Annotated in this window: 48 protein-coding genes, 2 tRNA genes and 1 riboswitch (1 of these 51 running past the window's edge); of the genes, 26 read left to right on the top strand and 24 right to left on the bottom strand. The window is 59.0% G+C overall.

Translation table 11 applies throughout. The annotated features are described in order from the left end of the window. Nucleotides 1-15 precede the first annotated feature (15 nt). A tRNA-Met gene (locus ACWNRM_RS12695) sits at nt 16-92 on the top strand. 706 nt (nt 93-798) lie between these two features. Here the strand turns inward: ACWNRM_RS12695 and ACWNRM_RS12700 are convergent. Further along, nucleotides 799-2,007: a cation:proton antiporter gene (locus ACWNRM_RS12700; RefSeq protein ID WP_485171163.1), complete on the bottom strand. Its 1,209-nt coding sequence runs from the start codon at nt 2,005-2,007 to the stop codon at nt 799-801. Nucleotides 2,008-2,207: 200 nt separating this feature from the next. On the opposite strand from ACWNRM_RS12700, the gene ACWNRM_RS12705 reads away from it, so the two are divergent. Then, on the top strand, nt 2,208-3,026 hold the full coding sequence (locus ACWNRM_RS12705) for a M48 family metallopeptidase (protein ID WP_485171164.1): 819 nt from the start codon (nt 2,208-2,210) through the stop codon (nt 3,024-3,026). A 112-nt stretch (nt 3,027-3,138) separates the two neighbouring features. Here the strand turns inward: ACWNRM_RS12705 and ACWNRM_RS12710 are convergent, their stop codons facing one another. The 6 genes from ACWNRM_RS12710 to ACWNRM_RS12735 form a co-directional block, all read right to left on the bottom strand. Beyond that, nucleotides 3,139-5,370, bottom strand: coding sequence for a TonB-dependent receptor (locus ACWNRM_RS12710; protein ID WP_485171165.1), 2,232 nt, complete (start codon nt 5,368-5,370; stop codon nt 3,139-3,141). Nucleotides 5,371-5,457: 87 nt separating this feature from the next. After that, nucleotides 5,458-5,661, bottom strand: a riboswitch (cobalamin riboswitch). Nucleotides 5,662-5,900: 239 nt separating this feature from the next. Beyond that, nucleotides 5,901-7,922: a phosphocholine-specific phospholipase C gene (locus ACWNRM_RS12715; protein WP_485171166.1), complete on the bottom strand. Its 2,022-nt coding sequence runs from the start codon at nt 7,920-7,922 to the stop codon at nt 5,901-5,903. 17 nt (nt 7,923-7,939) lie between these two features. Continuing rightward, nucleotides 7,940-10,333, bottom strand: coding sequence for a TonB-dependent receptor (locus ACWNRM_RS12720; protein ID WP_485171167.1), 2,394 nt, complete (start codon nt 10,331-10,333; stop codon nt 7,940-7,942). A 134-nt stretch (nt 10,334-10,467) separates the two neighbouring features. Then, complete coding sequence (locus ACWNRM_RS12725; protein WP_485172224.1) at nt 10,468-10,902, bottom strand: DUF2809 domain-containing protein; 435 nt, start codon at nt 10,900-10,902, stop codon at nt 10,468-10,470. Then, a complete protein-coding gene (locus ACWNRM_RS12730) occupies nt 10,899-11,777 on the bottom strand; it encodes a DUF817 domain-containing protein (RefSeq protein WP_485171169.1) in 879 nt (292 codons plus the stop codon). Before ACWNRM_RS12730 ends, ACWNRM_RS12725 begins: the two co-directional genes overlap by 4 nt. Nucleotides 11,778-11,879: 102 nt before the next feature. Next, the gene (locus tag ACWNRM_RS12735; RefSeq protein WP_485171170.1) at nt 11,880-14,162 is read right to left on the bottom strand and encodes a TonB-dependent receptor domain-containing protein; all 2,283 of its coding nucleotides are present in this window, start codon (nt 14,160-14,162) and stop codon (nt 11,880-11,882) included. A gap of 157 nt (nt 14,163-14,319) precedes the next feature. On the opposite strand from ACWNRM_RS12735, the gene ACWNRM_RS12740 reads away from it, so the two are divergent. Genes ACWNRM_RS12740 through hmuQ form a run of 4 tightly spaced genes read left to right on the top strand, consistent with a single transcriptional unit; the run spans nt 14,320 to nt 17,436 of the window. Then, nucleotides 14,320-15,252 carry a heme/hemin ABC transporter substrate-binding protein gene (locus tag ACWNRM_RS12740; RefSeq protein WP_485171171.1) on the top strand — a complete coding sequence of 311 codons (933 nt, stop codon included), beginning with the start codon at nt 14,320-14,322 and terminating at the stop codon, nt 15,250-15,252. Next, nucleotides 15,249-16,265, top strand: a complete 1,017-nt coding sequence (locus ACWNRM_RS12745) for a FecCD family ABC transporter permease (RefSeq protein WP_485171172.1) — start codon at nt 15,249-15,251, stop codon at nt 16,263-16,265. The genes ACWNRM_RS12740 and ACWNRM_RS12745 overlap by 4 nt, the downstream gene beginning before the upstream one ends. Nucleotides 16,266-16,270: 5 nt before the next feature. Further along, complete coding sequence (locus ACWNRM_RS12750; RefSeq protein WP_485171209.1) at nt 16,271-17,089, top strand: ATP-binding cassette domain-containing protein; 819 nt, start codon at nt 16,271-16,273, stop codon at nt 17,087-17,089. A gap of 32 nt (nt 17,090-17,121) precedes the next feature. Continuing rightward, entirely contained in the window at nt 17,122-17,436 is a 315-nt protein-coding gene (gene hmuQ / locus ACWNRM_RS12755) for a heme-degrading protein HmuQ (protein WP_031241083.1), read from the top strand. Nucleotides 17,437-17,609: 173 nt separating this feature from the next. On the opposite strand, the gene ACWNRM_RS12760 is transcribed toward hmuQ, so the two are convergent. The 3 genes from ACWNRM_RS12760 to ACWNRM_RS12770 are packed head-to-tail and all read right to left on the bottom strand — an operon-like array spanning nt 17,610 to nt 20,653. Next, entirely contained in the window at nt 17,610-18,119 is a 510-nt protein-coding gene (locus ACWNRM_RS12760) for a CinA family protein (protein WP_485171173.1), read from the bottom strand. Beyond that, nucleotides 18,112-20,070 (bottom strand): lytic transglycosylase domain-containing protein, encoded by a 1,959-nt coding sequence (locus ACWNRM_RS12765; RefSeq protein ID WP_485171174.1) that lies wholly within the window; start codon nt 20,068-20,070, stop codon nt 18,112-18,114. The genes ACWNRM_RS12760 and ACWNRM_RS12765 overlap by 8 nt, the downstream gene beginning before the upstream one ends. After that, nucleotides 20,057-20,653, bottom strand: a complete 597-nt coding sequence (locus tag ACWNRM_RS12770; protein ID WP_485171175.1) for a TerC family protein — start codon at nt 20,651-20,653, stop codon at nt 20,057-20,059. The genes ACWNRM_RS12765 and ACWNRM_RS12770 overlap by 14 nt, the downstream gene beginning before the upstream one ends. Before the next feature lie 182 nt (nt 20,654-20,835). Here ACWNRM_RS12770 and purB point away from each other — a divergent pair, with 182 nt between their 5' ends. The 10 genes from purB to ACWNRM_RS12820 all read left to right on the top strand — a co-directional run bounded on the left by purB (nt 20,836) and on the right by ACWNRM_RS12820 (nt 29,179). Further along, a complete protein-coding gene (gene purB, locus ACWNRM_RS12775) occupies nt 20,836-22,167 on the top strand; it encodes an adenylosuccinate lyase (protein WP_485171176.1) in 1,332 nt (443 codons plus the stop codon). Between the two features lie 98 nt (nt 22,168-22,265). Then, nucleotides 22,266-23,654 (top strand): sugar porter family MFS transporter, encoded by a 1,389-nt coding sequence (locus ACWNRM_RS12780; RefSeq protein WP_485171177.1) that lies wholly within the window; start codon nt 22,266-22,268, stop codon nt 23,652-23,654. Between the two features lie 110 nt (nt 23,655-23,764). Continuing rightward, nucleotides 23,765-24,529: a phosphoribosylaminoimidazolesuccinocarboxamide synthase gene (gene purC, locus ACWNRM_RS12785; RefSeq protein ID WP_025886165.1), complete on the top strand. Its 765-nt coding sequence runs from the start codon at nt 23,765-23,767 to the stop codon at nt 24,527-24,529. Beyond that, complete coding sequence (purS, locus tag ACWNRM_RS12790) at nt 24,526-24,768, top strand: phosphoribosylformylglycinamidine synthase subunit PurS (protein WP_062164730.1); 243 nt, start codon at nt 24,526-24,528, stop codon at nt 24,766-24,768. The genes purC and purS overlap by 4 nt, the downstream gene beginning before the upstream one ends. After that, nucleotides 24,765-25,166 (top strand): Rap1a/Tai family immunity protein, encoded by a 402-nt coding sequence (locus ACWNRM_RS12795; protein ID WP_485171178.1) that lies wholly within the window; start codon nt 24,765-24,767, stop codon nt 25,164-25,166. Before purS ends, ACWNRM_RS12795 begins: the two co-directional genes overlap by 4 nt. Continuing rightward, nucleotides 25,163-25,864, top strand: coding sequence for a phosphoribosylformylglycinamidine synthase subunit PurQ (purQ, locus tag ACWNRM_RS12800; RefSeq protein WP_023979211.1), 702 nt, complete (start codon nt 25,163-25,165; stop codon nt 25,862-25,864). The genes ACWNRM_RS12795 and purQ overlap by 4 nt, the downstream gene beginning before the upstream one ends. Then, nucleotides 25,861-28,059, top strand: a complete 2,199-nt coding sequence (purL, locus tag ACWNRM_RS12805; protein WP_485171179.1) for a phosphoribosylformylglycinamidine synthase subunit PurL — start codon at nt 25,861-25,863, stop codon at nt 28,057-28,059. Before purQ ends, purL begins: the two co-directional genes overlap by 4 nt. Before the next feature lie 3 nt (nt 28,060-28,062). Then, nucleotides 28,063-28,293, top strand: a complete 231-nt coding sequence (locus ACWNRM_RS12810; protein ID WP_485171180.1) for a BolA family protein — start codon at nt 28,063-28,065, stop codon at nt 28,291-28,293. Nucleotides 28,294-28,365: 72 nt separating this feature from the next. Beyond that, the gene (grxD, locus tag ACWNRM_RS12815; protein ID WP_485171181.1) at nt 28,366-28,701 is read left to right on the top strand and encodes a Grx4 family monothiol glutaredoxin; all 336 of its coding nucleotides are present in this window, start codon (nt 28,366-28,368) and stop codon (nt 28,699-28,701) included. A 166-nt stretch (nt 28,702-28,867) separates the two neighbouring features. Beyond that, nucleotides 28,868-29,179 (top strand): hypothetical protein, encoded by a 312-nt coding sequence (locus ACWNRM_RS12820; protein WP_485172225.1) that lies wholly within the window; start codon nt 28,868-28,870, stop codon nt 29,177-29,179. Nucleotides 29,180-29,431: 252 nt separating this feature from the next. Here the strand turns inward: ACWNRM_RS12820 and ACWNRM_RS12825 are convergent, their stop codons facing one another. From ACWNRM_RS12825 to ACWNRM_RS12835, 3 genes are read right to left on the bottom strand one after another with little or no spacing between them, the layout of a single operon-like run. Continuing rightward, nucleotides 29,432-29,806 carry a YraN family protein gene (locus tag ACWNRM_RS12825; protein ID WP_485171183.1) on the bottom strand — a complete coding sequence of 125 codons (375 nt, stop codon included), beginning with the start codon at nt 29,804-29,806 and terminating at the stop codon, nt 29,432-29,434. Then, on the bottom strand, nt 29,803-30,801 hold the full coding sequence (gene hemB / locus ACWNRM_RS12830) for a porphobilinogen synthase (protein ID WP_485171184.1): 999 nt from the start codon (nt 30,799-30,801) through the stop codon (nt 29,803-29,805). The genes ACWNRM_RS12825 and hemB overlap by 4 nt, the downstream gene beginning before the upstream one ends. Then, a complete protein-coding gene (locus tag ACWNRM_RS12835; protein WP_485171185.1) occupies nt 30,798-32,261 on the bottom strand; it encodes an APC family permease in 1,464 nt (487 codons plus the stop codon). The genes hemB and ACWNRM_RS12835 overlap by 4 nt, the downstream gene beginning before the upstream one ends. Before the next feature lie 123 nt (nt 32,262-32,384). Between ACWNRM_RS12835 and glyA the strand changes: the two genes are divergently transcribed. Beyond that, on the top strand, nt 32,385-33,692 hold the full coding sequence (glyA, locus tag ACWNRM_RS12840; RefSeq protein WP_485171186.1) for a serine hydroxymethyltransferase: 1,308 nt from the start codon (nt 32,385-32,387) through the stop codon (nt 33,690-33,692). A 131-nt stretch (nt 33,693-33,823) separates the two neighbouring features. On the opposite strand, the gene ACWNRM_RS12845 is transcribed toward glyA, so the two are convergent. The 3 genes from ACWNRM_RS12845 to ACWNRM_RS12855 are packed head-to-tail and all read right to left on the bottom strand — an operon-like array spanning nt 33,824 to nt 37,196. Next, on the bottom strand, nt 33,824-34,852 hold the full coding sequence (locus ACWNRM_RS12845; protein WP_485171187.1) for a M14 family metallopeptidase: 1,029 nt from the start codon (nt 34,850-34,852) through the stop codon (nt 33,824-33,826). Continuing rightward, entirely contained in the window at nt 34,849-36,024 is a 1,176-nt protein-coding gene (gene argE / locus ACWNRM_RS12850) for an acetylornithine deacetylase (protein WP_485171188.1), read from the bottom strand. The genes ACWNRM_RS12845 and argE overlap by 4 nt, the downstream gene beginning before the upstream one ends. A gap of 47 nt (nt 36,025-36,071) precedes the next feature. Further along, the gene (locus ACWNRM_RS12855; RefSeq protein WP_485171189.1) at nt 36,072-37,196 is read right to left on the bottom strand and encodes a DEAD/DEAH box helicase; all 1,125 of its coding nucleotides are present in this window, start codon (nt 37,194-37,196) and stop codon (nt 36,072-36,074) included. Between the two features lie 45 nt (nt 37,197-37,241). On the opposite strand from ACWNRM_RS12855, the gene ACWNRM_RS12860 reads away from it, so the two are divergent. The 4 genes from ACWNRM_RS12860 (at nt 37,242) to ACWNRM_RS12875 (ending at nt 42,619) form a co-directional block, all read left to right on the top strand. Further along, nucleotides 37,242-38,171 carry a mitochondrial fission ELM1 family protein gene (locus tag ACWNRM_RS12860; protein WP_485171190.1) on the top strand — a complete coding sequence of 310 codons (930 nt, stop codon included), beginning with the start codon at nt 37,242-37,244 and terminating at the stop codon, nt 38,169-38,171. 48 nt (nt 38,172-38,219) lie between these two features. Beyond that, nucleotides 38,220-40,106 (top strand): hypothetical protein, encoded by a 1,887-nt coding sequence (locus tag ACWNRM_RS12865; RefSeq protein ID WP_485171191.1) that lies wholly within the window; start codon nt 38,220-38,222, stop codon nt 40,104-40,106. Between the two features lie 65 nt (nt 40,107-40,171). Further along, nucleotides 40,172-40,246: transfer RNA gene (locus ACWNRM_RS12870), tRNA-Val, on the top strand. Nucleotides 40,247-41,260: 1,014 nt separating this feature from the next. Next, nucleotides 41,261-42,619 carry a hypothetical protein gene (locus ACWNRM_RS12875; protein WP_485171192.1) on the top strand — a complete coding sequence of 453 codons (1,359 nt, stop codon included), beginning with the start codon at nt 41,261-41,263 and terminating at the stop codon, nt 42,617-42,619. A gap of 532 nt (nt 42,620-43,151) precedes the next feature. Here ACWNRM_RS12875 and ACWNRM_RS12880 read toward each other — a convergent pair. The 8 genes from ACWNRM_RS12880 to ACWNRM_RS12915 all read right to left on the bottom strand — a co-directional run bounded on the left by ACWNRM_RS12880 (nt 43,152) and on the right by ACWNRM_RS12915 (nt 53,430). After that, on the bottom strand, nt 43,152-43,421 hold the full coding sequence (locus tag ACWNRM_RS12880; protein ID WP_485171193.1) for a hypothetical protein: 270 nt from the start codon (nt 43,419-43,421) through the stop codon (nt 43,152-43,154). Between the two features lie 156 nt (nt 43,422-43,577). Beyond that, the gene (locus ACWNRM_RS12885) at nt 43,578-44,504 is read right to left on the bottom strand and encodes a hypothetical protein (RefSeq protein WP_485171194.1); all 927 of its coding nucleotides are present in this window, start codon (nt 44,502-44,504) and stop codon (nt 43,578-43,580) included. Continuing rightward, entirely contained in the window at nt 44,501-45,019 is a 519-nt protein-coding gene (locus tag ACWNRM_RS12890) for a hypothetical protein (protein ID WP_485171195.1), read from the bottom strand. Before ACWNRM_RS12890 ends, ACWNRM_RS12885 begins: the two co-directional genes overlap by 4 nt. A gap of 422 nt (nt 45,020-45,441) precedes the next feature. Further along, nucleotides 45,442-47,955 (bottom strand): TonB-dependent receptor, encoded by a 2,514-nt coding sequence (locus tag ACWNRM_RS12895; RefSeq protein ID WP_485171196.1) that lies wholly within the window; start codon nt 47,953-47,955, stop codon nt 45,442-45,444. 447 nt (nt 47,956-48,402) lie between these two features. Further along, complete coding sequence (locus ACWNRM_RS12900; RefSeq protein ID WP_485171197.1) at nt 48,403-50,148, bottom strand: cation:proton antiporter domain-containing protein; 1,746 nt, start codon at nt 50,146-50,148, stop codon at nt 48,403-48,405. A gap of 352 nt (nt 50,149-50,500) precedes the next feature. Then, complete coding sequence (locus ACWNRM_RS12905) at nt 50,501-51,865, bottom strand: 8-oxoguanine deaminase (RefSeq protein WP_485171198.1); 1,365 nt, start codon at nt 51,863-51,865, stop codon at nt 50,501-50,503. Nucleotides 51,866-52,044: 179 nt separating this feature from the next. Then, nucleotides 52,045-52,542, bottom strand: coding sequence for a nucleoside deaminase (locus ACWNRM_RS12910; protein WP_485171199.1), 498 nt, complete (start codon nt 52,540-52,542; stop codon nt 52,045-52,047). Between the two features lie 15 nt (nt 52,543-52,557). Beyond that, nucleotides 52,558-53,430, bottom strand: a complete 873-nt coding sequence (locus ACWNRM_RS12915) for an aromatic ring-hydroxylating dioxygenase subunit alpha (protein WP_485171200.1) — start codon at nt 53,428-53,430, stop codon at nt 52,558-52,560. A gap of 101 nt (nt 53,431-53,531) precedes the next feature. Between ACWNRM_RS12915 and ACWNRM_RS12920 the strand changes: the two genes are divergently transcribed. The 5 genes in view from ACWNRM_RS12920 to ACWNRM_RS12940 are tightly spaced (each overlapping or abutting the next) and all read left to right on the top strand, a layout consistent with a single transcriptional unit that may run on beyond the window. Further along, nucleotides 53,532-53,786 carry a hypothetical protein gene (locus ACWNRM_RS12920; RefSeq protein ID WP_485172226.1) on the top strand — a complete coding sequence of 85 codons (255 nt, stop codon included), beginning with the start codon at nt 53,532-53,534 and terminating at the stop codon, nt 53,784-53,786. Continuing rightward, on the top strand, nt 53,783-54,379 hold the full coding sequence (locus ACWNRM_RS12925) for a Rieske 2Fe-2S domain-containing protein (RefSeq protein ID WP_485171202.1): 597 nt from the start codon (nt 53,783-53,785) through the stop codon (nt 54,377-54,379). The genes ACWNRM_RS12920 and ACWNRM_RS12925 overlap by 4 nt, the downstream gene beginning before the upstream one ends. Next, complete coding sequence (locus tag ACWNRM_RS12930; protein WP_485171203.1) at nt 54,373-54,933, top strand: glutathione S-transferase family protein; 561 nt, start codon at nt 54,373-54,375, stop codon at nt 54,931-54,933. Before ACWNRM_RS12925 ends, ACWNRM_RS12930 begins: the two co-directional genes overlap by 7 nt. Beyond that, nucleotides 54,924-56,021 (top strand): BMP family ABC transporter substrate-binding protein, encoded by a 1,098-nt coding sequence (locus ACWNRM_RS12935; protein WP_485171204.1) that lies wholly within the window; start codon nt 54,924-54,926, stop codon nt 56,019-56,021. Before ACWNRM_RS12930 ends, ACWNRM_RS12935 begins: the two co-directional genes overlap by 10 nt. Then, nucleotides 56,014-57,551 carry the 5' portion of an ABC transporter ATP-binding protein gene (locus ACWNRM_RS12940; RefSeq protein ID WP_485171205.1) on the top strand. It continues 43 nt past the right edge of the window, so the window shows 1,538 of its 1,581 coding nt (coding positions 1-1,538); it begins with the start codon at nt 56,014-56,016; its stop codon lies beyond the right edge, outside the window. The genes ACWNRM_RS12935 and ACWNRM_RS12940 overlap by 8 nt, the downstream gene beginning before the upstream one ends.

Consider the following 57,551-nt stretch of genomic DNA (forward strand, 5'->3'; position numbering starts at 1 on the left):
ACACCCCAACACCCTCGCGGGGTGGAGCAGCCCGGTAGCTCGTCAGGCTCATAACCTGAAGGCCGCAGGTTCAAATCCTGCCCCCGCAACCAAAATCCCCCACATATAGACACAATCCAGACATAGCGCCTCAGCTTCACTGCAAGAGGCGTTTTTGGCGTTCCAAGCCTTACACCCAAAGCCCGCGTTTGACAGCGCAATCATCCTGCACCCCATCGTGATCTGGTGATCTGGTGATCTGGTGATCTGGTGATCTGGTGATCTGGTGATCTACACGTTTAGTGTCCCAGGTAATGGAAATGTGGCCGATGAGATCCTCCGCTCGGTTCCCAAAGAGTGCAGGACAACGGAAGGGTGGCTCGGGCCCTCGTCAAGTTTGGTAATCGTCGCACGGTAGAGCTCGGCCATATTAGGCGACGGGGTCGGTGTAGAAGTCTGGACCTGTGTTGCAGCATCGCATTGCCGTTTACGCCGTGCTTCCCAAGCGACCAATTCGGCTTCTGTGGTTCGGTTGCAGACTCCTGGCTTGATGGCGGTCGTCACGTTCGCGATTTCTCTTTCCGTCCGAGCGAGGGAGCTTCGCAGACGGCTCACCGCATTTCCACGGCATGAAGCCTGATACCACTAATAGAAGGCAAAAACCGGAATATTGCCGCGGTATCCCTGCGGCCGAACTATCATCTGCGCGAGTGCCCTTGGCCTTTGTCAAGCAATGAAGCGCCACCAGCTGTGTCGACTAGCCTCACCGCCGAAGGTCGTGGCGCGCCAGTTTGAAACGCCGGCGACGCCTCCGCTTGATCAGACAGATCTTGGTTTGAAAAGGTGGAACATCGGGCCAGTCAGCAACGTGGAGATAACGGCCAGAACCATGAGCGAGGCAAAGGCAAATTCGGAGAGCATACCCTGCTCGTGGAGTATGGTCGCAGCAACGATCTCCATGAGACCTTTGCACTGCAGGAGTGCACCAAGGCCGAGTGTTTGACGCCTCGAAAGGCTGGACGAGGGGGGAAAGGCATAGATCGAGCCAATCTTGGCGATGATGGATATGGCCACAAGTGAGAGAGAGGCGAGAACCGACGGCCAGGTAAGGGCATCGCCATCGATACGCAGGCCACTATGACCAAAGAACAGCGGCGCAATCCAGATAAGGCACAAGGTCGAGATGGCTTCAAATGGCAGACACCTTACCCATGACGGAGGCATGAAGGCTCCAGCGAAATACGCCCCGATCAATTCGTGTAAACCCAGCGTCATGCTGGCCCAGGAACCAAGGCTGAGATAAATCGGCACCACTGCCCAGATCAGGGCTTTGGGCGGATTACGAACGTGACGTGACGCCAATGAGCCAACGACGCCGAGGCCAACCAGAAGGATCAAGGCGAGGCATTGCCTGAGGCCCCAGCTTTGCATCGCTGATTGTCGCTCAGCAGCGAATTGCAGGAGGGCAAGTCCGATCCACAGCGTCGCATCGTCAATTACAGCCAACTTGAGAGCGAGCTGTCCGATCGGTTTGTCTCGCACAGGCAACTCGCGAACGATGCCGATGAGGACCGGGAGCGCACTGACGGCAATACACAATCCGATGGACGCAGCGCCAATGAGCGGGGAAACGGCTGGCGCATGCCAGCCCGGGAGTGGCAGAAAGAAGCAATAAACGAGAACCGTGCCGATCAGAAAGGGAGCGCCGAGCGCCGAAGCTGCGCCTCCCAGGAGGCGAGGCAGGCTGGGTGCAGGTATCTGGCTTTCCCGGTTTTCACCCTCGGGATGCTGCCACATCTCCATCCCTGCAGAGAAAGCGAGGACGAGAACTGCGACCCAGCCTATCGTATCACCGTAGAATGACGGGACGCCGACAGATTTGAGAGGCAGATGCCATACGGCGGCGAGAATGCCGATGAGGATCGGGATCACGGCAATTGGTATGGCGCGACCGAGCAGACGCCACAGGATCCAGGGAACAAAGACGAATAAACCCAAATCCGCGATGAGCGCCGTAAGATCGTTCATACCTGTCCTTTTCGTTCTGCACGGAAAGATAGCTCAATACCTGAACCGAGGGAAATCTGCACAAGGGTCGATGGTCTCCCCAGACGCATTATGTCTCGTGCACTTGGATGAAACGGTAAATCACATGCAGATTACTTTACCTGTTGATACTGCTTGTCTTGCTCATAGAACTATAACGAGAAGAAGGGCGTCACACAGCCATGACATCTGACATCAAACAATATCGCCATGCCAAGGAGAGACTTTACGGTGGGACCCTGACAGTTCTCGGGGCCGTTGTCTGGCTCATTCTGTTGGCTGCTTTCGTCATGGTAGCGCTTGTGCGCCCGAACGGTCTGGCCCAACTCGTGGTAATCGCTCTCTATCTCGGCGTGCTCGGCGCAATCAGTCTTGTCGCAGCTGCGCTTTATCGGGCCTATGCGCTTGGCAACATGGTCGCACTCTCCTCCAGTCAGTTTCCTGAACTCCATGCGACGTTTGCTGAAGTCAGCCAGAGGCTTGGCCTGCAAGAAGTGCCACATGCCTTCATCTACAACTCGCACGGCATCACAAACGCCTTTGCCATACGCCTGCTTCGTGGGCGCTATGTGTTCCTGACATCGGCTATCATCGAGACAGACACAGATGCGCAACTCCGCTTCATCATGGGTCATGAGATTGCCCATCATGTGCTGGGGCATCTTGATGGCTTTAAGACTTTCCTTCGTGCGCCGGCCTATCTGGTACCGCTCCTTTACCGTGCCTATTCGCGCGGACGCGAATATAGCTGCGATGCCGTAGGCGCTTCGATACTGCCGGATTATCGTGACGGTGTAGGGGCGTTGCAGATGCTCGCTTGCGGAGCACGGCGCCTCAATACGTCAATGAATGCTGAGGCTTTTGCCGAGCAGGAGGCACAGGTGCCGGGCATGGCTGGCTTTGTGGTGGAGATCATGTCTACCCATCCGCGCCTCACGCGACGCGTTTCACGTCTCATCGCGCTTTTCGCAACACCCGAACAGAAACACGGCGCTGTCTGACCCGTCGCGTTCTATAGACAGGCGTTATTGGGTTGGATGACACACGGGGATTTTAGCAAGGGGAGGTGGTCCCCGTCTGGATGACGAGGGAGGCATTACGCCTCCCAGGCTTTCAAAAGGAAGCCTGCATGCTGATCGTGAATGACCGAGGCGCGCCGATCAGGACCTCGCTTGGATAGCTGGTATCCGCCCATTGCACGTAATGCTTGTTGGCAAGATTATCGATCCGGCCATACAGGGTGATCCCCTTATAGACGTGCCAGCCAGCAAACACGTTCACAAGGGCATAGTCCTTCAGCGTAAGGGTATTGGCATAGTCCCCCTTGCGTGCCGAGACGTAACGCACGCCCGCGCCCAGATCGAGCGGCAGGTTGAAAACGCTCGACCATACGCCCCATAGATTGGCCGTCACCGCCGGGACGTCCGGAACCTGATTGCCGCTCGCATCGGTCGAGGCATTCGGGAAGAACGTGCCGTAACGGGCATAGGCATAGGCCACGTTCCCCGAGACGCTCCAGTGCCGGTTAATACGCCAATCGGCCTGCCACTCCAGACCGCGTGATTTCTGGCCGCCGGCTGTCGAGACACTGTCCTGTCCGGTCTGGACCAGCACCCTCGTCCTACGGATATCGAAGAAGGACAGGGTTGTGACGAGCCGTCCCGAGAGAGCGCTTGCTTTGAGCCCAATCTCTCCCTGACGTGAGTGACTCAATCGGGAGAATTGCCCCCGATTGGCAAGGAAAAGATTGGAGCCCGGTGGGTCTTCAGCGGTGGTATAAACCCCATACAGGCTCAGATTGGGCAACAGGTCAAAAACCGGACCGATGCGGAAATTGGCCGGATTGTAATGCCCCTTGAAGCTGGTGGACGCATTGAACTGGCCATTCTGGTTGAAGTTCTGCCTGTCGAGCGAAAGCCAGTCATATCTGAACCCTCCCACCAGCCGCAGCCTGTCGGTGATCGAGAGGGTATCCTCAAGAAAGAGCCCCGCATCGATCATGGTCGTGGGAGATTTACGGTAGGGATACTCCCCGGCAAACGACCCGAGTGCGCCGCCCTCAGGGCTCGTCAATGAGACGCTGTCGGCATAATCCGCATCGGGAAAGCCGCGATTGCGGATAAAGCGAATGTAGTAGGCATCTCCGCCGATCACGAGGCGATTGCGTAACCCGAAAAGGGGGTAATCGAAACGGGCATCGACGCTGTCTCCAAGCTGATGCTGGTTCTGATAGACATAGAAGCGATCGCGGCCGATCCGGCCCGGCATGATTGCCTGTCCGCCTGCATCAGTGGCGCCGGGTGACGCGATATAGCTGTAGGTCTCTGCATTGTCCCAGCGACGTTTGGCATACAGGAAATAGGCCTTGTCGTGCAGTGAGACATGGTCACTGGCAGCCCAGTCCAGATGCAGCGTCGGCGTCGCATTCACAGAGCTCGCCCGTGGGTTGGCTACATTGTAGTTGCGCCACAGCGAGGCTCGGCTGATGACAAGTCCCTGAGTTGAATGGAGCAACCCACCAGCTGCGTCTTTTACTGCAGAGCCCGGTACGAGCGGCGCACCGTAATAGGTCGAGAGATTATCGGTCAGGTAATCGACGGTAAAACGTGCCGTGAACTTTGCGTCCGGGTGCCACAGAAGCGTGGTGGTCCAGTCATTGCTACGCGGGCTGGCGCCTTTGACATAGCCATCAGATGAGGTTCGGCTGAAATCGCTTCGTATCGCCAGGGTACGGGTGAGGGGCACTGACCCGCCAATGCCGGCATTCCAGCTATTGAAGCTCCCGTAGGAGAGCAGGGCGTTGGCATGTACATGATCCATGTCCGGCGTGCGCGTGCGCATATCCACGGTACCGCCGACAGCACCCTGGCCATAAAGAACGGAGGAGGGGCCTTTCAGGATCTCGACCGCCTCGAGATTGAAGGCGTTGAGTGGCCGGTTCACCATGGTTGTGGGACCGAAATAGAAACCGTCGCGCAGGATCAGCACCTGGTTGCCGCTGAAACCGCGCATCATGAGCTGGGCCGGATTGCCGGGCGAGCCACCTGAGGTCACACCCGGTGCGAAATCGGCAGCATCTTCGGCATGCACATAGCCGCGCTGCGAGATGATCTTCTGATCGATAATCGAGATCGAGGCCGGATTATGCTGGAGACTGAGTCCGAGCCGGCCGCCTATGGCTGGGCGTGCCTTGAGGCCGGTACTCTCACCATGAGCCGTAATGTACTCGTCGTTGCTGCCCTGCTCCTGAGCGAGGGCAGCTGGTGAAAGCGGCAGAAAGCCAAGTGCAGGCGCGATTGAGATCCCTGTCAGGAGACAAGCCCTGAGTGAGCGCATGGGGCGCATGATATGTGTTCTATCCCGTGTTCACGTCACTACGATGGGCAGCGTTTCCCCTGCCACCTGCAGGACACCCCGCCCGCCGGTTCTCGTCCGTGACCCCGTGTGATGGCAGGTCTCCTGACTTGTGCGTCATGATGTGCGAACTGGCCTTCCCGGGGGGATAGTCCCAGTGGCTGAACCCTTGGCGGGTCCACGTTCGCACACTCTTCACCTACAGTTGCGGGGGCAGTCATGGCGTTCGACCATGTTCCCTTTTCATCCCGTCTCCGGAACACCATCGGCTCGGACCCTAGCTTTTCAACCTGTGCTGTCAATGCTGCGCGGGTCATGGTCTATAGTTTGGCTTTTCCTTGCGTCTATTTTACGACAGCGCTGCCGGCCTCGGGTGTGCAGGCCCGCGACGGCACAAACGTTCCCCACGCGCTCGGGAGAAAGGGTCACGCCTTAATGAGGCCCTGTCCCTGTTCTGGCGACTATGGCTGTGTCGTTTTCGCTAACGATTACGCACGTCGTTTTTCCGATGAGACAGGCTTTCAGGCCGGGTTCCCACGCCCGAAATGCGGGTCCGACCGGCTGGGCGATCCGTTTTCGACATGACCTGCGAGAGAGAGAACAAGCTTGCCCGAACGGGTGACGCAATCGACGTGGTACCAGTGGTCACTCGCGACAACCGGGATGGTATGTTGCAAAATCTGCCCCGGTTGTAAGGAAAGGTCCTGTCGCTGCCCGGTGTAGTGATCGATGAGCGAGAGAACGACGGGCTCGTTTGCACCGGTCCCCTGTCCCGCGTAGTTTAAGGACAGATGCAGGCTGTTTCCGCTCGCCTGTGAAGTCAGGCCAATGCGGCTCTCGGGATCATGGAGACGGTAGAACCCGTTCGGCCCGTAGATCTCGACCGTGCCTGAGGCCGAACAGTGGAACACAGCCGTTGTCTTGCCTGCAACGGTCAGATGTTGGCTTGCCTCACCCGTCTGACGGATACGAAAAACCACACCCTGCTCGGCCGTGTTGGCAAAGACCAGTTTCGTCGACACATCGGCATGGCTGGTAACAGCGAAGCGATAAGGCAGAGCCCGGCTCGGACGCTGACCGGCCTCCTGCAGGGGCAGGCTGCCATGCTCCGGTACGAGCGGAGGCGGGTGTGCACAGGAAATTCGTGTCTGGGGCAGATACGCGCTCGTGTCAGGAAGAGCCACGGACCACTTCGCATCAGGCTTGCTGAAATCGAAGGCAGAGGTCAGATCGCCGCAAACCGTACGCCGCCAGGGTGTGATGGTCGGGCAGGGAACATTGAACCGCTGCTCCAGAAAGCGGATGACCGACGTATGGTCGAACACCTGTGAATTGACCCACCCGCCTTTTGTCCAGGGCGAAATGATCAGGGCGGGTACGCGAGGCCCGAGGCCGACCGGCTCGCCGTGATAGGCCTCACCGTCCGGAAGCTGGCCAGTTATTGTCTGCGTTGAGGGAACAGGCGGCGGTACATGGTCGAAAAATCCGTCATTCTCATCGTAATTCAGAATGAAAACAGTTTTGGCCCATGTATCGGGGTGTCGAACGAAAATGTCGATCAGCTTGGAAATCAGATGCTCGCCAAAGCCGGGCGGCGCTTCGGGATGCTCCGAAAGGGCCGCAGGTGGGACGATCCACGACACCTGAGGCAGCGTTCCATCAGCAATGTCCTTCTCGAAGGCCTCCAGCAGGTAGCGCCCTTCCAGTTCGTGCATGTTCTCCTTGTTTGAGCCCGGAACGACCGCGCGCGCCTGACGATATCGCCAGTCCTGCTTGTCGAGATTACGGAACTGCCTGAAGGAGGCGAGCGGATTGTCGCCAAAATTGTCGTATTCCTGGTAGAATTTCCAGGTCACCCCGGCCTCCTGAAGGCGCTCGGGATAGGTCGTCCAGTCAAAAGGTGTGAAGGCGGGATTGTCATGCGCCATATCGGCCGACCAGTTGCCGTCATCGACATTCTCGACCGCCTGTTTGCCATCAGCGCCGACGGCAAGGCCGTTTGTACCGGTAAAGAAATAGAGGCGGTTGGGATTGGTCGGGCCGAAGATGGAAGCGTGATAGGCGTCGCAAATGGTGAAGGCGTCGGCCAGCGCGTAGTAATAGGGAATTTCTGCGCGGGTAAAATACCCCATCGTCATCGGGCTTTTATGGGGGACCCAGCCATCCCACTCGTTCCACGCGGCCTGGGTGCCTTTCCAGCTATGGTCAAGGCTTTTGAGGCAGGCCGCCGAGGTATGGATCGTATCAAACAGGAAAGGCCATATGGCACGGCCGGTTGCGTCCTTCTGGGCAAAGACCGGGCTCCCATCCGCCTGCTTCTCGGCGCGCGGGTCGCCAAAACCACGCACGCCACGCAAGGTGCCGAAGTAGTGATCGAAGGCCCGGTTTTCCTGCATCAGGATAACGACATGCTGGACATCCCTGATCGTGCCGGTTTCACGATTGGCAGGGATGGCGAGGGCCTGACGCAGGTTTTCTGGTAAGATGGTCCCCGCCAGCGCGGCAGCACCGAGATGAAGGAAATGCCGACGGCTGGGTTTCATGCTGACTGCTCCGGAACTCAGTTGAAGTGCTTGCGGATCGTGAAGAAAACCATGCGCGGGGCTGCGGCCTGAAGCGTCTGGAATGTGCCGGACGGATCGGAATTGATAAAGCCGTTGCTGCCTACTGTTGCCACATAGCGCTTGTTGAACAGGTTGGAGACGTTGATCTGCGTGTCCAGACCGCGGAGCCAGAAATTATGGCTCTTGAAGCGATAGCCGAGATTCAGGTTGAACACGTCATTGGCAGGCACATAGGCATCGTTTGTATAGGTGTAGTAACGACGATCCTGGATCTGCATGAGCACATTGCCCCAGATCTGCCCGTCATCATAGCCGAGCTGCACATTGGCCAGATTGCGCGGCATGCCGACCACGTTCTTGCCCTTGATGGCGGCCGAGACCTTGCCATCAGCCATCACATCATCCTCATAGAAGGAGTTGTTGAAGGCATAGGAAGCGAAAATCGACCAGTTGGGCGCGAATTGCCAGTTCACGGCTGTATCGATACCGCGTGAGATCACCCCGCCGACATTCGACAGAACTGAGGCGTTACCCTGAATACCGACACCCTGCGTCACAGCCAGCAGGCGATTGTCGAATTCGACATAGTAGCCGGTCACGGTCGCCTGGAATGTCTTGGTGTGATAGCGGTAGCCGAGTTCTTCCGTGTTGGACATTTCGGGCTTCAGCTTGCCCTGAAGCGCCTGGAAACCGGCAACTGTGGTCGAGAAAGGCCCTGAGGTCTGGGCGCTATCGAATGCCGCCATGTTGCGCGCGTAATCCACGAAGATTTCGTGGTTATGGTTGAAACGATAATTTGCGCCGATCTGTGGCAGGAAGCCATTGGTGGCGTTGAGCGAGCCCGAGGGATAGGCCGTGGGCATGGGGGTGCCCAGATAGCTGCCGTTCATGGCGCGTGCCGTGTTGTCCACGATCAGCGACTTGAAGCCGTAATTGACCTTCAGCTTCGGCGTGATCTTCCAGGTATCACCCAGATGAACCTGATAGGTCTTGGTGTTGAAGGCACTCTGCCACTGCGTTGCGAAGGCGTTGTCACGATACCAATGGGTCGAGGAGGGTGAGCCGTCCAGCGCCAGCGGGTAGAACCGGCGTGCCTGATTGAAATTGTTGTTTTCGAACCAGAACCCGCCTTCGATGGCATGGTTGGCAATCTTGTATGTCAGGCTACCAATGAAGCCGGCGCGATGGATATCGTATTCCGTCGTGCGCGTGGATAGAGGGGAACCGCCAAGCTGTGCGGGTGTTGCCGTATAGGGCGTAACCCACACGCCTTCACCTGTGTTGGTGTGGCCATAACCCATGACATAGCCGGACAGGCGGTTATTGATCCGGAAATCGAGCTTGCCATAGCCCATGGCATCCTCGCGCAGGCCGCCTGCGTTATAATAGACGGTATCCTGATTCTCGATGCCCTTGGGAAAGGCGGTGCCATTCTGATAGGCATAGGCAATCTGCTTCGCGAGGGCGTAGTTGCCTGTGATATTGTCGAGATTATAGCCGTAGGTCTTGATCTGGGCGAGGGAGAGATCCTGATAGTCGTTCTCGGCGCGCTTGGACCAGTCACCAAAAACAGTCAGTTTCAGGTTATCGCCCAATGGCTGCACGTATTTCGCATTGGCCTGGTCCTGGCGCTGCACGCCGTCGCCCTTCCATTTATTCGCGTCCTGATGGTCATAGGACACATAGAACTTGCCGCCGCCCTTGAGCAGACCGCTATTGATGCGGGCAAAGGTCCGCCAGGTCGAGGCAGAGCCGATCGTACCGCTGACATCGGCGCCGAACTTGTCTGATGGATCGATGGAGGTGAATTGAAGCGCACCACCGAGGTCATTGGATGCTGCAACACCCACAGCCCCTGCGCCCTGCGTCAGCGTGGCGGGGCCGTTATTCTCGGTTTGCAACGCGCGACCGATGGAAAGCCCGTTATCATTGCCATAGGCCAGATTGCCCAGTGGAACGCCATCAAAGGTGAAGCCAAGCCGGCTCTGGTCGAAGCCACGGATGATGATCTGCTGCGACCATTCATAGGAGCCGAGCGGATCGGACGAGGTGAACATGACACCCGGCAGTTTCGAGAGCGCCTTGAAGGGGCTGGTGCCGGGCGTGTATTCCTGAATGGCGGTGCGGGAGATCGTCTGTGTTTCGCGGGCCTGACCAGCACCAAGCACGATAATCGACTCAGGTGACTTTGCCTCGACAGAGGTTCTTGACGCGTCGGACGTTGCGGTTACGCGCTTGCGGGCCGGCTGGTTATGTCGCGTCTTTTTCTGGCCGTGTTGAACCGCGTCACGCTGCGCGACCGAAGTATTCTGGGCCATCGCCGCAGGATGTACTGCGACAAGCAGGGCCGGAAGACTGGCCGAAATAACGAGACGATGTCTGAGTTTCATTGAGAGGAGCCGTTTCGTCCATGAGGGTCACGATGCAGCTCGTCATTATCGTGACAGGACGTATCAAAGTATTATGGTTTTATTAAAATCAGATCGGAAACAAAACATTCACCACTCTGTCACATAGTAAAACTCTAAACAGGCCTCTCTGATCTCGCTATAAGCGCGCGGGTCGCGGCCAGCGCGAACGCAATTCCCGTGATATAGGCGATCAGGTTGAGCCACGAGAATTGCTGCCCCAGCAGGAAATGTCCCACACTATTGCGCCGTAGCGTTTCTAGAGCTTCACAATGAGCCAGCTTGATACACTCGCTGGCGCCGGCCCCAAAGGCAGCGAGAAAAAGCGTGCGCCTCATGGATTTCCCACCCGTGAGCAGCAGGGCAAGGAACCAGAACATGGCCCCCCAGAGAATGGATCCGCTCCATTTTCTGGCAACCAAAGGCAAGCCAAGAGGGGCAAGGCGGCAACACAGACCTAGCGTCACGACAAGCAGACACAGCCCCATTGAGTGCAGACGCCCCAGAATTTCATGTCGAGGGGGGAGCAGACTTTTCTCCGCCGCTCTCACCGCCCTCCTGTCTCCACCGCGTTTGCGAGATGTCGCGGACGATCAGGCCGCAGAAGCAGTGTGACCGTGATGAAGGCGACGTACAGTAGCAAATACCAGGAAACGAGTTTCTGGGGATGGACGACCCATGTAAAATCACGCTTCGCGTAGAGCCATGTTCCGGTGAAGGTGCCGATATTTTCCGCAATCCACAGTGCAATGCTTGAGAAGAAGGCCGCCAGAGGCAGGGGCATGCGCCAGAAGACATCGACGATCCGATAATGGATCACGCAGTGCCGATAAAGAAGAACGGTTGCGAGAACGAGCAGCCAGCGCAGGTCCGGAAGATAATGGTGCGTGAAGAAATTGGCATAGATGGCGAGCGCCAGGAGCAGTGAAAGCCTGAAATCCGGATAAGGCTCAAAGCGCATATCGAACAGGCGTATGACACGCGCCATGTAACTGCCCACCGAGGCATACATGAAGCCCGAAAAGAGCGGCACATGAAGGATCTTGAAGAACCCGGGCTCGGGATAGGCCCATGATCCGGCGGACACCTTGAACCACTCCATGGCCGTGCCCGTGATATGGAAGGCAAGAATGATCAGGGCTTCTCTTCCGGTTTCGAGCCTGAAGAGAAGAAACAGGATCTGGGTCGCGATGGCGAACAGGAAAAGCGCGTCGTAACGGGCAATCGCCCAATATGGTGACCAGATCCAGTGTGAGACCAGAATGGCCGCAAGCATCAGCCCGCCAAACAGGCAGGCCCAGCCCTGCTTGAGGACGAAGAGAACAAAAAGACCTGAGAAGCCGTGAAGATATTTTCTGACCACACGCCCGAGTTCGTGCTCGAGATTGGCTGTTGCGCTGGCATCGGGTTGGGACGGGGCGTTCATGGCGCGGCTCCTTGTCGTTTGCCGCGCCATTGCCGCACCCCGTGCCCAAAGGCAAGAGGCGCATCCCCCGCTCTCAATACCTAGCGAGGCAGGAAGCTGCGCTCAGCGGGAGAGAGCGAAATTGAGCCCCCCCATAACGGTCAGACCCTGATTGGGAATGGTTGAGATCTGGCTCGTATAATAGCGACGATTGGTGATGTTGTCGGCATTGATGAACGCCTGAATCTGGCGCGTGATCTGGTAAGAGCCGAACATGTCGAACACTACATAACCGCCTTGCTTGGGGTAGAGTGCCGTGCTGCTTGAGGGCCTGCCCAGCGTTTGGGTGGCGGCCCGGATACGGGCACCGAGCGAGAGCTTGTTGTCGAAAAGATGCAGCCCGACCGTCCCTGCCAGAACCGAACGTGGCGGCGTGGTGAGCATGGCGCCGAAGCCGGTGTAATCGGCGCGCGGCAGCTTTGTGGTCGTATTGGTGTAGGACAGCGTTGCAAAGACCAGGCGGTTATCGTAGCGCGCCTGCCCCTCGAAGCCGTGCGTGAAGGTGTTACCCGCCATGTTCTGGTAGAAATACCCGTAGGTCGGGATATAGGAGCCAGCCGCCGGACGCCCGATCACACGCGTCTGGGCGATATAGTTCTTGATGCGCGTGTCGAAATAATCGCCGTCGAATGTCACCTTGTCGCCATCCGTCAGCACGTCACGATAATGTAGCTTGGCACCGATTTCCCAGCCATAGGTTTGCTCAGGCGCGAGATTAGGGTTGGGAATAAATTTGAGGAAGCTGAGGCCCGGATGCGAACTGGCCATGAACATCTCGGTGACGGCGGGCGGACGAAAACCGAGACCGTAGCTGCCATAAAGCTGCAGGCCGTGCACCGGCGTGACGGCCAGTGTCACCTTGGGATTGACGGCATCGGCGCCTCGGGAGGCCCTGAACGCACCCGCATTGACTGACGTGAAGCCTGAGGCCTCATTAACCCCGCTGCCAGAGGCATGATAGGTGTCGTAGCGCAGGGCACCCGTCAGCTGCACGATCTTCCAGTTCAGGGCGAGCTGGGTGAAGGCACTGCCAACCCCGCGCCCGCCGGAGGGGGTGGACCCCTCATAGCCCGTCTGGTCCTTCGTCTTGACGGAGTCATGATAGTACTCGCCGCCATAATTGAGCGACGCGAGCACGGGGCCAATCGGGAATTGCGAGGTGTTGTCCGCCTCGAAGCCCAGCGTGGTCAGGTTATATTTCGTCAGATTGGCCGCGGCGAGGGTGATGGCGCGGTAGGCCGGCATGGCATTGTCCAGCCCGGTAGAGACCACATAGCCCTTGACGTGCAGCGAGATGAGCTTGTTGTCGTGGGGGGTGAAGCGATACTCCAGATTGCCCTGGTTGTTCTGTATCTTGTTGCCCGCGTAGATGCCTTCGGTGCCCTGTCCGAATTCATTGTGATAGATGACGGTACCCAAGGTCAGGCTTTGGTCCATGCCGGGCTTGATGTCGATCTTGAACAGGCCGGACTGCATACGCTGGTAGGTATCGGGAATACGCGTGCCAGCGCCATCCTCGTAATCGCCCGAGCTGCGCATGCTGAAGGCTGCGGCCAGACCCAGCCAGGGCCGCACCCTGACACCCGCGCCGACCACGCCCGAACCATCATAATTATTGGTGCCGCCCAGTGCGCGCGCCATCACGCCATAGCGTTTGCCTGAATCGACCAGATCATCAACGCCCAGCGTGTGCATGTTCACGACACCGGCGATGGCACCCGCACCATCGGCGGTCGAGACCGTGCCACGAGAGACATCCAGCCCCGCGAGCAAGGCCGGGTCGACATAGACACTGCCATTCGCGCCATGGCTGCTGGTCTGAAAGTCCTGCCTGGCACCATCCACCATGACATTCACCCGACCGAAATCCTGCATGCCGCGTATGGAAATCGCGAGGGAGGGGGAGCCATCATTCTGGAAATAGACGCCCGGCAGCCCGGTGAGGATCATGTAGGGCTCGGTAGGGGCGACACGGAGCATGTCATTGCGGGTCAGTGTTGAACTCGCCTGCGGCACGGAGATTTCGTTCGTTCCGTGAACCTTCACGCTGGGCAGGGCGATCTCGTTGCCGCTGCTGCGGGTCACGGTGCGGGTGCGTGCTTCTGCGCGCGCCAATTGCGTGGCTCCGGTCGCGGTCGTTGTGCTCGCTGTCGCACGCTCTGATACGGGAGAGGCGTGTGCGCTGCCAGTCGGCGTGTGCCGGTTCTGCACCTTTTGAAGCGCGTGAGCTCCCAGATCCTGACCGGTTGACGGGCCATTGCCCGTCTGGGCGCGTGCCTGAACCGGAACGAGGGTGATCAGGGCGAGTGACGTCGAAAGAGAAAGTACCCGGCGGGTAGTGATCATGGCGTTGGCCCTGCGAGTCGGTGAATGATGTTGCGAACGGTTATTGAGAATGACTCGCACTTGCAAGATGTAAAAACATCCTTTAAAGCACCGCTCCATCGGGTGAGGGAAACCGGCCACACAGCCCCCATGTCCCCGCAGAAAAGGGTCAGGAACCATGAGCATCAGGTTGTTTGGACGGCGTCAGTTCGGGCTCTCGGCATTGGCAACCGGCGTTTCCGGAGCCACTTCGCGTGCTGCGCGGGCCGGTGAGGCACGCCTCGTACGCGTAGAAGATTGTCGCGGGCGTCATGTCACACTGGGCACCATGCAACGCATGGTTTCCATTGGTGGCACGATTACCGAGACACTTTATGCGCTGGGTGTCGGAGAGCGGATCATCGGGGTGGATATTACCTCGACCTACCCGGTGGCAGCCCTGCGCGAAAAGAAATCGGTCGGTTATATGAGGCAGCTTTCATCGGAAGGGGTCTTGTCCCTACGGCCCGATCTGGTGCTCGCGATGAACGATTCCGGGCCACCCAACGCGCTCGATCAGCTTATGGAATCACCTGTCCCGATCGTTATGATCGATTCAACGCCATCTCTTGAGAGCGTGAAAAACCGTATCCTGACGCTCTCGCGCATCGTGGGTGCCGAGGAGCAGGGGGCGTCGATGGTGGTGCGTTTCGACAACCAGCTGCGCACGCTCAAGGCATGGAAAGAACTGCACCCCAAAAAGGCCCGCGTGCTGTTTGTCATGCGCGTGGTCAACGGGCGACCGATGTCCGCAGGAACCGGGACGGCGGCCGATGCCATCATAACGCTGGCGGGCGGTATCAACGCCGGAAGCGGCATGCAGGGCTACAAGGCGCTGGAGCGTGAAGCTCTGATCGGGCTGCAACCGGACGTCATTCTCATGATGAGTCAGGGCGGCCAGTCCATGCGAGATGCCCTCCTTGCGGATGAGGCCGTCAAACTCACACCCGCCGGGCAGAGAGGGGCGATTATCGACATGGAGGGGGAGAAGCTCCTGGGCTTCGGGCCGCGTACTGCTGAAGTCGCGCTTGAGCTGGCGCAGCAGATTGCCCGCCACACGTTGCCTGCATGAATGTGCGACGCCTCAACCCGGTGTCGGCCTTCGTTTTGCTGGGGCTCGGACTTGTGTCGAGCTTTCTTCTCGCTCTGGCCTCTGGCGCGACCGGTTTCGGCTTTTCCCCCCACGGCGTGAGCGATCCGCAGGTCATGCGGCTTGTCGTCATGGGCATCCGTCTGCCGCGTATCGTTCTGGCCATACTTGTTGGAGCGGGGCTCGGGGCGGCGGGGGCGGTCATGCAGGGCATGTTCCGCAACCCGCTGGCCGATCCCGGCCTCATTGGTGTGTCGTCAGGTGCAGCACTGGGAGCGACGCTGATGATCGTTCAGGGCACGTTGTGGTTTGGTGACACCGTTCTCGCCCATTGGGGCATTCCGGCGGGCGGCATGATGGGCGCCTGCGTCATGACTGCCGGGCTTCAGGCCTTTGCAACGCGTCAGGGGCGTGTTTCGACCAGTCGTCTCGTTCTTGCAGGTGTGGCACTCGGCGCTCTCGCCTCGTCCGCAACCGGCATCCTGCTTTACAGGGCCAATGATACGGCGTTGCGCGATCTGACATTCTGGACCATGGGCAGTCTCTCGGGCGTACGCTGGCCCGAGATCGAGATTCTGGCGCCGCTCACCGTTGCCTCTCTCCTGTTGCTCTGGGCACTTTCACGACCGCTCAACCTGCTGCTGGCTGGTGAGGAGAATGCCGCGCTCATGGGGTGCCATGTGAGGCGGGTAAAATATCTCTGTCTGTTCGCCGTTACGCTTGCAGTAGGGCCGGCTGTTTCGTTTTCAGGGGTGATCGGGTTTGTCGGGGTGATCGTGCCTCATCTTGTTCGCCTTGCGAGCGGGCCCGACCATCGGGTCCTTATCCCGGCAAGCGCCATGTTGGGCGCTATTCTTCTGGTTCTGTCCGACACTTTGGCCCGCGTCATTGCGCCTCCTTCCGATGTGCCGGTCGGCATTATCACGGCGGCGCTGGGTGCGCCCGTTTTCATCTGGCTTCTGATGCGCAGCAGTGATCAGGAGATACCGGCGTGAGCCTGATGCTCGATAATGTCTCTGTCTTTCATGACGGGCGTTCGTTGCTTGATGGCGTGTCCCTCACGCTCTCGCCGGGTGAGATGATTGCGGTGATTGGGCCCAACGGAGCGGGCAAGACGACGCTCATGCGCGTTGCTGCCGGATTGCTCGCGCCGAGTTCGGGCTATGTCACGCTCGATGGAGTGCCGCTTCATCATTTCTCCCCCGCCGGCCTTGCCGCCCGACGCGCCATGCTGACCCAGGACCAGAGCCTTGATGCCCGTTTTTCGGTGGGTGAACTGGTGAGGTTCGGTGTCCATGCCCGAGGCCCGTCTTGCGTGAGCCTCGACGCACTTGTTACCCGAACCCTTGAGGAAGTTGGTCTGGCTGCGTTCAGTGCGCGTGACATCACCAGTCTTTCGGGTGGGGAGCGTCAACGCGCGCATCTTGCCCGTATTCTGGTGCAGCTGCGCTGGCATGGTCATGAAGGATACCTGTTGCTGGACGAGCCCGTTTCAGCACAGGATATCGCTCGTCAGGGGCAGGTTCTGTCTCTTGCGCGGGCGTATACGGGCAAAAACGGCGTGTGCAATGACGGCGAGGCGGCAGGCAATGGCTGTCTCGCGATCCTGCACGATCTGAACTGGGCTGCCGCTTTTGCCGACAGGGTTGTGGTGCTTGCACGAGGGCGGATTTACGACGCCGGTCCTCCTGAAGATGTCATAACACCTTTCATGCTCCGGGACGTATTCGGCCTGACCGATGTTGTTCCGGGGTGCCATCGTGAGACCGGGCGGCCATTTCTGCTGCCGCATGATCTCGTTCTGCCCCGTTCCTCATAAATAATATCAATAAAGTTGTGAAAGTATCGTCGATGTATATTGCCATGAACAGATTTCAGGTCCTGCCCGAAAGCGAAGAAGCATTTCGTCAGCGCTGGCTCGACCGTGAGGTCCTGCTGACAACTGTGCCAGGATTTGTCTCGTTCTCGCTGCTGCGCGGACCGGTCAAGGATGACCATATTCTCTGGTCATCCCACACCATCTGGTCTTCAGAACAGGCATTTCGTGACTGGACTCAGTCCGAGCAGTTTCGCAAGGCGCATGCTGGTGCGGGTGGCAACAAGCCCCTGACACTGGGGCCGCCGGTATTCGAGGGCTTTGAGGTCGTCCAGCATATCGATAACTGACACTGGTGTCTCAGGGGCGAAGATGCCAACCGGCATGATTGTTTCATGCCGGTCCGGGACCTTCTGCCTTCAGTACGCTGCGCGAACCATTGCAGGGACTGTTCGTGAGACGCGTCGTCATGCCTGAGTCCCTGCACGCCACGCGCGAGAACAGGCATCGGCACGGCGTCCGCTTATGTGCCAAGACGGGTCAGGATCAGGTCGAAGGCACGCTCGACCGTGGCAGTGCGCACGTCATTGCGGTCACCGGAGAAATGAGCCGTTTCCAGGACGGGATTTCTGGTCCCTTCCATGACACACAGGCAGACCGTGCCGACGGGCTTGTCCGCCGTGCCGCCCGCCGGACCGGCTATACCGGTGACGGCAACGGCGATGGTCGCGTTTTCGGCACGGTTTAGGGCACCCATGGCCATCTCGGTCGCGACAGCTTCACTGACTGCGCCGTGACGTTCGAGGGTACGCTCGGCAACATCCAGAACATCCATCTTCATGGCGTTGGAATAGCTGACGATCCCGCCCTCGATCACGTCTGACGATCCTGCAAGCGATGTGAGCATTGCCGCAATCAGCCCCCCTGTGCAGCTTTCCGCTGTCACGAGGCGTGCCTCGCGCTGACGCAGGAAATCAAGAACGGCTTGCGCCTTGTCTGTCAGGCTGGTTGGAACGAGAGCTGATTCAGCCACGATGATTGACCTCCAGGACGCGATAGAGCGCCATATTCTCCTCGACGCGCTGGATATAGGAGCGCGTCTCCTCGTAGGGCAGGCTCTCGATCCAGTCGACCATTCCCTCCTGAGTGAGCGGCTGGGGCAGGGGGAGGTTGGCCAACCACTGATCGGTGCGATGCGGTCCCGCATTATAGGCAGAGAGAACGACCGGCACGACATTGCCAAAACGCTGTAGAAGCTGGGCCAGATAGGCGCGCCCCAGTGTGAGGTTTGTTGAAGGGTCGCGCAGGCCACTGACGCTCGTATCGATCCCGGCAAGACCTGCACGGCGGGCGACATCCCGTGCTGTCCCGGTCTGAAGCTGCATCAGGCCGATGGCCTTGGCCGGGCTCGAAACATGCGCGTCAAAACTGCTCTCCTGACGCGCGACCGCGAGGGCAAGCCCATGTGGCAGACCGTCCCCTTCAGCCTGCACGCCATCGAGAACGGGCCAGCCTTCGGGATAGAGCGCGGCGCCCAGACGACCTGTGCGACGCGCTGCGAACACAGCAGGCTCAAGCACATCGATGGACAGGCTGAACCGGGCCAGTGCCGCCTGACCGGCGGCATCCTGCACCTGGGCATAGCCCATCATCAGGAACTCACGGGCGTGGTCATCGTCACCGCGCTCATGCAGCAGGCGGGCAGCTTCGATAAGGTCACCGCGCGAGACCGGGCCGCTGGAGAGCGACGGCACGCGTGCGAGGGCCTGAGCCAGACCGGGCACGTCGCCCCCATCTGGAAGCAATGTATCGCTTGTTCCTGACAGCGCGGCCTGTGCCAATTGCCCATAAAATGTCGTGGGCATTGTGGCTGCCTGTCGCCATGCGGCATTGGCTTCGCTCTGTGCACCCTCCGCAGCGTAAGCGCGTCCAAGCCAGTAATAGCCCCGGCTTCTGGTGATCAGGCTCGTCTGACGGGTGAGGGGTGAAAATGCTTCCCGTGCCTGGGCAGGGTTTTTGACGAAACGCAGGTCGATCCACCCACGCAGGAAGCGCGCCTCCAGCGCGGAGGTGGCACTGAGGGGTAAGGTCGTGTCATCGGCCAGGATGCGCGCTTGCGGTACGTTGCCCTGCATGAGGAAAGCGCGCGCCAGACCAAGGCGCTCATTGGTCCAGTCGGTTGATGGCGCATGCTTCTGGGCGGTAAAGCCATTGCTTTGCCAGAGGGCAAAAGCGACATCCGGCGTCTCATAGCGCCGAAGCTGCCTCAGGCGTGCCAGCATGATCTGCGGTTCGGCGCGTTGTGCATCGGTAAGGGAAGCAAATTGCGCCGCTGAGTCCGGGGCGTTGGAAAGCAGCGCGATCAGGACACGCGCCGTTCCCTGACGGGAGGGAGCCAGCAGCGAAATCTGTCGTCCTGCTGCTGTGAACTGGCGCGTGCGCAGTTGGCGCTGAAAACGCGCCCAGTGATCATCAGGGGTCAGGCTCGAGGCGTATTCCGCGAGAATGAGGCTGGAATCGGTCTCTCGATCCGCGCCGTTACGCCAGATGCGACGCGCCTGGCTGGCCGCGTCGGGCAGAAGGGTCGCGCAACGCATGAAGGCCTGTGCGCCGGTAAGCGGCTCGCGTGGGCAGAGTGACGCCAGTTCGCTGTCGCTCGTGCGCGTTGCCAATGCCTGCTGGTAGCGCGACAACATGACGGAGCGTTCAGGCCACGCGGGGGTGATATCCAGAAAATCGGCATAGGCGCGTGCCGAAATCCCGGGATCAGGCTGGATCAGGGCAAGCCAGGAGTCGAGCCGTGAGGCGACATCCCCCGGTGCACTGGTAACGGGGGGAATCAACGAGGCTGCTGCTGAGCCATCGCCGCTTTCATCCGAAGCTGTGGCCTCCGCAACCGGTGGGGCAGGCTCCTGAGCATGGGTGCTGCAACCGCCAAGCAGGAGAAGGGTGCCGGTCAGAAGGAGGGATTTAGCCCGCGACATGATGCAACACCTCAATACTCCCCTTGTAGATCAGCTCACAGGCGACAAAGGCCACGATGGCGAGCCCCAGCCACGCAATCCAGCGATAGCGTTCGAGAAGTTTCGCCACGAGCGTCGCCGCCACACCCATGAGCACGACAGAGAAGGCGAGACCAGTCACAAGCACGTAGGGATGACCCAGCGAGGCACCCGCTACCGCCAGTACATTGTCTAGGCTCATGGACAGATCAGCGAGGATGATCCGGAAGATCGCCTGACCCAGCGTGCCGCTGCGCGTTTCCCCCTCGGCAGGTTCGGGGTGGCGCATCTCCTGGTACATTTTCCAGCAGACCCAGAGCAGCAGCAGCCCGCCCGCCAGGGTGAGGCCAATGACGGCCAGCAATTGCGACGCCACAAGGGCAAGAACAATACGCATGAGCGCCGCACTCGCGACGCCCACGATGATGGCCTTGCGTCGCTGGGCTGCGGGCAGGCCGCGCACCACCATGCCGATAACGACGGCGTTATCGCCCGCCAAAGTGATGTCGATCATGACAACCTGGGCAAGCGCGATCAGGGCGTGCCAGGTGAGATCAGGCGCCACATTATCCTCCACATATCTTCAGGGCCCGAAGCCTAGCGGCCAGACGGGGTACGCGCAATTATACGCACCCCAACGCAGGGTGTTCGCCTGGAAGGTGTTCGTGGCGTGCGTATTGCGGTAAGAGGGCCCGATCCGGACTCTCCGCTCTCGCAGCGTTTTCTTCCCGAAGGAGCCTTACCGTCATGGTGCCACGCTATAGCCGCCCTGAAATGACCGCCATCTGGTCGCCTGCCAACCGCTATCGTATCTGGTTCGAAATCGAGGCGCTGGCCTGTGAGGCCATGGCTGAGCTGGGCGACATGCCAAAGGAAGCGGCGCAGGTCATTCGCGAGCGTGGTGACGCCGCCATGGCAGCGTTCTCGGACGAGGATCTGGCCCGTATCGACGAGATCGAGGCCGTGACGCGTCACGATGTGATCGCGTTCCTGACATGGCTGGCTGAGAAGATCGGCCCGGAGAGCCGCTTCGTGCATCTTGGCATGACATCCTCCGACGTTCTGGACACGTGCTTTTCGGTGCAGCTCGTTCAGGCAACCGACCTGCTGCTGGAAGATCTTGATGCCGTACTGGCCGCACTGAAGAAGCAGGCTTTTGCCCACAAGAACACCGTCACCATCGGCCGCTCGCATGCCATTCATGCCGAGCCGACCAGCTTCGGGCTCAAGCTCGCGGGCCATTACGCTGAATTCGCGCGCAACCGTGAGCGCCTGCTGGCAGCCCGCAAGGAGATTGCCATCTGCGCGATTTCGGGCGCTGTAGGCACCTACGCCCATATCGACCCCCGTGTGGAGGACTTCGTGGCAGCGCGTCTTGGCCTTGCTGCTGAGGATGTCTCGACGCAGGTCATCCCGCGCGACCGTCATGCCGCATTCTTCTGTGCGCTTGGCGTGATTTCGAGCGGTATCGAGCGTCTGGCAGTCGAGGTACGTCACCTTCAGCGTTCGGAAGTGCGCGAGGCGGAAGAGTTCTTCCATCCCGGGCAGAAGGGCAGCTCGGCCATGCCTCACAAGCGTAACCCGGTGCTTTCAGAGAACCTTACCGGTCTGGCGCGTCTGATCCGCTCGCATGTTATCCCGGCGCTCGAAAATGTTGCGCTCTGGCATGAGCGCGATATCAGCCATTCCTCTGTCGAGCGCAATATCGGTCCCGACGCCACGATCGGCCTCGATTTTGCGCTGATGCGTCTGGCCGGCATGATGGACAAGCTCGTGGTCTATCCCGAGCGCATGATGGCCAATCTCGAATCGCTGGGCGGTGTCGTCCATTCGGGCGAGGTTCTGCTGGCTCTTGCTCGCTCGGGCATCTCCCGTGAGGACGCCTATCGTATCGTGCAGCGCAACGCGATGGAGACCTGGACGAAACTCGGCACACCCGAAGGCCGCAGTTTCCGTGAGAATCTCGATGCGGATCCCGAGGTCGCTGGTCGTGTCGATTCCATCGTTTTGGATGAGGCGATGGACAGCACACGACATCTTGTTGCGGTAGACCGCATTTATGACAAGGTTTTTGGTTAACTTCCCACATTGTGTGTTGACCTTGTGGCGTCTAATTGTGGAAGTAACGTGTTTGTAATCTCAAGCACGTTCATCCAGACCAAGACGAAAGCTGACCAATGGCTTCCACATCGCGCCCACGAGGGCATGCACTAACCAACTTTATCGCCGTTATCGCGGCGACGGGCGGCCTCCTTTTCGGGTATGATACGGGTATCATCTCGGCCGCCCTGCTTCAGCTCACCCCGCAATTCCAGCTGACCACGGAAAGCGCTGAGATTGTCACCTCGGCCGTTATTCTCGGTGCGCTGATCGGTTGCATCTCGGCAGCGCCGCTTTCGGATCGTCTGGGTCGTCGTCGTACAATTATCGCTGCGGCAACGCTGTTCCTCATCGGAACGGTGATCGTGACCTTCGCGCATACAGTCGCCATCCTGACCTTTGCCCGTCTCATCCTTGGTCTTGCCATTGGCGCCTCATCACAGATCGTGCCGATCTATATTGCCGAGATCGCGCCGCCTGAGCGCCGCGGTTCGCTCGTGGTCGCGTTTCAGTTTGCCATCGCCTTTGGTCAGCTTATCTCCTTCATCACCGGCTACCTGCTGCAGGACTACTCCTGGCGCCTGATGTTCGGCCTGGGTGTCATTCCGGCGGTCATCCTTTTTGTCGGTATGCTTTTCCTGCCCAACAGCCCGCGCTGGCTGGCCATGCAGGGTGAGTTCGAGCATGCCCGCACCGTTCTGCGGAGTGTCCGCCGTACCGATGACGAAGCTGACCGTGAACTGCAGGAAATTCAGGATCAGCACGACGAGAAGGCCCCGCTTTCCGAAGTGTTCAAGCCCTGGGTTCGTCCGGCCACCATTGCAGCCGTCGGTATTGCGCTGCTGTGCCAGCTCACCGGTATCAACGCGGTCATGTACTACGCACCGACCATTTTTGCCGATGCTGGCTTTGGTCAGTCATCCGCGCTGCTGACCTCGGTTGCGGTCGGTGTCTCGATGGTTGGCACGGTCGCGTTCGGCGGCTGGGCTGTCGATGCCTGGGGGCGTCGTACCCTCATGCTTCGCATGATCCCCGGTGCGGTTGTCTCGCTCGTTCTGCTGGGCTTCATGTTCTTCACTGGCCAGACGCATGGCTGGGGTGCGTTTGTGACTGCCGCCGCCGTGGTGGGTTATGTCGTATTCAACGTCGGCAGTCTTTCAGTGGCGATCTGGCTGGTGGGTGCCGAAGTGTTCCCGCTTTCCTGTCGTGGTACGGGCATGAGCCTTGTTGCAGCGAGCCACTGGGGCGCAGATCTGATCATCTCGCTCACGACGCTCAGCATGGTGAAGGCCCTCGGTGCTGGCGGTACGTTCTGGCTCTTCGCGGCTGTGAATGCCGTCTCCTTCTTCTTCGTGCTGCGTTATGTGCCCGAGACACGGGGGCGTTCGCTTGAGCAGCTTGAAGCATCCCTGCGTGACGGCACCTTCGCGCCCATCGCTCGCGCCAAGGCCGCTGCTGCCAAATAAGACGACATGCGCTCTCCTGTCATGTCGACAGGGGACGATCATGGGTATGAACGGCGTTGCTCCGCTGCTATATGCGGGACAACGCCGTTCACCGTTTTTGAAAGATCGTCATGGCACGCCGTCGTCAGCTCTATGAAGGAAAAGCCAAGATCCTGTTCGAGGGGCCAGAGCCCGGCACACTCGTTCAGTATTTCAAGGATGATGCCTCCGCCGGCAATGGCGTGAAGAAGGGGATCATCACCGGCAAGGGCGTGTTGAACAACCGCATCAGCGAACACCTCATGCTCCGCCTGCATGAGATCGGCATTCCGACCCATTTCGTCCGCCGTCTGAACATGCGCGAACAGCTGATCCGCGAAGTCGAGATCATTCCCCTTGAGGTTGTGGTGCGCAACGTGGCTGCGGGCTCGATCGCCAAGCGTCTTGGTCTTGCCGAAGGCACGCGTCTGCCCCGTTCTATTCTCGAATATTACTACAAGAACGATGCGCTCAACGACCCGATGGTGTCTGAAGAGCATGTCACAGCTTTCGGCTGGGCCAATGCGCAGGATCTCGATGAGATCAATGCCTACGCGCTGCGCACCAATGATTTTCTCACCGGCATGTTCCAGGGCATCGGCATCCAGCTTGTCGATTTCAAGCTCGAATTCGGTCGCCTGTGGGAAAACGACGAGATGCGTATTGTGCTCGCCGACGAAATTTCTCCCGATAACTGCCGCCTGTGGGACACCAAGACGAGTGAGAAACTCGACAAGGACCGTTTCCGTCGGGATATGGGCCGTGTTGAGGAAGCTTATCAGGAAGTCGCTCGCCGCCTTGGCATTCTGCCCGAGGCCGGGAACGGCGATCTCAAAGGACCGGAGGTCATGCAATGAAAATTCGCGTCAATGTCATGCTGAAGGAAGGCGTGCTCGATCCGCAGGGCAAGGCCATCGGTCACGCCCTTGAGGTGCTGGGCTTTGCCAATGTCGGCGAAGTGCGCGTGGGCAAGACCATGGAACTCGAGATCGCGACCGAAGATCGTGAAAAGGCGCTGGCCCAGGGTGAGGCGATGGCTCGTGAGTTGCTGGCCAACCTTGTGATTGAGGACTTCGCTGTCGAGGTTGTTGGATGACCCGCAAGCTGGCTCTTCTGGCGGCAGTTGCTCTTGCACTGCCAGCAGGCGGCCTGGCCGGTGTGGCTCAGGCTGACGAGCATCGTCTCTCCTCCATGCAGGCCGGTCGCTTTGGGGCCATCTGCTCCAAGCCTCAGGGCAAGGCCGTTTGTGATGCCTATATTGCCGGCATGGCCGATTCAGGTGCGCTTTCGGCCCTGAACGCCAAGAGCAATGGCGATAGCGGCACGGTAGTCGGTTTCTGCGTCCCTGACGCCGAAACCACCGATGCCATGCGTGGCAAGGTGCTGTCCTGGCTCAAGGCCCATCAGGACGTCCTGAAATACCCGGTTGGTAAATCCGTTTTTGCGGCACTGCACGAGGCTTATCCGTGTTCGGGCCAGGGAGGGATGCCATGAAGGCCGGTATCGTCGTTTTCCCCGGCACGAACCGTGAGCGCGACATGGAGCAGGCGCTTCGTCTCGTCAGCGGCAAGGCGCCCACCATGCTCTGGCATCGTGATACGAGCCTGCCCGATCTGGACCTGATCGTCCTTCCGGGCGGGTTCAGCTTTGGCGACTATCTGCGTTCGGGCGCCATGGGTGCCCATTCGCCGATCCTGCGCGAGGTGCGTGCCTTCGCCGAGCGCGGCGGGTATGTGCTGGGCGTGTGCAACGGGTTTCAGATCCTGACCGAAGCCCAGCTTCTGCCAGGGGCGCTCCTGCGTAATGCGGGGATGCGTTTCCTTTCGCAGGACGGGTTTCTGCGCGTCGAGACGCAGGATACGGCCTTCACGCGTGACTGGTCCAAGGGCGATGTCTTCCGTGCGCCGCTGGCTCATGGCGACGGCAACTACACGGCCTCGGAGGCCGAGCTCGATCGCCTTGAGGGCGAGGATCGCGTGGCTTTCCGCTATGTCTGTGCCAAGGGCACGCTCGATGCTGCGAACCGCGTCAGTAACCCCAATGGCAGCCAGCGCTCCATTGCGGGCATTCTGAGCGCCAACAAGCGCGTCTGCGGCCTGATGCCCCACCCTGAAAACCTGGTCGATCCCGATCTTGGCGCGACAGATGGCGTGCCTCTGTTCTCGGGTCTGGTGAAGAGTCTCGTCGCATGAGCATGATCGTCAACGCTGAACTCGCCGCCCGCTTTGGTCTCTCTGCCGAGGAATACCAGAAAGTTCTGGACATCATGGGCCGGGTGCCCAGCCTGACCGAACTCGGTATCTTCTCGGTCATGTGGTCGGAGCATTGCTCCTACAAATCATCGCGGGTGCATCTCAAGACCCTGCCCACCAAGGCCCCCTGGGTCATTCATGGCCCCGGCGAAAATGCCGGCGTTGTGGATATTGGAGACGGTCTTGCCGCTGTCTTCAAGATGGAGAGCCACAACCATCCTTCGTTCATCGAGCCCTATCAGGGCGCGGCGACTGGCGTGGGTGGCATCCTGCGCGATGTGTTCACGATGGGCGCGCGCCCCGTTGCCAATCTGAACGCACTTCGCTTTGGTGACCCGTCGCTTCCTGTGACGCAACGCGTGATTGATGGCGTGGTGCGTGGCATTGGTGGCTACGGTAACTGTGTCGGTGTGCCCACGGTAGGCGGTGAGATCAACTTCCACCCGGCCTATAATGGCAATCCGCTCGTCAACGCCATGACCGTTGGTATTGCCTCGCAGGACAAGATCTTCCTGTCTGCTGCGGCAGGTATCGGCAATCCGGTGGTTTATGTCGGCTCCAAGACCGGGCGCGATGGCATCCACGGCGCTACCATGTCCTCGGCGGAATTTGACGAGCATGCCGCCTCCAAGCGTCCGACGGTGCAGGTGGGTGATCCGTTCACCGAGAAGCTGCTGATCGAGGCCTGTCTCGAACTGATGGCGACAGATGCTATCGTCGCGATTCAGGATATGGGCGCGGCTGGCCTCACATCCTCTGCCGTTGAGATGGCGGGCAAGGGCGGTGTCGGTATCGAACTCGACCTCGACAAGGTGCCGCAGCGCGAAACCGGCATGACGGCCTATGAAATGATGCTGTCGGAGAGCCAGGAGCGTATGCTCATGGTGCTCAAACCCGAACGCACCGACGTGGCCCGCGCCATTTTCGAGAAGTGGGACCTCGATTTTGCCATCGTCGGCGTGCTGACCGATACGGCGCATATCACGGTCAAGCATCTCGGCAAGACGGAGGCGGATATTCCGCTTGCGCCACTGGCTGATGAGGCACCGCTCTACGATCGTCCCATGACGCATGCGGAAAAGCCGGCGCGTCTGGGCACAGTGGCCGATCCTGCGGGTGTCGAGCATGCCCTGCTGACTCTTCTGGCCTGCCCGGATCTCGCATCGCGCGCCTGGGTCTGGAACCAGTACGACAGCGGCGTGGGTGGCCAGACGGCCCGTCGCCCCGGTGCGGCCGATGCTGCCATCGTTCGTGTCGAAGGCACGAAGCGCGGTCTTGCCATGACCACGGATTGTACGCCGCGCTATTGTCAGGCTGACCCGCATGCGGGTGGGGCTCAGGCGGTTGCAGAAGCCTGGCGCAATATCACGGCAACGGGTGCGCTGCCGCTGGCCGTGACCGATAACCTGAATTTCGGCAATCCCGAAAAGCCGGAGATCATGGGTCAGTTCGCCGATGCCATCAAAGGCATGGGTGAGGCCTGCCGTGCGCTGGATTTCCCGGTCGTGAGTGGCAATGTCTCGCTGTACAACCAGACGAGCCATCCCAGCGGTCTGAGCCAGCCGATCCTGCCGACGCCGGCCATCGGCGCAATTGGTGTGATCGACGATGTGACCAAGGCGATTGGTCTTGGCATGCCTGAGCAGTGCGAGCTTGTGCTGATTGGTGAGATCCGTGGTGAGCTCGGCCAGTCGCTCTGGCTGCGTGAAATATGCCATCGCGAAGATGGTGCCCCGCCGATCATCGATCTTCACGCCGAGCGTCGCAACGGTGACTTCGTGCGCAAGATGATCGGGGAAGGGCGCATCGAGGCCTGTCACGACATCGCCGATGGCGGATTGCTTGTGACCGTGGCGGAGATGGTCATGGCGAGTGGCGTTGGCTGTCATCTTGACAAGCCGCATCATGGCACCAGCCTTCATGCCTATTACTTCGGCGAGGATCAGGCCTGCTACGTGGTGGCCACCAGGCATGCCACCGCGTTGATCGATGCAGCTGAAAAGGCTCATGTGCCAGTGCGCCATCTCGGACGTTCAGGGGGTGATTCACTGGTTCTGACCGACGGTATGAGCCTGTCGGCCGAGCGTATGCGCAAGGTCAATGCCGAGTTCTTCCCCAAGCTGATGGAGCGCTGAGCCATGCCAATGAGCGCCGAAGAAATCGAACGCACCATCAGGGCCGCCCTGCCTGATGCCGTGATCGAGATCCAAGATCTCGCGGGTGATGGGGACCATTATGCTGCCACCGTGACCAGCACCGCTTTTGCGGGGCTGCCACGGGTGCGTCAGCACAAGCTCGTCTATGACGCGTTTGGCGGGCGTATGGGGACCGAGCTCCACGCTCTGGCCCTCAAAACACAAACCCCCTGACAATCGAGACCAGTTGGGTCTATAATTAGGTGATTATTGACCCAACGCGCATCTTGCGCACAGGAGCGATCCATGGCCGAAGCTAGTTTCCAGCAGATTCAGCAGCTTATCGACAGCAATCCTGTCATGCTTTTCATGAAGGGTGACAAGCTGTTCCCGCAATGCGGCTTTTCCGCGCGCGTCGTTCAGATCCTCGGGCATATGGGCGTCGATTTCGAGACCGCCAATGTGCTTGCAAGTCCGGAACTGCGCCAGGGCATCAAGGACTTTTCACAGTGGCCGACGGTGCCGCAGCTCTACATCAAGGGTGAGTTCATCGGTGGCTGCGATATCGTGACCGACATGTTCCAGAGCGGCGAACTGGAGTCTCTGCTGGAGGAAAAGCAGATCGCCAAGAAGGTGTCCTGATCCTGCCTTGATTGCGCCATAAATAGCGCGTGCTGCCACGGTTTTGTCTTAAACTGTGGCAGTATTGCAACGGCAGATTTTCTTGTAAAAAAATCTTCCCAAGGCCTCTTGTTGTACTTTCACAGTCCTGACTAACGTGGCCGAAATCATTCAGGGGGAAGAAGAAATGCGGCGTCTATCGGGTCTCAAACTTGCAGCTTCAATCGTCGCCGCAGGGGCTTCCTTTGCCTCACAGGCTGCCAGCGCAAGAGAGATTACCGATTGGGAAGCCTCCAAGCTCACGCTTGATGCCCTGACCGCCACTCCCGTCTATCACCGCCCCGTCACCACCTATACGCACCACCACCACAGCGCAGCCGTTCATCAGGTGGCCGCCCGCCACGTGTCAGCGCCGTCGCGTCGCGCCCTCGTCCACACCGTGGTTTATCACGCCAAGGCACCGGTAAGCGGCAAGCATCACGCCCGCCGTCACGGCTGATCGCCTGGGGGCGTTATCGTGCCCCACCAAAACTGCTTTCCTGCGCGGGTGACATCCTATCCTCCCGGCAAGGCCATTTACTGGAGCCGGTCCCCGCTACTGAACTCCAGTTGCCAATCAGTCCGTTATCTTGGCGTTTCCCGCCGATCATTCCCGACCTTCATGCTGCGCAGCCGCAGTCGCTCCTGAAAGGCTTCTATCTCGGCTTATGCAGATCCGGGGCAGGGGTAACAGGGTCGCTCGACGGCAAGTCTAACCGTCCCTCAGAATATCCTCGATCCATGCCACATTCCCAGCGATGTCATATATCATGAGGTCGCACCGGGTGTTTTCGCGTCGCCATGACGGCTTCGTCTGAAGAAGATACTCCGCAGCGGCCAGTAGACGGCGCTGTTGGGGGAGCCTCAGGGCGTAGGCGGCCTCATCCAATGTTCGGCGCTGCTTGACCTCGACGAACAGGACAAGACTGTCATTCGCCGCTACGAGATCGATCTCGCCATATGGCGTGCGGCATCGCTCAGCAAGAAGTACGTAGCCCGCGTTTGCGAGCGTCTTGCGCGTGTGGGCCTCTGCCGCCATTCCGGCGGCGAAAGCCCTGCCGCCACGCCTTTGGCGCGCGGTCGTCACAGCCTGCTACGGAGCAACCTTGCAGCCTCGACAGCGAAATAGGTAAGGACGCCATTGCAACCGGCACGCCTGAACGCAAGCAGGCTTTCAAGTATGGCGCGATCACGGTCCAGCCAGCCATTCTGAATAGCCGCCATCAGCATCGCGTATTCACCCGACACCTGATACGCGAACGTCGGAACGGCGAAGGTTTCGCGTACCCGATGGATGATGTCCAGATAGGGCATGCCGGGTTTGACCATGACCATATCTGCGCCTTCCTGGATGTCGAGCGCGACCTCGCGCAGCGCTTCATCGGAATTGGCAGGGTCCATCTGATAGGTTTTCTTGTCGCCTTTGAGCAGCCCCCCGGACCCCAAAGCGTCACGGAACGGACCATAGAAGGCGGAAGCATATTTGGCCGCATAGGACATGATGCGCACGTTGTCGTGCCCCGCCTTGTCCAGAGCGGTGCGTATCGCGCCGATGCGTCCATCCATCATGTCAGACGGGGCAATGATATCGATCCCGGCTGCGGCCTGGTTGATGGCTTGGAGGGCCAGAATCTCTACCGATGCGTCGTTGACGACGTAATTGCCCTCGATGAGACCGTCATGGCCATGATCGGTGTAGGGGTCGAGCGCGACATCCCCGATCAGGCCGAGATCAGGATACAGGCGCTTGATTTCACGCGCCGCCTTGCAGATCAGGTTATCCGGGTTGGTGGCCTCACGGCCCGTTGCATCCCGGATGTCTGTCGGGGTGATTGGGAAGAGGGCCACGGCAGGGATGCCGAGCCCGATGGCCTCAGCCAGATGAGCCTCAAGCAGATCCACGCTCACACGTTCGACCCCGGGCATGGAGGCGACACTGCTGCGCTGCCCTTTGCCGTCACAAACAAAGATCGGCCAGATGAGATTGTCGATCGTCAGCGTCGTTTCGGCCACGAGGCGACGTGTGAAACCATCGAAGCGGTTACGTCTTGGACGGCTGAGTGGAAAGGATCCGGTGATCATCGCGTTGTTCCCTCGGCAGTAAGCTTGCTCTTTTTGATACCATACAGCGCATAAACAACCAGTCCGGCGACCAGCCAGACCACCATGCGTAGCCAGGTGAGCGCATCGAGCGACACCATGACCGCGAGGCAGCTCAGGATACCGCAGACCGGGGTAAAGAGCCCGCCCGGTGCGCGAAACGCGCGGGGGCGGTTTGGCTCACGGATGCGCAGGATCAGGACACCCACGCAGACCAGCACGAAGGCGAGCAGGGTGCCGATTGAGGTCATGTTGCCGAGCACCGAGATCGGGACCAATCCCGCCAGCAGGCAGGTCACCACGAGGAAGATCAGGTGAGACACGGCTGGTGCCCGCGTGCGTGGGCTGAGGCGGCCGAATATCGCCGGTAGCAGGCCGTCATGAGACATGGCGTAGAACACGCGCACCTGACCCATCATGAGCCCCATCAGAACCGATATATAGCCAAACAGGATGCTGAACTTGAGCGCGCCCTGCAGCCAGAACAGATGGGTGATATCGATGGCCGTTGCCACAGGGCTCCCATCGCCCTCGAGCTGGCGATAATCAACCACACCGGTCAGCACGAAAGCGAAAGCGATATAGATGATGGTGCAAATGAGCAGGCTGCCCAATATGCCAACAGGCATGGTCCGCTCGGGATTGCGCGCTTCCTGCGCCGTCGTAGCGATGATGTCGAAGCCCAGATAGGCGAAGAAGATCATGCCAGCAGCCCGCATGATGCCTGAAACGCCAAAATGGCCGAACTCGCCCGTGTTAGGGGGAATGAAAGGGGTGAAATGCTCGGGTTTGATGAAGGGCGAGCAGAATATGATGAAGGCGCCGACCACCCCGAGCTTGAGCACCACGACCACGGCATTGATGCGGGTGGACTCGGAAATGCCGCGCAGCAGAAGCATGACGATGAAGACAATCGCGGCCATGGCGGGAAGGTTGACCCAGCCATGGGCCATGCTGCCATCGGGCAGCTTCACCATGCTCATGGGGGATGCCATCCAGCGCGGGTCCGGATGCAGGTTCCACTGGCCCAGAATCGAGGCCAGATAGCTGGACCAGCTCGAGGCAACGGCTGCTGCCCCGACGGTGTATTCCAGCACAAGGTCCCAGCCGATCACCCAGGCAACCAGCTCGCCAAGCACCGCATAGCTGTAGGAATAGGCCGAGCCTGCAGAGGGGATCATGCTGGCCAGTTCGGCATAACAGAAGGCAGCAAATCCGCAGGCAATGGCGGCCACCACGAACGCAAGTATGACCGCGGGTCCCGCATTCTGGGCCGCAGCAATGCCTGTCAGTGAAAACAGGCCAGCCCCGACGGTTGTGCCCACCCCAAGGGCAATCAGTGAAAACGGTCCGATAACGCGGTGCAGGCCGTGTTCGCCTTTTTCGTCGCTTGCCACGTCAATCGGTTTGCGCCGCCACAGGGCGGCGAGGGGCTGGGCCATTCAGTCTTCCTCTAAAACAACTCTCCCGCGCTAAACGGGTTGGCGGCGGGGGGAAATCTGGGATATTGCCCATCGTGATACGCCATTTTCCGCGTCTGTGCGCCCCCTCCGGGAGAGAAAAGAATGACTACTCGCGAGAACATGTCCCCCCAGCACGATTTCTATCATCGCGGTCTGAATGAAGCAGACCCCGAGGTGGCGGAAATCATCAACGCCGAACTGATCCGTCAGCAGGATGGCATTGAACTGATCGCATCCGAGAACATCACCTCTTTTGCCGTTCTTGAGGCGCAGGGCTCGGTCCTGACCAACAAATATGCCGAGGGACTGCCGGGCAAGCGCTATTATGGCGGGTGCGTCGATGTCGACCGCGTGGAAAATCTCGCGATCGAGCGTATCAAGGCGCTGTTTGGCGTCGAGTTTGCCAACGTGCAGCCCCATTCTGGCGCAAACGCCAATCAGGCCGCGTTCATGGCGTTGGGCAAGCCGGGTGACACCGTGCTGGGCATGAGCCTCGCCGCTGGTGGACACCTGACGCATGGTGCTGCGCCGAACTATTCGGGGAAGTGGTTCAACGCGGTGCAGTACGGTGTCCGTGCCGAGGACGGAACCCTCGACTATGAGGAAATGGAGCGCCTCGCACGTGAGCACAAGCCGACGATCATTGTCGCAGGTGGCTCGGCTTATCCCCGGCATATCGATTTTGCACGTTTCCGTCGCATTGCAGACGAGGTGGGCGCCTATCTGATGGTGGACATGGCGCATTTCGCCGGTCTCGTCGCAGCGGGCCTTTTCCCGAGCCCCGTGCCCCATGCGCATATCGTGACCAGCACCACACACAAGACGCTGCGCGGCCCGCGCGGTGGCATTGTGCTTACGAATGATCCGGACATCGCCAAGAAGGTCAATTCTGCCGTATTCCCGGGCCTGCAGGGCGGTCCGCTCATGCATGTCATCGCTGGCAAGGCTGTGGCCTTCGGCGAGGCCCAGAGCGAGGCGTTCAAGACGTATCAGGGGGCTGTGGCCGAGAACGCCCGCGTATTGGCCGAGGAGCTTGTGGCGCGCGGCTTCGACATCGTAACCGGTGGTACGGATTGCCATCTCGTTCTGGTCGATCTGCGTCCCAAGAAGGTAACGGGCAAGATTGCCGAGGCGGCTCTCGAGCGCGCCGGGATCACGGCTAACAAGAATGCTATCCCGTTTGACCCTGAAAAGCCGTTTGTGACCTCCGGTATCCGCCTGGGTAGCCCGGCCGCGACGTCACGCGGTTTTGGCGTCGAGGAATTCCGCACGATCGCTCGTATGATCGATGAAGTGCTGAGTGCCTACGGAACGGCAGAGCAGGACAGTGTCGAGCAGCGTGTTCATGACGAGGTGAAGGCGCTCTGCCGTCGCTTCCCCATCTATGATGTCGCCTACCCCGGCGCCTGAGGATAGAAGAGGGAGGGGGGCGATGAGCCCCCTTTTTCTTGTCCGCGTGGGGCGATCATGGCGGATCGTTTGACAGAGTTTCGCCTTGAATGCGTCAAGGGTGCTGTCTGGCTGTCCCGACCGGATCGGGTCTATAGCCTGCGCGCGAGCCTCACCGCGAGTTGCCCTCTGCGCACACACAGATTAGGCATGATGAGGACGCATTGGTCGTACGGCGTACAAATTTCGTCATCACCGTCCAACGCGATAACCGTGCCCGCCTTTTCGATTACCTGGCCACCAAGATAACTCTCGGTAAACCCGAAACTGGCGCTTCTGGCGACGACATTGTCGGTCACCATTGCCTGACGTGAGGCGGTGACAGGCTCGCCCCGGCTGCCCCAATGTACAAACCCTGCATTTTCGACGAAGTGACGAATGACGCGTGCGCTAGTCTCGACCGTTTCCGGTCGCCAGTGCTGGCCTGCCTCAAGCAGCACGCTACGCCCCGTGCCGCCGGGAGCCATGAAACGCTCCTGCTCGATCAGCCTTGCGCCTCCCACATGCCCCAGATCGGTCAAGGTCAGGAAGGGCGTATCGGCTTGCGACGAGAGGAGACCCGCCAGTGTGATGGAGCGCTCTGTCTGCGGCGAGATGAAGAGAGGTGACGAGTCCCACAACATGGAATGGAGATCGAGCAGCATGTCGCTGCGCTGGATGACGGGCAGCAACTCCTGTGCCCGCTCCATTTCAATCGAACCGGGCTTCTGGTTCAGCCTCTCGTTGGACCAGACACGGTTGAGGTCCTCACTGATGAAGCGCGAAGCCGTCGGGTTTGCGGGGTCGAAGCGCTCGAAGGCGGTCATATTGGCAAATACGATGCGCAACGTGCCGCAAAGGGGCCTGATATCCTCCCTGAGCAGACGATCGGCAGCTGCGGCGCCAGCGAACTCATTGCCGTGAATGAGGGAAATCACCGCGATTTCCGGCCCCGGCACGGGGCTCTCGCGCTCGATGACACCGGCTATCCCGTTATTGCCGGCCCGCCACGGTGAGAGATCGGGTGGGTCGATCAGGATTGGGAATTCCGGAAGGCGACGCGGCAGCGCCAGGCTGGGCAGGAGGCGCTGCCGCCGCCTGCGGACAGGGTGATGATCACGCGGTGATGCCCCGCAACTCATGCGGCAAGACAGACCTGTCTGACAAGGCGGTCGATCATGGTTTCACATCGCGCCAGCTGGTCGATTGTGATCCATTCATCGGGTTTGTGCGCCTGGGCGATATCACCGGGGCCACACACGATCGTCTCGAGCCCGGCCTGTTGGTAGATACCGGCTTCCGTCCCGTAAGAGACATAACCTGCACTGTTGCGCCCCGTAATCTGCTGCAAAAGCGAGACGAGGGGCGATGTGGGTGAGAGGTTCAGGGGCGGGAGGTCGACAAGGGGCGTCAATGTCAGCCCGCAAGATGGATCGGCCTCGCGTAGGGCTGCGTCGATTGGCGCAAGACGCTCCGTAATGGACTGGAAGATTGCGGCGTTGTCGTCACCCGGTACGGCACGCCATTCGAGCTCGAAACTGGCTTGTTCGGGCACGATATTCAGAATGCTGCCACCACTGGCGAGCCCGACCTGCATGGTCGTGTGATCGGGCAGGAAACCGCTGACATGGGGGCCATCGCGTTCAAAAGCGTCGCTCATATCCGCAAGTGCTGCGATGGCACGCCCCATGGCGTGAAGCGCGTTGACGCCTAGCGCAGGCTGGGAGGAATGGGCAGGGCGGCCCCGAATATCGACGCGCACCGTGAATCGCCCTTTATGGGCGATGATCGGTGCGAGCATGGTCGGCTCACCAATCACGCACAGATCGGGCATCAGGCCGCGTGAGATGACATCCTCGATCAGATAGCGGGCACCGTTGCAGGTGATTTCCTCGTCGAAAGTGAAGAAGAGATGGACAGGCTTGCGCAGGGACAGGCTTCGGATCCGGGGTATGGCAGCCAGCATGGCGGCCACAAACCCCTTCATGTCGGTGGCGCCGCGCGCGTAGAGCCTCCCGTCCTGCCGGGTGAGGCTGAAAGGATCACGAGACCAGTCCTGTCCCTCGACGGGCACACAATCGACATGGCCAGACAAGGCCAGACCACCGGGCGCTTCCGGGCCGATAATGGCATGCAGGTTCCATTTGCCGTCTTCTGGCCCACGATTGCGCGTATAGGGCACATCCTGCTCATCGAGCAGCGCAGTAATCCAGTCGATGAGGGGCGCATTGGCATGACGGCTTGTCGTATCGAACGAGACAAGCTTTTCCAGAATCGCAATGATGTCCATCGTCTGGGCCTTGGGAGCGGTCATCGGGAGAGTTTAGACCCTGCCTGTCGAAAACCTCAAGGCCGTGTAACTCAGGAAACGATGCTGATACGGTAGCCGATCTCCTTTTCGATCGCTCTCAGCAAAAGCCGCTCATCACGCGTGCAAAAGGACAGCGCCGCGCCGCGCTTGCCTGCCCGCGCCGTGCGGCCAATGCGGTGCACATAGGTTTCGGCCTTCTCGGGCAGATCGTAATTGAGGACGAGCGCCACATCATCGATGTCGAGCCCTCGCGCTGCGACGTCCGTTGTAAGCAGAATCATGGAGCGCCCGCTGCGCAGGGCCTCCACCGCCTTCTGGCGTGCGCCCTGTGCCAGATCGCCATGCAGCGTTGTGACGGGCAGACCTGCCTTGCGGAGGTGCTTTCCAATCTGGTCCACCGAAGCCTTTGTGCGCAGGAACACGATCTGGCGTCCCTCGGTTTCGGTACACAGGCGGGTGAGGGTGGCCAGCTTTTCCTCGGCCTCAACAAACATGGCGCGCTGCTTGATACGACGCGGCGTGACGGTCTGGCTCTCGAATTCAAGCGTGACGGGTTTGTGAAGCAGGCGACTGGCCAGGGCGCGACCCGTGGGTGGCAGCGTGGCAGAGCACAGCATGGCCTGACGTTCCTGCGGCAGATGCAGGATGATATCATCCATTGCCGCGAGGAAATCCTCGTCGAGCATCTGGTCCACCTCATCCACGATCAGCATGCTGACAAGATCGAGCCTGCAGGCGCCGCTGGCGAGAAGGTCGATCAGGCGGCCAGGGGTGGCAACCGCAATATCCACGCCCTCTGCCAGCGCCTCGATCTGCGCGTCCTTGGGGAGGCCGCCGCAGAGCAGACGCGTGCGAAAGGGCAGGCGTCTGCCGATCTGGCGGCATACACCCGCGATCTGGGTCACGAGCTCACGGGTCGGGGCCAGAATCAGTACACGGGGTGCGCCGGGTTGCCGTTCCGCGCAGAGCGACAGAAGGCGCTGGAAGGCGGGCGCCGCATAAGCCGCGGTCTTTCCAGAGCCGGTCTGTGCCACAAGAAGCACATCGCGTCTGTCATTCAGCTCGGGCCAGACACGGGTCTGCACCTCATTGGGTTTCTCTATGCCCACTTGCTTGAGGCCCGCGCTGACCAGCGGGTCGAATGGAAAGGCGGCAGGATCTTGAACATCACTCATGGGTGCTTCTTGCCAAAGTTCTGCCGGTAGAGGAATTACCGAGTTATGAGTGTAGCCATCATTGCTGAAGATTTTGCCGGAATGCGCGCCCAGGCAAGCGGTCTTGTCGAGCGTGCGGGGCTGGAATGGCATTTTCATCCTGTGCGGATCGGGGGAGTCTGGCGCCGTATCCCCACGAGATTCTGCCCCGATCCGCTGCGTGCTACGGCACCGATTGTGCTGCCGGGCGACACCCGCCTGCTTGTCAGCGTTGGCGGGACAGGCGGGGCAGTCGGGGCAGCGCTGAAAAAGCGCACCGGCCTGCCGCTGGTGCAGATACAGAACCCCCGCATGGATGCGGCTCGCTTCGACCTGATTGTGGCCAATGTTCATGATCGCATGGCCGGACCCAATGTCGTGGCGGCCCGAACCGCCCTGCATGGCGTGACCCCTGCCAAGCTGTCCGAAGCCCGGACCCTGTGGGAAAGCAGGCTGCGAACAGGCAAAAAGGCCCTCTTGTCCGTTCTGATTGGCGGCGCGAATGGCCGGTTCAGTTTTGGCGTCAATGAAGCTGCAACACTTGGTGCACAGCTTGCCGGGATCGCCCGGACGCAGGATGTAACGATTGCCCTTACACCCTCACGCCGAACCGATCCGGCAGCTTTGGCGTTTTTGCGCGAGGCGCTGGATCCGTCACGCGCCATGATATGGGACGGGCAGGGCGCTAATCCCTATCTCGGTATGCTTGCCTGCGCCGATATGATTGCCGTGACGACGGACAGCGTGTCGATGATCTCGGAGGCCGCCGCCACGACAGCACCGGTCTTGATCATTGATCTGCCGGGGCGTTCAAGGCGTATCCGGACCTTTGTCGAGACGCTGGCCGAGGCCGGGCGCGTCCGTCCGTTCACGGGGGCGTGGGAGCCGTGGGCTATAACGCCGCTTGACGATACCGGCAGAGCGGCCGATGAAATGCGTCGGCGTCTCGCTCTCTGAACAAGGAGTGGCGGGGTCCGTAATAAAGAAAACGGGTACAGGACGACCATGCTCGATATCATCACCTTCGACGCTCAGGGCGGCGGAAACATCCTCTACAAGGCGCTTGCGCATCCCTTGGCGAGCGAGGCTCTGAGGCGACTGGAAGCGACACTGGCGGCTGGAGGTGGCTTTGCGGTTTATGACCCGGGCAATGTGCTGCGTACGCTGGTCGCTCTGTACCCCGGACTCACGCCTTCCTGCGGTGTCTACACGCACGACAGCGAGCAGGTGGGCAAGGATGATGGGCTGGGCGGCGAGAAGCTGGCCCTGACGGACCTCTCTTCCTCGGACGCCAGGCAGGTGCTCGCTCTCTCCTTCGAGCATGAAAAGATGGTGTCGCGCCTCGCGCGCGTCACCCATGCCGATCAGCAGATTTTCTCGCTGGAGCCTGCAAAATTGCCGGACGCGATGCTGAGCAATCCGCGCAATTATCTCGATAAGCACAATTTCGCGACAAACTTTGCGTTCTTCCGTGATGATGAGCGCTTCAGCACCCGGCTCGTCACGGCGAATTACTGGTGCAATTACGACGCAACCGATGTGCGTTACTGGTTCCGCCTTTATGACGACAAGGGCGAAATCCTGGCTGAATGGGAAGAGGAAATTCCTGACGCACCAGCCGGTATCGTTGTGGACAGTGCCGTGGTGCGTTCACGTTTCGATCTGCCGGCGTTCTGCGGTCAGCTTTTTGTTCATGTGCTTGGCGCCCGCGGACATGATGTCGTGAAATATGCGCTCGACACTTACGGCAAGAATGGTGAGCCCAGCCTCTCGGTCACCCATGACGCCAATGCCTGGCCATCACCGCGTTTCGCGACGCTGCCGGCACCGCGGCCCGGTGAGACGCTGGTCCTCTGGATCCAGAACAGCCACGCAACGCCTATTCCGGCGGGTGCCATTACACTCAACCAGATGGGCGAGGAGACGTCTTTCCCGGTTGCGGTCGAGGTTGGCCCATTCTCTACCTATGCGCTCGATGTGGGCGCGCTTGTGAAGGATATCGCCTGGCCGGCCCAGCTTGAGTTGCGTTCGGGGAATCACATCGTACGGCCACGCTACGAGATCACCGAAGGGGCCCTGACCCGTATTGCCCATCTGAACGTGGAGCGTCGTGACCTCGCACCTGAACCAGCGTTGCGCAAGCTGCCGCCTTCGATGGGCCGTGGGTTTGTGTTGCCTTTCCCCATTCTCGACCCCAAGCGCTTCACCAGCGTGATGCAGCCGAACCCGATGTCGGAAAAGATCACCAGCCTTCCGCTGCGTCTCGATGTTTTCGATGATGAAGGGACACTCATCACTCAAAAGTTTCTGGGTAATCTGCCGCGCAATCATGAGACAGCAATTGCCCTGCATGAGCTGACTGACTGCGCTGGCCATGCCGACCTCGTGTATGATTTCCGCGACGGTGGCGAGGGGGATGGCTGGATGCATGCCCTGATGCGCTACGAGAACCGCGAGAATGGTCACGCGGCCGAGACCAGCTTCGGCGGGCATATTTTCAATACGCTGATGACGTGGCGTAGCGAGCCGCAATCCTACGCCGGTCCGCCGCCGGGTCTCACGACACGCCTTTTCCTCAAGCTCGGTCAGGAGGGCCATGAAAGCTTCTCTTGCCTGATCCATCCGGCCTCGGTGGAGGGGACAGCGCCCTCAGAGACGCTTCTGCATCTCTACTCAAACGATGGTGTCGAGCTGGAGCGCCGCAGGATCAGCATCAATCCATCGGGTTCGTACATGGTTTGGCCGCATGAGATCTTTGGCGCTGAAAAGCTGGCCGAGGCAGGGATTGGCGGCTATGTGCTGATCCGTGATCTGAGTTGCCGTCTGTTCGGCTATCATGGCCAGCGCAACGCTTCAGCAGGGTTCTCGCTCGACCATATGTTCGGGTTCTGATTTTTTTTGCATTTTCCGCCTTGCCGCGTCATCGGGCCTTTGCTAGAGACGCGGCACCGCAGGATGGGTGCGTAGCTCAGCGGTAGAGCACTGCCTTCACACGGCAGGGGTCACAGGTTCAATCCCTGTCGCACCCACCATCCTCACCCCGAGAAAACTGCCGTTTTTTGAAGATAGTGGGTGCGTACACTGGCATTGTTCCGGTCTAAACCAATTTACTGCCGATTATTTCTTCGTTGTGTTGATAGGCAGGGGTGGCTTTGGGGCCGCTCTTTGCCTGTATAGTGGTCTTGATTGACTTCGGTATACGCTCGCGTTGTGTTTTAAACTATGGCAGATTTGGACATATCCTCCGAAGAAGACGTGACATTTCTCGTCAGTATGTAGGTCTTGTTTGCATACTGGGGCAAGCCGAGGCGCGTGAACCCGAAGACGACCGGGGTGGAGATGGACGCACTGGCGCAGAAGCTCACCAAGCATCTGAAACGCTCAAACATGTGGCCGCATCGGGACTGAAAGTGCCCGGGCATAAGGCGCCGGATTACTCTGTTGCACGGCGGCGACACGATGGTGCCAGAAATCACCAGTTAAAAATTGTGGTTTATAATCCAATGCAAATAAAAATAAATTCGGCCATATTATGTATAATATAGGAGTATACTCATATGCCGTAATGTAAAAAAACGAAGTTTATTTGAAGTAAAAAATAATTATGGTAATATTTGCGAAAGAAACTTTAATGTATCTAATAATAGATACAATATCGAGTGTCTTTATTTAAATTAGATTACGACCGAATGGACATCCGCTCTTGTCGAAGAAGGAGCAGATACTAGGCTGACTTGAGGCCCATATGCGCGAGTCTAGACTAACGAGCAGGGGGGCAGCAGAGATATCTGACCACGGCAGGATCTATTCCAAATGGCTGAACCCGGATTAGGACCCGGCCGCTGCTTAAGCGCTAAAGCGATATGATGAGTATGGCCTGTGATGCGGCAGATAGACTCATCGAGGTGTTGGCCCTTGCGAGCGTAGAGTTACGATGCGTTGTAGACATATTCTTCTTCAATTATCTTGGCAGGGAGAGTTCGGACGACCGCGGCCGAAATCAATTAGCGCAACCGCTGCGACATCCGAACGCAGCACACTTTTAGTTGGATGCACGCATGCTTTGTTCACGCATTAAGGTTTTGGCCGCCTCAGGCATACTTTTAGCTCTGAGCAATGCGGTACCGCTCCATGCTGCTACAAACGCGCCGAAAATTGGTTTTTTCTCGCCATCTGGCGTGGACACAGGTTACGCAAACAAGATCGATTTTGTTATCGTAAACGTTTATAGTGCAGCCGATCTCGATGCTAAACTTGCTCGTGTCCGTCAGGAAAATCTCAAGGTTTATCTAGATCTCGGGCCCTTCATCGCTGTGCAAAAGCCAAAAAGCGAAATATCAACTTATTATAACGATCCTGAGAGTGGCGGGAATGTGCGAAAGGGATTTCCGCCAGCATCACCAACTAAGCTTCGTTCGTTTTCCCCCGAAATAGACAAAAAACTAGCGTCTATAATAGACGTTATGAAGAGATATGAAGATTGCATATCTGCAATATTTATGGCGGATGAGCCTTATCTAAACGGTATAAAAAAAGACGATCTCGAAAAAGAAGCATTATTAACGAAGGATTTCCTCATAAAAGCTAATTTGAGGAATATAAAGATTGGTATAAATTTCTCTAACGGTATGTTCGATAGGAAATTTGCTCATATCATGAGTAAATCATTTTCAGAATATACAAAAAATATTGATAGCTATGCAAAATCTCTCAATAATAGTGATAGAAAAAATATAGAAAAAGTACGCTTGACTACATACGATCAGTCTGGGAATAGTTATATTGATGGAGGAATACCTAAAGGCTTTGATATATACACGTTCGATAGTTATCTATCCACATTTCTGTTGGATTCGTCATATGATAATATCTTGGATTTCTTCGTAAAGAAGAAAATCATCGATAGTTGTCAGGCATTTTCCGGTATGAAGATGTCCGATTTAAGGAGAAAATTGTCTTTTTTCCGTGATGGCCCTATGAGCGTTACGAAAAAAGACCTCGATAACGATCAGAGATTGCTCACTGAGCTCTATCAGTGCCGCGTTGGAACGCTTATGACCATGCTAAACGCGCAGATATCTTCGGTTGCTCCCTCAGCTCGCACTATGCTGATATCGGAGTCTAGTAACAACGGGGTAATGGAATTCGACTCACATCAGAACCGAGAGCAGGAGCAACCCCAAAAACTGATCGAAAAGAGAGTCATGGAAGAGGTACAACGCGCTTTTCAGTTTTTGGAACACCGCAAAGACTATCGAATAGACTCGATAGCTTTCTTTCTTTATAATGATGATTATGACAAAACTATCAAGATGAATATTGGGGGCGTAGCTTCTATGCCATCCGTCCTCGACTACATATATAATATGCGGGCCGAAAGTGCGCGTAACCGCAGTCAGCGCTGACAAGCCCTCACCTGGCCCCGCAGCGCGATATAGTCGCCGATCCAGCGCACCGTTTGCGGCTTCGGGCCTGCCTGCTATGGGTTACGAGGGTTGGGCAGGGCACGTACTGCACAGACGAGCAGGCAGAGAACACGAGCAGGGCTCAAGAACGATCCATCTCATGCCCTGCTATTCCCGAGCCGCTGCAACACGGCATCTTCGGTTGCTGGCTTGTCGGCCCGAGCGTAGGCCATGGATTGCGCTTTTGCGCCATTGCATCGGTCTGCGCCTTGTCCGCCTAGGATGTGCTGACAGACGCAACGTTCTTTCCAGCGCAGTTGGCGACCAAACTAAGGCATCTTGGGCCGCGACAATGAACGCTACGGCCCTGGCAATGAGGTCAGCTGTCACTCGGTTTGTGCTGCCCCGCTGCTCGTGCCCTTGAAGGCGGCAACGAGCGTCTTGATGGCCGTGAGATCCATAATCGAGTTCTCAAGGGACGCATGATCAGGTCACAGACCTTGCCAATAATGGCTGCGACGATCCGTCAGTTTCAGGTCTGCGGCACAGCGATACCTGAGCGCCAGAGTAGTTCGCGCAGTAGAGAGTTCTGCTGGCGCAGTTCTTCAATCAGGTGGAGGTTTTCCTCTTCGCGTTGTTCGAGCTTGTCCACGCGGGCGTTCAGGCGAGCAAGATCTTCGCGTTGAGAAGCGATGGTGCTGCGAGCGTTGGAGGCCCCAAACCCGATAAGCCATCTTATTGTGAAAAGAATACCCCCAACGACGGCAGCCCACCATGGTTGGGGTTGATAGGCCTCATTCATAAGGAAGCATCCACTGTTGAGGGCAGGCCGCTCGTTCCGCAAGGCTCAGCTTTCGTTGAAGCGAATAAGAGGCGTACGAATTGAGAGCCGGGGAGCGACGGAACGGACACGCTCTGTGACTGAGAGGCTCAACCAGGCGGTTTGCGGCCATCGTAATCAGATTGGAGACCCCAACCCAACCCATCGCCATGCACCCAGAGCATATACGGCAAGATTACCCTTGTTCTGATTGTTGGCATCCCAGTAGCAGGCCAGCGCCATGCCCGAAGGGGTAGGGAGTGCTCGAAGTTCGGCCTGCGTGTAGCATGTCGGGAGATAGTAGCCGCCCTTGATGGCGCCGCTTACACTCCCCCCAATGACGGGCAGATAGGTGCGGGCCGCTTCGTCCTTATCGAGTTTTGGGGCGATCGCAGCTGAGACAGAAGCAGGCGTTGCGTAGCTGTGCGAGGCGGAATCGGTCGTGAGATACGCGCTCAAGGTGTTCGAGAGGCTCGACTTGCTCACGCTCGACCCTTGAAGCGCGGTGATCTGATCGGCTTGGCTGTTTTCAACCTGGGTTGCACGTGCCTGTTCACCCGCGACGGCTGAGGATAGCGCGGTGGCCGTCGCGTAGCGTGAGTCAGCATCTTTCGTTATCAGATATCCAGACAGGACGCCGGACAGGCTTTCGGCGCTGACCGACTTCGCCTGCATGTCCGAAATGCGATTGCCCAAAGCCTGTTCGGCGACGCTTGCCCGGTCGCTCTCGGTCTTCACCGCCTCAGCAATGGCGGAGGACGATGCATAATTTGAGGCGGCCTGCGACACAGTGAGATAGGGCGAGAGTGCCACGCCCAGATCGGTCTTGCTGACAGATTGCAGAGCCAGGCTGTCCAGAGCCTTCTGATTCTGGGCAATCGCATTGTTCATCGTTCTGAGCGTTACGGCGGGTGTGCCATCAGCCAGTCGTTCCGTGCCAATGGCGGTGTCGGGGGACAGGCCATTCGGCGCGATGAAAGGAGGCGCCGCAAAGCATGCTTCGCCCCATAATAGGGAAGTCAGGGCAAGAGCGCCGCGCGCGGTTTCATTGATCTTGCGTGTCATGCCGGGTCTCCTATGCGTGTGGGAATACCTGCGTTGTTGAACCATCCTCCAGCGTCAGTATCGGGCTCGGTAGGGAGAGCCCTCAGCCAGGCATCCATCGTGTTATCGGTTACGACAGGGAGCTGTGCGCCGGGGGACGGAGGCGCACTCGCCGGGAAAAGAGAAGGGCGGGTGCCGATGCATATCTTGGCCTCCACCTGCAGGCTCGCACCGAGGCTGGTTAGGGCGCATACCGTCACAGTTTGCAGGCCCGGCTCGGTCCATTGCAGCCAGGCCGTCGCGATTGTTCCAAACAGGCTTGTCCACGCCTGTTTTGCGGCGGTCCCTGCATCGAAGCGGAAGGAGGAGATGAACTCTCCCGGGGCCAGAAGAGCATCGAAATCAATACTGTAGTCTCCCCCGCCATTGAGGGCCGAGGGTGGCCAGACGAGTTCCGGGTGAGATTTTGGATAGCAGCCCTGACCTGCAGGCTCCCTTACGGGACGCAGGATATTGGCGCTAGGACGCCACGTCATGAATGTACTCCTGGAGGAATTATACAAAACAGCGGTCATGCCGGCGCAGAGCCTCGTACGGCTCGACACCTGGTGATTTGGGGCATGATCAGGCTTGTTGCGGGTTCATCCCGGTTGCCGCGGCCTTATAGGCGCAGCCATGCGGGAAAGGGCGTCTCGCGCGCGGTTGAGGATAGCGCGACAGAGAAGCGATGAAAGTAATTGGGCTATATTTCGGGTTCAGGCCCGATGCTCGTCAGTGATGAGCTGTGCTGGTCAGATTCTGGGTGTCCAGATACTGGCAGTATCAGGTCCAGATAGCATAAATATCTGAAAAAATCTACTTTAGGGAAGCCGTCTGCGTCTCAAACGATCCTGCTACAGCCTGCGTAGTGATATAGTACACGGGGCGGCGTGCCCAAAAAGCACGCCGCATGATGGTTTCAGAATTCGCTGGATAGCGTTGCCAGTGCGGCGAAAGGCGAGGCGATCTTGTAAGTCGGCGTCGACCCCGCAATCGTCTTGCCAAAGACACCCGTGGTCGGGTTGGCATTGGCCTGAGGCGACTGGATCCAGTTCAGGTAACGGTTGTCGCTGATATTCTGCAGGTTGAGACGCAGAACCGGGCTTTTGAAGATGCTGACTTTCGGCAGGCGGTAGCCGAGGCCGATATTCATGCGGACATAACCCGGGATGCTCTGATCATTCATGAATGTCGCGTATTGGCGTCCGACATATTTGAGATTGAAATTCGCAAAGCGGGTGCCATCGTCGTAATCGAGCCCGAACCCGACCTGCCATGCCGGCGCCTGCGGTGCCTTTTTGCCCGCGCTGCGTACGTAATCGGCGCCCGTTCCCGAACCGGCAGGCACATTGCTGTCGGTGACGGCATGCAGATATTCAACCGACAGGTAAGGGCGGATGTTATGCATCGGCCGTGTGCCGATTTCTGCATCGAAGCCGTCCGAATGCATACCGCCTGCATTGATATTGGTCGAGTAAAACGCGCCTGAGGCGGGGTCCTGGATGGACTGTGTATAGAGGCGATTCGTGAAGTTGTAATGGAAGTAGGTGATCGAGGACGAAATGATATCATCCTGATAGCGCCAGCCCGCCTCCTCGGAGATCGAGATTTCCGCTTTCTGGTCCGGGTTGGCCAGGGTCGAATACAGGCCCGTCTTCTGATTGAAGCTCCCTGCATCGTAGAGCGCGTAATTCTGGGGCATGCGGAAATTGGTGGAGACCGAAACAAAAACCTGGTTGTGCCGGTCGATCTTGTACCGGATTGCCGCTGTCGGAAGCGCCTGATTATAGTCTGTCGTGACGTACTTATTGCGTACATCCGGCAGGTAATTCGTCCCCGAGCGCTTGACGATGGAGTATTTGAGACCGGCATCAATCGTGAGTTTGCTACGCAGCAGCGACAAGCTATCGCCGATGAACGGCGTGTGCACCTGCGTCTGCGTCAGCGTATTACGATATTGAGCCTTCGCGCCGTTGCTCAGCACGACATTGTTTTCGTCACCCCACTGGCTGAGCGGCGTGCCATCGGCGCCGACAAAGCTGTAGGGAGCCGTCTGACGCTGCTTGGCGTATTCAAACCAGTAGCCAATCATCAGGCGGTTGATGCCAGTGGTCAGGGTCAGTTTGGTGGTGGCACCCGGACGATAGGTTTCGGTAAGCGAGGGATTATAAAGAACCTGCATCCCCTTGCCGACGCCATTGACCGAGCCAGCCAATGTCTGCCTGCCATAAACGAATTTCGACATATCCATGTATTGGGCGCCGCCACCATTACCATAGCCATACCAGAAATAGGGCGTCTCGGTCAGAACGAGGTGATCGTTCAGACGGAAAGTCGAGGGCATGGAGGCGTAGATATTGGTGAAGGGGTTCGGGCGGGTCTTGTAGTAATTGGACGAGCCAGCCTTTGCCGGGGTGTAGTAATTGGCCTCATAGACCGTGTTTGGCGGGTCGGACGGGCCGAGGCCGCTGCCACCCACCGGGTTGGTAAAGCCCGTGCCCCACTTGTCCCAGCTCGCCTTGGTGACATTGGGATAGGCATTGTTCTGGATGTTATTGCCCACCACAGCCAGGGAGACCCGGTTTCCGTCGCCCCAGTCATTCACGATCTTCATCTCGCCATGCTTCTTGTTGTCCCAGCCAGGGCCACGCCAATGATCCTGACGCCCCTGAGAGTAGGAGAAATAAGAGCGCAGATTGGTGTTGCCGATCTTGCCGGTATCAAAACGCAGAAAGCCGCGTGTGGCATTGAACGAGCCATAGGTCACATCGACCATGCCGCCCATCTTGTTCTTCGGGTCGATCATGTACATGTCGACCACACCGCCCGAGGCACTGATATGGGGGCTGTCGAGGTCAGCAGAGCCCTGAGCGAGGCGCACGGTTTTCAAATTTTCCGCGTCGACAATTTCCTGCGGATAGACAGCGAAATTGCCGATATCGTTGATCGGGAACCCTTCAAGGGTAAAGCCCATCTGGGATTCCGTCAGGCCTCGAACGGAGAGGTTGCCACCCGTCATGCCCAACGGGTCGGTATCTGAGACATTGGCGCCCGGCAGCAGGGCGATAAGCTGCATCGGGTTCAACGCGGGATTTTGTTTGGCAATGAAGTCGCGCGTTACGGCCGAAACCGATTTCGGGCTGTCAGAAGGCGTCATCAGACCGCCGCCAAAGGCGCGACGGGTAACGCCATCCCCATAATTATGCCCGGTTACTTCAATGCGCTCGTCGGTTGGCGAGGTGGCACCAAGCATGGAAGGGGCGGAGGCATCACTGGTGACAGATCGTCCATCGGGGCGACTGCTATGGACGGCAGTCTTCCCTCGTGTGGTGTCTGAGTTGAGATGGGTGTCTGCCGACTTGGCGCTGGCAGCTGATAGAGTCAGCGCTACGAGCGCGGTTGTGCCGAACAAGAGGGCCGTGCGTGAAAACATGATGTCGATCTTCCGTGCCGTAGGGCGGATTCAGTATCACTATGTAACGTTACGGCTCGAAGCTGCGCCTCGAAGCACCGGAAAGTGGCGCTGCGGGCGGCATTTGAAAAACCGCAACATCTTGCAGAGCCTCATTTAAAAGAAAATTTATGACAGTGATGTGAAATGGAACGACCGCGAATCATGATCCTGTCCACTATGTCAGAAAAGCCACAATTGATACGTTTCGACATAATTGAGGGGAGAGCAACGGCCTCGCGATGCCAGAAAAGCGCGACGCTACGTTGCTCCCACACGCCCGCGTGGACGTCACCACGCTGGAGCGTCAAAAGGGGGGATACCCTGCGGATCATTCTTGGGGAGGGGCGATCAAACCTGCCGCCTGTGCATCGAGCGGCGGGATGATCCACTTCAGGCGCTGAAACCTAAGCGCTCCCGCCTGAAGAATCAGGCCGGGAGCGGTTCGATGCCTTCCTCGGTGCCGGGGTCGGTCAATGGCGGGCGGGCATCGAATGGCAGGTCTTCCATCGTCATGGCCAGCATGGCGAGAGCCATCTCGCGCTCACCCATGATCACGTGATCAGCGCCGAGTTCCTTCAGATGGTCGACGGCGCTGTCGAAATGAGCCCGTGCCACAATCCGTAGCCCAGGGTTGAGGGATCTAGCCTGAGCAATGATCTGGCCAGCTTCGAAGGGTTCGGGAATGGCCACCATCAACAGCCTTGCCTGTTCAAGGTTCATGGCTTTCATGACGCGTGACTCTGCCGCATTGGCAAGCATGAGCTCGACATCGGGCATGGCGGCGAGGCTGTCGGGTATCTTTCCGGTTTCAACCACCAGAACCGGCCAGCCATTCTGGACAAGACCATCGACAACCAGACGCCCCACGCGTCCGCATCCAACGACGACAGCATGCCCAATAAGGGCCGTCGGCGTTGGAGGCGGAAGAAGAATACCGCCCTCATCCTTCGCAGGAGTCTCTGGCGCAGGGCTATGCCGCGTAATCCACGCCTCGATGCGTTGGGTCGCCATGAGGATGAACGGGTTGCTCAGAATCGACAGGATCGACGCACCAAGGATCAGATCCTGCGCCTGACCGTCCAGAACCTTCATCTTGATGCCCAGCGCGGCAAGGATGAAAGAAAATTCGCCGATCTGGGCAAGGCCGCTCGCGATGAAGAGCGTGGTATTCCACGGCTGACGCAAGAGGCGAAGAATGGCGATGACGGCAAGGGGGGTGCCGACCAGAATAACCAGATAGGTCAGGATGAGCGGGACAGGTTGCCGTATCAGCACGAGGGGGTTGAACAGCATCCCGACCGAGATGAAGAACAATACCGCGAAGGCATCTCGAAGGGGGAGGGTTTCGGCTGCAGCGCGATGACTGAGTTCGGACTCGCTCAGGACCATGCCGGCAACAAAGGCACCAAGGGCAAAAGAAACGTCGAACCATTCAGTGGCGATGAAGGCCACGCCTAGCGCCAGCGCAAGCAGCGCAAGACGAAACAGTTCACGCGATCCCGTATGGGCCACGTAGTGCAGTATGGCCGGGATGACTCGTCGCCCGATCACCAGCATCAGGGCCATGAACGCTGCGACCTTCCCCAGGGTCAGTGCAATCGCCACAGCAAGACCAGAGAGGCTGATGCTGGAGTTGCTTCCACCGCTCATGATCGGCGCAAAAATCGGCAGGAGCACCAGAGCCAGAACGGTCACGAGATCCTGGATAATGAGCCATCCGACCGAGAGCCTGCCGCGCTCGGTCTCGATAAGGCGTTGTTCCTGCAGGGTTCTCAGCAAGACAACTGTACTGGCCACACTCAGCGCAATACCGAAGATCAGACAGGCACCAGGCGACATGCCGAGTGTCCAGGCAACGCCGGCACCGATCAGGATGGAAGCGGTGATCTGCAATAACGCGCCGGGGACGGCTATGGCTTTGACCGATATCAGGTCCTTCAGGGAGAAATGGAGCCCGACCCCGAACATGAGCAGAATGATGCCAATTTCGGAAAGCTCGGCGGCAAGGGGCTGATCAGCGACAAAACCCGGTGTGAAGGGCCCTACGGCGATACCCGCAAGGAGATATCCCACTAATGGGGATATCCGGATACGCTGAGCAATTGTGCCGAGGATGAACGCAAGCCCGAGACCAATGACGAGGATACCAATCAGGGGCGTGTCGTGATTCATCGTAACTCGAAATCCTGAACATGGAGACAAGATAAAGATATATAGGCGATACAGAAATAAGCTGACCAGTTTCGCAATGTGTCACACGAGCAATCTGAAGCAGGATGAGGGCTTCGTGACGTGTAATCCGTGGGAAGATCACGATTTACGCCTGGCGTGTGGCGAACGTAACTGACAGGCTCTTTTTGTTTGTGATACTTTCATCTTGTCGACTATTGCGGGCTCGCATAACGATGCCTGGTACGGCGCAGTTGCCATGACACTCTGTGTCTCACCACAAGTTGTGGCCGGATACTCCTGCCGGGGGTACCTGACGCTTTCGCCATTAAGTCCCCCCGTCAGATAAGGCTGTTCAGTCGAGCTTTTGCATCCGCCTCGCAGCCCGCTCATGTTCACGGAGAATGATATCAAGGCCTGACTGGCAGGGTTGACCGTCCTCTACGAGGATCCGGCCATTGACGATAGTTGTCCATGCTGTTGCCGGAGCGCAGCGTAAAAGCGCCTCAACCGGGTCGCTGAGCGCCCCGGCCCTTGAGAAGGGGGGCAGTTCCCATATCACCAGATCGGCGCAGGCGCCCATGCGAAGATGGCCGATTTCATCTTCGCGGCCCAGACACGCCGCGCCGCCACGGGTTGCCATATCCAGCGCATCACGGGCTGTCATGCTGTGCGGGCCATTGCGGTAGCGCCCCAGAAGCAATGCCATACGCGCTTCAAGCCAGAGGGACGCATGATCGGTCGATGCCGAGCCGTCGCAGCCAAGCCCTACTTTCATGCCACGGCGTCGCATGTCCATCGCATCCGCTGCGCCACCGCCGATCATCATGTTCGAGCAGGGGCATTGTGCCGTGCAGACTCCCCTATGTGCCAGGCGATCGATCTCGTCGCCGCTGGGATAGATGTAGTGAGCGACCCATGAGCGCTCGCTGGCCCAGCCCGAACGCTCGAAATATTCGGTTGGGGTGCAGCCATACATGTCCTGACAATATCGGTCCTCGTCGTGGTCCTCTGCCAGATGGGTGTGCAGGCGCACATCAAGGCGCTCTGCCATGAGCGCGCTCTCTTTCATGATCGTTTCCGACACGCTGAACAGCGAGCAGGGTGCCAGGGCCACACGGATCATCGCGCCCGGGGAGGCGTCATGATAGGCGCTGATCAGGCGTTCACTGTCAGACAGGATAACATCCTCGCTCTGCACCACGCTGTCCGGTGGCAGGCCACCATCCTTCACCGAGCGAGTCATGGAGCCGCGCGTGGCATGAAAGCGAAAGCCGATATCCCTGGCAGCGCGGATCTGGGCATCGATCAGACGAGGCCGGGGGTGGACGTAATGATGATCCATCGACGTCGTGCAGCCACCAAGCAGTAATTCCATCATGGCGACGTAGGATGAGAGATAGACATTCTCCTCATCAAGCGTGGCCCAGAGCGGGTAGAGGCCCTGCAGCCATTCGAACAGGGTGCCATTCACGACTGGCGCGTAGGATCGCGTGAGGTTCTGGTACATATGGTGGTGCGCATTCACCAGCCCTGGTGTAACGATCCGACTTGCCGCGGAGATCGAGCGGTCGGCTTCAGGTCTCGGGGTCGTCATGGAGCCGAAACCGCGGACCCGGCCATTTTCAAGATAAATCCAGCCATTTGCTATTTCATGGCCGCGATCGAGATAGAGATAGGCATCCGTGATCAGGATGGAGGGTGACAAGGCGAGAGGCATGGCAGGCTCCTGTGAGCATGGTGCCGCAAGTATGATGGGGCACCCGGTTGTGCCGCACTTGGGGCGCCCTACTCACGGGGTGTCTCCGTCAGATAGGCTCCCGTTGGCCCTGTTCCGGATTGGCGGCAATCCGGATCGTCATCTCGCTTGGAAGAACGGGCGTAGAGATTATGGTGCCGTCAGGCGTGGTCCTTCCAGAAGCTGCGCTGCAACTCTGCCGCCTCATCCTCCAGCAACGGCCCCAGAACCACCACCGGTGTCTGCCCGGCGGAGAAAACCACCCGGCAGGGCAGATCGAGTGTCGGATTTTCAGGGTGGGCGCCAGTCATGGCCTTGAGATGGGCCTCGGACTGCCCGTACACGACCCGACCGATCCCCGCCCAGTAGATGGCTCCGGCGCACATGGCACAGGGCTCGGCAGAACTGTACAGGGTGTAACCGCGCAATCTTGTTGCCCCGAACTTTCGGCTCGCCCGGCTGGCGAGAAGACGCTCGGCATGAGCGGTCATGTCCTGTCCCTCGGTGCTGTAGCCATTGCCCTGCTCCATGACGATCTTGCCGGTTTCATCCACCAGCAGGGCACCGAAGGGATGATCGCCCGCGAGGCGGGACCGGTTGGCGACCTCAAAGGCCTGACGCAGAAACGTCAGATCGGTCTCGCTTGGGGAGTGGCTCATGGTTTTTTCCTTCGTTCAGGCAGCGGCTTTGGCGGCGCCCGCGCCAAATGTGACACCACGGGCCTTGAGCCAGCGGCGATAGGCCACCGATGAACGGTCTGCCAGGGTGGGAATCTCGCTCGCGGCATCGAGCGGCATGGCAACCGGCCGCTGACTTTCAAGAATGATGCGATCCTGCAAGAAGATCGTCTGCTGGAACTCCACCAGAGCATCAAGATCGGAATGATCGTCGAGAAGGAACATGACCGGGTGAGCACGACATGTACCGGCCGTCATGGGCTGGACGAACAGCGCAATCACGTCCTTGCGTTGGGCATCACCGGGACTGGTCTTGTACAGCAGCGTCGCGAACGGACCGGCAATACGGTAGATGTAGTCGGTCATGATGCCGCCTTCGGCCGAGAGCGCGGCTTGCGGCTGGAAGAACCGGCAATCCGTTGCCCATATTTCCTTGCCATCATCACGCGTTTCGACAGTGTAACGCTCGACCTCGGTATGAGGCTCTGCGCCCAGTATGTCGGTATGCACGAAGGGAAAATGAGCCATATCGAGGAAGTTCTCAACCACGCGCAGCCCGGAAGCCTTGACGGCCACCGACCCGCAACACACAAGCCGGCGGTCGGGCTCATCGGCCTCATCGATACGGATCATGGCATCACGAAGAGCAGGATCCGTCGCGAGAGTGGTCCAGACATAGCCATAACGCTCACAGCAGGGCAGGGCATGCGCGCCATGCTCGACCTCGACCGTACCACCCGCCAAGCGGCGGAAACGAATGACGACACCGAGTAGCATGGTTTGCACCCAGTTGTCAGACAGGGCCTCGATCATCCCGAGTGGATACCACTGGCTGAGTGAGACCGGATCCACATTTGCTGGTGAGGTCATCCTGACAGCCATCCTCGTCGTTGCGATAACGGTTACATTAATAGTGGTCCTGCACTTGTCAAAAAAAATATTACTGGCAGGATCAGCTGGTATGCAACGCTGTGATGCGGGAGCGAGGGACTATAGCCACTGCACTTCATCTCACAGGTCATTTCGACACTGAAGCGTTTCGGTCTTTCGCCGAGGGCCGCGCACGCCTTCTGTCACTCGATATGCGCACAGAGCGTTTGGAGGCGACCGATATCGTGTTTGTCGTGACAGGTGCGCAGCCGCTTGTAGGGATGTTCGTGATGGCCTGTCTGGTTGGCCCGATGGGTTGCCTCGTCAATGACTGGACAGAAGGATACCGTCGATGATCCCTGTTGCCCTGTCAAAGGACCTGGCCCCGGGTGATATTGCCCCCGCCCGTCATAGGGGCCTGTCGCTCGTGCTTTGGCGCGACGAGACGGGCACCGCGCATGCGTGGGAGGATCGTTGCCCTCATCGCGGCGTACGTCTCAGCCTTGGCTTCATGCGTGATAATCGTCTGGCCTGTCTTTATCACGGCTGGCAGTTCGATACCGAGGGGCGCTGTCGTGTCATACCCGCCCATCCCGAGCTCAACCCGCCCTCGACCATACGAACACGCCCCTATGACCTGATCGAAAAGGCCGGGATGATCTGGGTCGATCTTACCTCAGGCGATGGCCGCCCGCTGATCGCCCCGGCGGAGGGGGGGTGGCATGGTGTGCGAAGTCTTGCCATACGGGCCACCGAGCACGACACGCGAGCAGCCCTCGTGATGGATGAGGGACAATGGCGCCTCTCTGCCGACCGTCTGCTGGCGCTGCATACGCCCGAGGAGGGAATCACGATGGTGCATCTCGCTGTACGCGATGCCTCGCATCGGGAGCAGGCGGCGTCATGGCTGCTCAGGCTGCGTGACACGCTGGAGGAGACGTCATGCTGACGCTCAATGGCTGGATGATTGACGAGCGCAGTTATGCGGCCCGTCTTGCGGCATCGTTGATGGATATCCCTCTGGCCTTCGCGACCGATCGTCGCGCCGAGACCTTCGGCCCGACCCTGACCGATGAGATGGTCTCCTGTGTTGGCCTTCATGAGATTCTTGAGCATTTCTCGCGCGCGTCAGAGGCTGGCTGGCTCTGGCCCGAGGGCGAGGCGCGGCATGCGCTGAAGTGGGCGCTCGATGGGATAGAGCTTTTTTCAGAGGCACGACGCGAGGCTTTGGGAGCGACACTTCCGCGCAAGGCCGAGACCGAGCCCGTCACGTTCCTGTTTCGGGAGATGGAGGATCGTTTGTCTGCGAGGGCGTTGCGGGATGAGATCTGGTTTTCGGGCCGCACGATCGGCTTTGTTGATGTGATCCTCTTCCCGGTCGCCGCGCTGGGGCATGATCTGGGCGTTGCAATGGACCTGTATCCCGCTCTTCGACGCTTCATCCGTCAGGTCCGGCAGTTGCCCGGCTTTGTCGTCATGCCGGGAATTGCCTCATGTCACTGAAACGACCTGCTCTCCTGACCCGCCGCGGGCTGCTGGCCGCGGGTGGATGTGCCACTCTGGCAGGAAGGGCAAGCGCCGCACCGCGCTTTGCCCCGATTGCCGAAGAAGATCTGCTTGTCGGGTTCGGCCATACCAGCCCGATCAATGATGGTGGCTGGACACAGATGCATGACAAGGCGATCCGTGCCCTGAAATCGCATTTCCCGCGCATGCGCTCGCTCTATGTCGAGAGTATACCGTACTCGGCTGACGCAACTCGGCTGTTCAGGCAGTTTGTCGCTGAGGGCGCACAGATGGTCATCTCCACCTCGGATTATGGCGATTTCATCAAGGACGTGGCGGATCAGGCGCCGGATGTGGGCTTTCTCGAATGTGACGGCAATAATGTCACGGGTAATCTGGGCTGGTATTACATCACACACTGGTATGCCAGCTATGTGATCGGCATCGCCGCTGCCCGACTGAGTCATAACGGCAGGCTGGGTTATATTGCCTCCTTTCCTACAACATCGGTTATTGCCAGCGCCAATGCGACGCTGCTTGGCGCCCGTTCGGTCAACCCCGAGGCGACGATGCGGGTCATTTCCATCAACTCGTGGTTCGATCCCCAGGCCGCGGCCTCGGCGGGCGCAGCGCTGATCGATAGCGGCTGCGATTTCCTGTGCGGCATCATGGACGACCCCGGTTATCTGCGCGTCGCGCAGCAGCGGGGTGTCTGGGCCGCCATGTGGAACACCGATATGCGCCAGTTCGGGCCTGACGCCTATGTCAGCTCTGTCGTGCTGGATTTCGAGGATTATTACCGCGAGACGATCGCCGCACGCATTGCCGGACGCTGGCGCCCTACCGGCACTTTCCTCAAGCTTGGTGATGGTGTCGATCGCGATGCCTGGGGCAAGAATGTGCCTGATTCCATCCGCCGGGAAGCCGATGCAGCGCGCGAGCGCATGCTGGCGGGCTGGTCGCCCTTCACCGGGCCGATACGGGACTCAAAGGGGCAGATCCGCGTGCCGGCGGGGCACACCATGAGCGACATGGAAATCTTTCACTGGAACTGGCAGGTCGAGGGAGTATCGGGACTTGTCTGACCTCTCACATCTCGCGGAAGCCAGACCGGATAATTTGCCGCCCGGTGCACCGCCTTTGCTCACCCTTTCTGGAATCGCGAAGTATTTTCCCGGTGTGATCGCAAACAAGGATGTCACGATCGATTTCTACCCCGGCGAGATTCATGCGCTGCTGGGTGAAAATGGCGCAGGCAAATCCACGCTCATGAATATCGTGACCGGCCTTTACCAGCCCGATGAGGGCGAGTTGATCCTCGATGGTTATGGTGTGCGCCTTGAAAGCCCCGAAGCAGCGATCGCGGCCGGTATCGGTATGGTGCATCAGCATTTCAAGCTGGTATCGCGTTTCACCGTTGCGGAAAATCTGGCTCTGGGGTGGCGCGAGACTGGGAAGTGGCTCTCGGCAAAAACACTCGCCCGACGTGCTGAGGCGGAAGCCGCCCGGTTTGGTCTCGACATCCGGCCTCAGGCTCCCATCGACAGCCTGACCTCGGGCGAGCAGCAGCGCGTTGAAATCCTGCGTGTCCTCTCCCGTGGGGCACGCCTGCTTATCCTTGACGAGCCGACAGCTGTGCTGAGCCCGCTTGAAGTGGGTGAGCTCTATGCCGCATTGCGTCGTTTCCGCGATGGGGGCGGGGCCGTTATCCTGATCAGTCACAAGCTTGATGAGATCATGGCTTTGGCGGATCGCGTAACTGTCCTGCGTCATGGCCGTGTCGCTGGCAGCCACAGGGTGGACCACACTGACCCGGCCACCCTTGTAACCGAGATGATCGGACGTCCTGTCGAGCAAAAGACGTCTTATCCACGCACGACGCCTCAGGGGAAGAGCGAGACGGTCATACGGCTGCACGAGGTGAGCTTTCGGGATAGCGCGGGTCGCCTGCGGTTGCATCCGCTCTCGCTCGACATCAGGGCGGGCGAGATCCTTGGGGTGGCGGGCGTGACAGGCAATGGCCAATCCGAGCTGGCTGATCTGCTTGCCGGACTCAACGCGCCGTTGACAGGTTCTGTCCATGTCGGTTCGACAGACATGCGCGGACAGGGGCCGGGTGCCTTTCGTGAGGCAGGCATTGGTTATGTTCCCGAGGACCGGCTGCACAAGGCCCTCGCCCCGGCGCTCGGCGTGACCGAGAATGCTGTCATGCGCGTATTTCGCTCTCACCCGGTCGGCGGGCGGATGGCCTACCACGCCAGTCAGGCGCGCGCTTTCACGAAAAGCCTGCTCGCACAGGCGCGTGTGACGGTGCAGGACCCATCCACGCCGATGCGTGGTCTCTCGGGCGGGAATCAGCAGCGCATGGTTCTGGCACGTGAGCGAATGATCAGTCACCGCGCCCTGATTGCGAGCTATCCGAGCCGTGGTCTTGATATCGGGGCAATCTCCCTGATGCGTGAGACACTGGCCGAAATCCGCGACGAGGGACGGGCCGTTGTGCTCGTGTCAGAAGATCTGGATGAACTGATGGCGCTGAGCGACCGGATTGCGGTGCTGTGCGCCGGTATGTTGATGACCATCGTCGCGCGCAAGGATTTCGACAGGGCGAGACT

It is taken from the genome of Asaia sp. A2, from assembly GCF_057319415.1.

What these genes read in the sequence shown, in the direction of transcription:
- purS (WP_062164730.1), top strand. Translation starts at nt 24,526, where the DNA reads ATGAAAATTCGCGTCAATGTCATGCTGAAGGAAGGCGTGCTCGATCCG.
- ACWNRM_RS12885 (WP_485171194.1), bottom strand. Translation starts at nt 44,504, where the DNA reads ATGACACGCAAGATCAATGAAACCGCGCGCGGCGCTCTTGCCCTGACT.
- ACWNRM_RS12865 (WP_485171191.1), top strand. Translation starts at nt 38,220, where the DNA reads ATGCTCGATATCATCACCTTCGACGCTCAGGGCGGCGGAAACATCCTC.
- ACWNRM_RS12765 (WP_485171174.1), bottom strand. Translation starts at nt 20,070, where the DNA reads ATGTCGCGGGCTAAATCCCTCCTTCTGACCGGCACCCTTCTCCTGCTT.
- ACWNRM_RS12740 (WP_485171171.1), top strand. Translation starts at nt 14,320, where the DNA reads ATGAGCATCAGGTTGTTTGGACGGCGTCAGTTCGGGCTCTCGGCATTG.
- ACWNRM_RS12750 (WP_485171209.1), top strand. Translation starts at nt 16,271, where the DNA reads ATGCTCGATAATGTCTCTGTCTTTCATGACGGGCGTTCGTTGCTTGAT.
- ACWNRM_RS12720 (WP_485171167.1), bottom strand. Translation starts at nt 10,333, where the DNA reads ATGAAACTCAGACATCGTCTCGTTATTTCGGCCAGTCTTCCGGCCCTG.
- ACWNRM_RS12860 (WP_485171190.1), top strand. Translation starts at nt 37,242, where the DNA reads ATGAGTGTAGCCATCATTGCTGAAGATTTTGCCGGAATGCGCGCCCAG.
- ACWNRM_RS12845 (WP_485171187.1), bottom strand. Translation starts at nt 34,852, where the DNA reads ATGAGTTGCGGGGCATCACCGCGTGATCATCACCCTGTCCGCAGGCGG.
- ACWNRM_RS12925 (WP_485171202.1), top strand. Translation starts at nt 53,783, where the DNA reads ATGATCCCTGTTGCCCTGTCAAAGGACCTGGCCCCGGGTGATATTGCC.
- ACWNRM_RS12745 (WP_485171172.1), top strand. Translation starts at nt 15,249, where the DNA reads ATGAATGTGCGACGCCTCAACCCGGTGTCGGCCTTCGTTTTGCTGGGG.
- purQ (WP_023979211.1), top strand. Translation starts at nt 25,163, where the DNA reads ATGAAGGCCGGTATCGTCGTTTTCCCCGGCACGAACCGTGAGCGCGAC.
- purL (WP_485171179.1), top strand. Translation starts at nt 25,861, where the DNA reads ATGAGCATGATCGTCAACGCTGAACTCGCCGCCCGCTTTGGTCTCTCT.
- ACWNRM_RS12905 (WP_485171198.1), bottom strand. Translation starts at nt 51,865, where the DNA reads ATGCCTCTCGCCTTGTCACCCTCCATCCTGATCACGGATGCCTATCTC.
- argE (WP_485171188.1), bottom strand. Translation starts at nt 36,024, where the DNA reads ATGACCGCTCCCAAGGCCCAGACGATGGACATCATTGCGATTCTGGAA.
- ACWNRM_RS12900 (WP_485171197.1), bottom strand. Translation starts at nt 50,148, where the DNA reads ATGAATCACGACACGCCCCTGATTGGTATCCTCGTCATTGGTCTCGGG.
- glyA (WP_485171186.1), top strand. Translation starts at nt 32,385, where the DNA reads ATGACTACTCGCGAGAACATGTCCCCCCAGCACGATTTCTATCATCGC.
- hemB (WP_485171184.1), bottom strand. Translation starts at nt 30,801, where the DNA reads ATGATCACCGGATCCTTTCCACTCAGCCGTCCAAGACGTAACCGCTTC.
- ACWNRM_RS12835 (WP_485171185.1), bottom strand. Translation starts at nt 32,261, where the DNA reads ATGGCCCAGCCCCTCGCCGCCCTGTGGCGGCGCAAACCGATTGACGTG.
- ACWNRM_RS12820 (WP_485172225.1), top strand. Translation starts at nt 28,868, where the DNA reads ATGCGGCGTCTATCGGGTCTCAAACTTGCAGCTTCAATCGTCGCCGCA.
- ACWNRM_RS12915 (WP_485171200.1), bottom strand. Translation starts at nt 53,430, where the DNA reads ATGACCTCACCAGCAAATGTGGATCCGGTCTCACTCAGCCAGTGGTAT.
- purC (WP_025886165.1), top strand. Translation starts at nt 23,765, where the DNA reads ATGGCACGCCGTCGTCAGCTCTATGAAGGAAAAGCCAAGATCCTGTTC.
- ACWNRM_RS12890 (WP_485171195.1), bottom strand. Translation starts at nt 45,019, where the DNA reads ATGACGTGGCGTCCTAGCGCCAATATCCTGCGTCCCGTAAGGGAGCCT.
- ACWNRM_RS12730 (WP_485171169.1), bottom strand. Translation starts at nt 11,777, where the DNA reads ATGAACGCCCCGTCCCAACCCGATGCCAGCGCAACAGCCAATCTCGAG.
- ACWNRM_RS12710 (WP_485171165.1), bottom strand. Translation starts at nt 5,370, where the DNA reads ATGCGCCCCATGCGCTCACTCAGGGCTTGTCTCCTGACAGGGATCTCA.
- ACWNRM_RS12795 (WP_485171178.1), top strand. Translation starts at nt 24,765, where the DNA reads ATGACCCGCAAGCTGGCTCTTCTGGCGGCAGTTGCTCTTGCACTGCCA.
- ACWNRM_RS12705 (WP_485171164.1), top strand. Translation starts at nt 2,208, where the DNA reads ATGACATCTGACATCAAACAATATCGCCATGCCAAGGAGAGACTTTAC.
- ACWNRM_RS12855 (WP_485171189.1), bottom strand. Translation starts at nt 37,196, where the DNA reads ATGAGTGATGTTCAAGATCCTGCCGCCTTTCCATTCGACCCGCTGGTC.
- ACWNRM_RS12935 (WP_485171204.1), top strand. Translation starts at nt 54,924, where the DNA reads ATGTCACTGAAACGACCTGCTCTCCTGACCCGCCGCGGGCTGCTGGCC.
- ACWNRM_RS12780 (WP_485171177.1), top strand. Translation starts at nt 22,266, where the DNA reads ATGGCTTCCACATCGCGCCCACGAGGGCATGCACTAACCAACTTTATC.
- ACWNRM_RS12880 (WP_485171193.1), bottom strand. Translation starts at nt 43,421, where the DNA reads ATGAATGAGGCCTATCAACCCCAACCATGGTGGGCTGCCGTCGTTGGG.
- grxD (WP_485171181.1), top strand. Translation starts at nt 28,366, where the DNA reads ATGGCCGAAGCTAGTTTCCAGCAGATTCAGCAGCTTATCGACAGCAAT.
- ACWNRM_RS12895 (WP_485171196.1), bottom strand. Translation starts at nt 47,955, where the DNA reads ATGTTTTCACGCACGGCCCTCTTGTTCGGCACAACCGCGCTCGTAGCG.
- ACWNRM_RS12930 (WP_485171203.1), top strand. Translation starts at nt 54,373, where the DNA reads ATGCTGACGCTCAATGGCTGGATGATTGACGAGCGCAGTTATGCGGCC.
- ACWNRM_RS12810 (WP_485171180.1), top strand. Translation starts at nt 28,063, where the DNA reads ATGCCAATGAGCGCCGAAGAAATCGAACGCACCATCAGGGCCGCCCTG.
- ACWNRM_RS12910 (WP_485171199.1), bottom strand. Translation starts at nt 52,542, where the DNA reads ATGAGCCACTCCCCAAGCGAGACCGATCTGACGTTTCTGCGTCAGGCC.
- hmuQ (WP_031241083.1), top strand. Translation starts at nt 17,122, where the DNA reads ATGTATATTGCCATGAACAGATTTCAGGTCCTGCCCGAAAGCGAAGAA.
- purB (WP_485171176.1), top strand. Translation starts at nt 20,836, where the DNA reads ATGGTGCCACGCTATAGCCGCCCTGAAATGACCGCCATCTGGTCGCCT.
- ACWNRM_RS12700 (WP_485171163.1), bottom strand. Translation starts at nt 2,007, where the DNA reads ATGAACGATCTTACGGCGCTCATCGCGGATTTGGGTTTATTCGTCTTT.
- ACWNRM_RS12715 (WP_485171166.1), bottom strand. Translation starts at nt 7,922, where the DNA reads ATGAAACCCAGCCGTCGGCATTTCCTTCATCTCGGTGCTGCCGCGCTG.
- ACWNRM_RS12735 (WP_485171170.1), bottom strand. Translation starts at nt 14,162, where the DNA reads ATGATCACTACCCGCCGGGTACTTTCTCTTTCGACGTCACTCGCCCTG.